Source organism: Lacinutrix undariae, from assembly GCF_052934785.1.
In genome coordinates this window covers 3,149,387-3,207,057 of the sequence record NZ_CM128809.1, presented here as the reverse complement: position 1 = coordinate 3,207,057, position 57,671 = coordinate 3,149,387, and the positions used below count along the sequence as shown (strand labels likewise).

General features: G+C 32.5%; 62 protein-coding genes (2 of these 62 running past the window's edge). 29 read left to right on the top strand and 33 right to left on the bottom strand.

The window, feature by feature from the left end:
- The 13 genes from chrA to ACU4C5_RS14425 all read right to left on the bottom strand — a co-directional run.
- Nucleotides 1-171, bottom strand: partial view of a chromate efflux transporter gene (gene chrA, locus ACU4C5_RS14485; RefSeq protein ID WP_446844926.1) — the start only. The gene continues 945 nt to the left of window position 1, outside the view; the window shows 171 of its 1,116 coding nt (coding positions 1-171); the start codon lies at nucleotides 169-171; its stop codon lies beyond the left edge, outside the window.
- Nucleotides 150-695, bottom strand: coding sequence for a phosphatase PAP2 family protein (locus ACU4C5_RS14480; protein ID WP_446844925.1), 546 nt, complete (start codon nucleotides 693-695; stop codon nucleotides 150-152). Before ACU4C5_RS14480 ends, chrA begins: the two co-directional genes overlap by 22 nt.
- The gene (locus ACU4C5_RS14475) at nucleotides 692-1,156 is read right to left on the bottom strand and encodes a DoxX family protein (protein WP_446844924.1); all 465 of its coding nucleotides are present in this window, start codon (nucleotides 1,154-1,156) and stop codon (nucleotides 692-694) included. Before ACU4C5_RS14475 ends, ACU4C5_RS14480 begins: the two co-directional genes overlap by 4 nt.
- Nucleotides 1,157-1,454: 298 nt before the next feature.
- Entirely contained in the window at nucleotides 1,455-1,643 is a 189-nt protein-coding gene (locus ACU4C5_RS14470; protein WP_446844923.1) for a hypothetical protein, read from the bottom strand.
- A 77-nt stretch (nucleotides 1,644-1,720) separates the two neighbouring features.
- Complete coding sequence (locus ACU4C5_RS14465; protein WP_446844922.1) at nucleotides 1,721-2,539, bottom strand: AraC family transcriptional regulator; 819 nt, start codon at nucleotides 2,537-2,539, stop codon at nucleotides 1,721-1,723.
- A gap of 139 nt (nucleotides 2,540-2,678) precedes the next feature.
- The gene (locus ACU4C5_RS14460; protein WP_446844921.1) at nucleotides 2,679-3,248 is read right to left on the bottom strand and encodes a hypothetical protein; all 570 of its coding nucleotides are present in this window, start codon (nucleotides 3,246-3,248) and stop codon (nucleotides 2,679-2,681) included.
- Nucleotides 3,249-3,440: 192 nt separating this feature from the next.
- Complete coding sequence (locus ACU4C5_RS14455) at nucleotides 3,441-3,767, bottom strand: DMT family transporter (RefSeq protein ID WP_446844920.1); 327 nt, start codon at nucleotides 3,765-3,767, stop codon at nucleotides 3,441-3,443.
- Between the two features lie 70 nt (nucleotides 3,768-3,837).
- Complete coding sequence (locus ACU4C5_RS14450; protein WP_446844919.1) at nucleotides 3,838-4,401, bottom strand: Crp/Fnr family transcriptional regulator; 564 nt, start codon at nucleotides 4,399-4,401, stop codon at nucleotides 3,838-3,840.
- 152 nt (nucleotides 4,402-4,553) lie between these two features.
- Complete coding sequence (locus ACU4C5_RS14445; protein WP_446844918.1) at nucleotides 4,554-5,078, bottom strand: hypothetical protein; 525 nt, start codon at nucleotides 5,076-5,078, stop codon at nucleotides 4,554-4,556.
- A gap of 133 nt (nucleotides 5,079-5,211) precedes the next feature.
- Complete coding sequence (locus tag ACU4C5_RS14440; RefSeq protein WP_446844917.1) at nucleotides 5,212-5,718, bottom strand: hypothetical protein; 507 nt, start codon at nucleotides 5,716-5,718, stop codon at nucleotides 5,212-5,214.
- A 217-nt stretch (nucleotides 5,719-5,935) separates the two neighbouring features.
- Nucleotides 5,936-6,151, bottom strand: a complete 216-nt coding sequence (locus tag ACU4C5_RS14435) for a hypothetical protein (protein ID WP_446844916.1) — start codon at nucleotides 6,149-6,151, stop codon at nucleotides 5,936-5,938.
- Between the two features lie 204 nt (nucleotides 6,152-6,355).
- Nucleotides 6,356-7,693, bottom strand: coding sequence for a ferredoxin reductase family protein (locus tag ACU4C5_RS14430; protein ID WP_446844915.1), 1,338 nt, complete (start codon nucleotides 7,691-7,693; stop codon nucleotides 6,356-6,358).
- 144 nt (nucleotides 7,694-7,837) lie between these two features.
- Nucleotides 7,838-8,584 (bottom strand): nitroreductase family protein, encoded by a 747-nt coding sequence (locus ACU4C5_RS14425; RefSeq protein ID WP_446844914.1) that lies wholly within the window; start codon nucleotides 8,582-8,584, stop codon nucleotides 7,838-7,840.
- A 302-nt stretch (nucleotides 8,585-8,886) separates the two neighbouring features.
- Between ACU4C5_RS14425 and ACU4C5_RS14420 the strand changes: the two genes are divergently transcribed.
- A complete protein-coding gene (locus ACU4C5_RS14420) occupies nucleotides 8,887-9,927 on the top strand; it encodes a sensor histidine kinase (protein ID WP_446844913.1) in 1,041 nt (346 codons plus the stop codon).
- Complete coding sequence (locus ACU4C5_RS14415; RefSeq protein WP_446844912.1) at nucleotides 9,917-10,624, top strand: LytR/AlgR family response regulator transcription factor; 708 nt, start codon at nucleotides 9,917-9,919, stop codon at nucleotides 10,622-10,624. Before ACU4C5_RS14420 ends, ACU4C5_RS14415 begins: the two co-directional genes overlap by 11 nt.
- Before the next feature lie 104 nt (nucleotides 10,625-10,728).
- Here ACU4C5_RS14415 and ACU4C5_RS14410 read toward each other — a convergent pair whose 3' ends face one another.
- The 4 genes from ACU4C5_RS14410 to ACU4C5_RS14395 all read right to left on the bottom strand — a co-directional run bounded on the left by ACU4C5_RS14410 (nucleotide 10,729) and on the right by ACU4C5_RS14395 (nucleotide 13,834).
- On the bottom strand, nucleotides 10,729-11,589 hold the full coding sequence (locus ACU4C5_RS14410) for an SDR family oxidoreductase (protein WP_446844911.1): 861 nt from the start codon (nucleotides 11,587-11,589) through the stop codon (nucleotides 10,729-10,731).
- Nucleotides 11,590-11,642: 53 nt separating this feature from the next.
- Nucleotides 11,643-12,194 (bottom strand): TetR/AcrR family transcriptional regulator, encoded by a 552-nt coding sequence (locus ACU4C5_RS14405; protein ID WP_446844910.1) that lies wholly within the window; start codon nucleotides 12,192-12,194, stop codon nucleotides 11,643-11,645.
- Nucleotides 12,195-12,325: 131 nt separating this feature from the next.
- Nucleotides 12,326-12,691 carry a VF530 family protein gene (locus ACU4C5_RS14400; protein ID WP_446844909.1) on the bottom strand — a complete coding sequence of 122 codons (366 nt, stop codon included), beginning with the start codon at nucleotides 12,689-12,691 and terminating at the stop codon, nucleotides 12,326-12,328.
- A 414-nt stretch (nucleotides 12,692-13,105) separates the two neighbouring features.
- Nucleotides 13,106-13,834: an SDR family oxidoreductase gene (locus tag ACU4C5_RS14395; protein ID WP_446844908.1), complete on the bottom strand. Its 729-nt coding sequence runs from the start codon at nucleotides 13,832-13,834 to the stop codon at nucleotides 13,106-13,108.
- A 145-nt stretch (nucleotides 13,835-13,979) separates the two neighbouring features.
- Here ACU4C5_RS14395 and ACU4C5_RS14390 point away from each other — a divergent pair, with 145 nt between their 5' ends.
- Complete coding sequence (locus ACU4C5_RS14390) at nucleotides 13,980-14,870, top strand: LysR family transcriptional regulator (RefSeq protein ID WP_446844907.1); 891 nt, start codon at nucleotides 13,980-13,982, stop codon at nucleotides 14,868-14,870.
- A 1-nt stretch (nucleotide 14,871) separates the two neighbouring features.
- Here the strand turns inward: ACU4C5_RS14390 and ACU4C5_RS14385 are convergent, their stop codons facing one another.
- The 6 genes from ACU4C5_RS14385 to ACU4C5_RS14360 form a co-directional block, all read right to left on the bottom strand.
- Nucleotides 14,872-15,978, bottom strand: coding sequence for an MBL fold metallo-hydrolase (locus ACU4C5_RS14385; RefSeq protein ID WP_446844906.1), 1,107 nt, complete (start codon nucleotides 15,976-15,978; stop codon nucleotides 14,872-14,874).
- Nucleotides 15,979-16,185: 207 nt separating this feature from the next.
- On the bottom strand, nucleotides 16,186-16,443 hold the full coding sequence (locus ACU4C5_RS14380) for a DUF6952 family protein (protein ID WP_446844905.1): 258 nt from the start codon (nucleotides 16,441-16,443) through the stop codon (nucleotides 16,186-16,188).
- The gene (locus tag ACU4C5_RS14375) at nucleotides 16,424-16,738 is read right to left on the bottom strand and encodes a thioredoxin family protein (RefSeq protein ID WP_446844904.1); all 315 of its coding nucleotides are present in this window, start codon (nucleotides 16,736-16,738) and stop codon (nucleotides 16,424-16,426) included. The genes ACU4C5_RS14380 and ACU4C5_RS14375 overlap by 20 nt, the downstream gene beginning before the upstream one ends.
- Before the next feature lie 68 nt (nucleotides 16,739-16,806).
- A complete protein-coding gene (locus ACU4C5_RS14370; protein ID WP_446844903.1) occupies nucleotides 16,807-17,445 on the bottom strand; it encodes a peroxiredoxin in 639 nt (212 codons plus the stop codon).
- Between the two features lie 137 nt (nucleotides 17,446-17,582).
- The gene (locus ACU4C5_RS14365) at nucleotides 17,583-19,268 is read right to left on the bottom strand and encodes a Na+/H+ antiporter NhaC family protein (RefSeq protein WP_446844902.1); all 1,686 of its coding nucleotides are present in this window, start codon (nucleotides 19,266-19,268) and stop codon (nucleotides 17,583-17,585) included.
- A gap of 114 nt (nucleotides 19,269-19,382) precedes the next feature.
- Nucleotides 19,383-20,582: an aminotransferase class I/II-fold pyridoxal phosphate-dependent enzyme gene (locus ACU4C5_RS14360; protein ID WP_446844901.1), complete on the bottom strand. Its 1,200-nt coding sequence runs from the start codon at nucleotides 20,580-20,582 to the stop codon at nucleotides 19,383-19,385.
- Between the two features lie 171 nt (nucleotides 20,583-20,753).
- Between ACU4C5_RS14360 and ACU4C5_RS14355 the strand changes: the two genes are divergently transcribed.
- The 3 genes from ACU4C5_RS14355 to lpdA all read left to right on the top strand — a co-directional run bounded on the left by ACU4C5_RS14355 (nucleotide 20,754) and on the right by lpdA (nucleotide 23,377).
- Nucleotides 20,754-21,212, top strand: a complete 459-nt coding sequence (locus tag ACU4C5_RS14355) for an Lrp/AsnC family transcriptional regulator (RefSeq protein ID WP_446844900.1) — start codon at nucleotides 20,754-20,756, stop codon at nucleotides 21,210-21,212.
- Between the two features lie 12 nt (nucleotides 21,213-21,224).
- Nucleotides 21,225-21,851, top strand: coding sequence for a CPBP family intramembrane glutamic endopeptidase (locus tag ACU4C5_RS14350; RefSeq protein WP_446844899.1), 627 nt, complete (start codon nucleotides 21,225-21,227; stop codon nucleotides 21,849-21,851).
- A gap of 125 nt (nucleotides 21,852-21,976) precedes the next feature.
- Nucleotides 21,977-23,377, top strand: coding sequence for a dihydrolipoyl dehydrogenase (gene lpdA / locus ACU4C5_RS14345; protein WP_446844898.1), 1,401 nt, complete (start codon nucleotides 21,977-21,979; stop codon nucleotides 23,375-23,377).
- Nucleotides 23,378-23,467: 90 nt separating this feature from the next.
- On the opposite strand, the gene ACU4C5_RS14340 is transcribed toward lpdA, so the two are convergent.
- The gene (locus ACU4C5_RS14340; RefSeq protein WP_446844897.1) at nucleotides 23,468-24,058 is read right to left on the bottom strand and encodes a hypothetical protein; all 591 of its coding nucleotides are present in this window, start codon (nucleotides 24,056-24,058) and stop codon (nucleotides 23,468-23,470) included.
- 250 nt (nucleotides 24,059-24,308) lie between these two features.
- Between ACU4C5_RS14340 and ACU4C5_RS14335 the strand changes: the two genes are divergently transcribed.
- From ACU4C5_RS14335 to ACU4C5_RS14320, 4 genes are all read left to right on the top strand, one after another.
- A complete protein-coding gene (locus ACU4C5_RS14335) occupies nucleotides 24,309-24,881 on the top strand; it encodes an RNA polymerase sigma factor (protein ID WP_446844896.1) in 573 nt (190 codons plus the stop codon).
- A gap of 3 nt (nucleotides 24,882-24,884) precedes the next feature.
- Nucleotides 24,885-25,070, top strand: coding sequence for a hypothetical protein (locus ACU4C5_RS14330; protein ID WP_446844895.1), 186 nt, complete (start codon nucleotides 24,885-24,887; stop codon nucleotides 25,068-25,070).
- Between the two features lie 21 nt (nucleotides 25,071-25,091).
- A complete protein-coding gene (locus ACU4C5_RS14325; protein ID WP_446844894.1) occupies nucleotides 25,092-25,919 on the top strand; it encodes a mechanosensitive ion channel family protein in 828 nt (275 codons plus the stop codon).
- Between the two features lie 128 nt (nucleotides 25,920-26,047).
- Nucleotides 26,048-26,374: a DMT family transporter gene (locus ACU4C5_RS14320; protein ID WP_446844893.1), complete on the top strand. Its 327-nt coding sequence runs from the start codon at nucleotides 26,048-26,050 to the stop codon at nucleotides 26,372-26,374.
- 6 nt (nucleotides 26,375-26,380) lie between these two features.
- Here the strand turns inward: ACU4C5_RS14320 and ACU4C5_RS14315 are convergent, their stop codons facing one another.
- Both ACU4C5_RS14315 and ACU4C5_RS14310 read right to left on the bottom strand, forming a co-directional pair.
- Entirely contained in the window at nucleotides 26,381-27,730 is a 1,350-nt protein-coding gene (locus ACU4C5_RS14315) for a DEAD/DEAH box helicase (protein WP_446846466.1), read from the bottom strand.
- 40 nt (nucleotides 27,731-27,770) lie between these two features.
- Nucleotides 27,771-30,473: a hypothetical protein gene (locus ACU4C5_RS14310; protein WP_446844892.1), complete on the bottom strand. Its 2,703-nt coding sequence runs from the start codon at nucleotides 30,471-30,473 to the stop codon at nucleotides 27,771-27,773.
- Nucleotides 30,474-30,578: 105 nt separating this feature from the next.
- Here ACU4C5_RS14310 and pabB point away from each other — a divergent pair, with 105 nt between their 5' ends.
- The 8 genes from pabB to ACU4C5_RS14270 all read left to right on the top strand — a co-directional run bounded on the left by pabB (nucleotide 30,579) and on the right by ACU4C5_RS14270 (nucleotide 39,963).
- Complete coding sequence (pabB, locus tag ACU4C5_RS14305) at nucleotides 30,579-31,877, top strand: aminodeoxychorismate synthase component I (protein WP_446844891.1); 1,299 nt, start codon at nucleotides 30,579-30,581, stop codon at nucleotides 31,875-31,877.
- Nucleotides 31,878-31,942: 65 nt separating this feature from the next.
- Nucleotides 31,943-33,256 carry a tRNA lysidine(34) synthetase TilS gene (tilS, locus tag ACU4C5_RS14300; protein WP_446844890.1) on the top strand — a complete coding sequence of 438 codons (1,314 nt, stop codon included), beginning with the start codon at nucleotides 31,943-31,945 and terminating at the stop codon, nucleotides 33,254-33,256.
- A gap of 95 nt (nucleotides 33,257-33,351) precedes the next feature.
- Nucleotides 33,352-34,971, top strand: coding sequence for an adenine deaminase (ade, locus tag ACU4C5_RS14295; RefSeq protein ID WP_446844889.1), 1,620 nt, complete (start codon nucleotides 33,352-33,354; stop codon nucleotides 34,969-34,971).
- A gap of 3 nt (nucleotides 34,972-34,974) precedes the next feature.
- Nucleotides 34,975-35,934: a YheT family hydrolase gene (locus ACU4C5_RS14290; protein ID WP_446844888.1), complete on the top strand. Its 960-nt coding sequence runs from the start codon at nucleotides 34,975-34,977 to the stop codon at nucleotides 35,932-35,934.
- Between the two features lie 409 nt (nucleotides 35,935-36,343).
- Nucleotides 36,344-37,882 carry a YifB family Mg chelatase-like AAA ATPase gene (locus ACU4C5_RS14285; RefSeq protein ID WP_446844887.1) on the top strand — a complete coding sequence of 513 codons (1,539 nt, stop codon included), beginning with the start codon at nucleotides 36,344-36,346 and terminating at the stop codon, nucleotides 37,880-37,882.
- Nucleotides 37,883-37,927: 45 nt separating this feature from the next.
- Nucleotides 37,928-38,383: a hypothetical protein gene (locus ACU4C5_RS14280; protein WP_446844886.1), complete on the top strand. Its 456-nt coding sequence runs from the start codon at nucleotides 37,928-37,930 to the stop codon at nucleotides 38,381-38,383.
- 22 nt (nucleotides 38,384-38,405) lie between these two features.
- A complete protein-coding gene (locus tag ACU4C5_RS14275) occupies nucleotides 38,406-39,089 on the top strand; it encodes a hypothetical protein (RefSeq protein WP_446844885.1) in 684 nt (227 codons plus the stop codon).
- Between the two features lie 55 nt (nucleotides 39,090-39,144).
- Entirely contained in the window at nucleotides 39,145-39,963 is an 819-nt protein-coding gene (locus ACU4C5_RS14270) for a sensor histidine kinase (RefSeq protein WP_446844884.1), read from the top strand.
- Here the strand turns inward: ACU4C5_RS14270 and ACU4C5_RS14265 are convergent.
- The 4 genes from ACU4C5_RS14265 to ACU4C5_RS14250 form a co-directional block, all read right to left on the bottom strand.
- On the bottom strand, nucleotides 39,960-40,664 hold the full coding sequence (locus tag ACU4C5_RS14265) for an RluA family pseudouridine synthase (protein WP_446844883.1): 705 nt from the start codon (nucleotides 40,662-40,664) through the stop codon (nucleotides 39,960-39,962). The genes ACU4C5_RS14270 and ACU4C5_RS14265 overlap by 4 nt on opposite strands.
- 21 nt (nucleotides 40,665-40,685) lie before the next feature.
- Nucleotides 40,686-41,504 (bottom strand): 3-methyl-2-oxobutanoate hydroxymethyltransferase, encoded by an 819-nt coding sequence (gene panB / locus ACU4C5_RS14260; RefSeq protein ID WP_446844882.1) that lies wholly within the window; start codon nucleotides 41,502-41,504, stop codon nucleotides 40,686-40,688.
- An 82-nt stretch (nucleotides 41,505-41,586) separates the two neighbouring features.
- Nucleotides 41,587-43,008, bottom strand: coding sequence for an L-serine ammonia-lyase (locus ACU4C5_RS14255; RefSeq protein ID WP_446844881.1), 1,422 nt, complete (start codon nucleotides 43,006-43,008; stop codon nucleotides 41,587-41,589).
- A gap of 107 nt (nucleotides 43,009-43,115) precedes the next feature.
- The gene (locus ACU4C5_RS14250; RefSeq protein ID WP_446844880.1) at nucleotides 43,116-43,319 is read right to left on the bottom strand and encodes a T9SS type A sorting domain-containing protein; all 204 of its coding nucleotides are present in this window, start codon (nucleotides 43,317-43,319) and stop codon (nucleotides 43,116-43,118) included.
- Nucleotides 43,320-43,591: 272 nt separating this feature from the next.
- On the opposite strand from ACU4C5_RS14250, the gene dnaK reads away from it, so the two are divergent.
- The 8 genes from dnaK to ACU4C5_RS14210 all read left to right on the top strand — a co-directional run bounded on the left by dnaK (nucleotide 43,592) and on the right by ACU4C5_RS14210 (nucleotide 52,675).
- Nucleotides 43,592-45,487, top strand: coding sequence for a molecular chaperone DnaK (gene dnaK / locus ACU4C5_RS14245; RefSeq protein WP_446844879.1), 1,896 nt, complete (start codon nucleotides 43,592-43,594; stop codon nucleotides 45,485-45,487).
- Nucleotides 45,488-45,644: 157 nt separating this feature from the next.
- Entirely contained in the window at nucleotides 45,645-46,874 is a 1,230-nt protein-coding gene (locus ACU4C5_RS14240) for a class I SAM-dependent rRNA methyltransferase (protein WP_446844878.1), read from the top strand.
- A gap of 60 nt (nucleotides 46,875-46,934) precedes the next feature.
- Complete coding sequence (locus ACU4C5_RS14235; RefSeq protein WP_446844877.1) at nucleotides 46,935-47,882, top strand: NAD(P)H-dependent flavin oxidoreductase; 948 nt, start codon at nucleotides 46,935-46,937, stop codon at nucleotides 47,880-47,882.
- A 106-nt stretch (nucleotides 47,883-47,988) separates the two neighbouring features.
- Entirely contained in the window at nucleotides 47,989-48,414 is a 426-nt protein-coding gene (locus ACU4C5_RS14230; protein ID WP_446844876.1) for a PaaI family thioesterase, read from the top strand.
- Nucleotides 48,414-49,526 (top strand): chorismate-binding protein, encoded by a 1,113-nt coding sequence (locus ACU4C5_RS14225; protein WP_446844875.1) that lies wholly within the window; start codon nucleotides 48,414-48,416, stop codon nucleotides 49,524-49,526. Before ACU4C5_RS14230 ends, ACU4C5_RS14225 begins: the two co-directional genes overlap by 1 nt.
- Nucleotides 49,527-49,579: 53 nt before the next feature.
- The gene (menD, locus tag ACU4C5_RS14220) at nucleotides 49,580-51,340 is read left to right on the top strand and encodes a 2-succinyl-5-enolpyruvyl-6-hydroxy-3-cyclohexene-1-carboxylate synthase (RefSeq protein WP_446844874.1); all 1,761 of its coding nucleotides are present in this window, start codon (nucleotides 49,580-49,582) and stop codon (nucleotides 51,338-51,340) included.
- A gap of 79 nt (nucleotides 51,341-51,419) precedes the next feature.
- Nucleotides 51,420-51,758 carry a DUF2853 family protein gene (locus ACU4C5_RS14215; RefSeq protein WP_446844873.1) on the top strand — a complete coding sequence of 113 codons (339 nt, stop codon included), beginning with the start codon at nucleotides 51,420-51,422 and terminating at the stop codon, nucleotides 51,756-51,758.
- Between the two features lie 86 nt (nucleotides 51,759-51,844).
- Nucleotides 51,845-52,675, top strand: a complete 831-nt coding sequence (locus ACU4C5_RS14210; protein ID WP_446844872.1) for a CvfB family protein — start codon at nucleotides 51,845-51,847, stop codon at nucleotides 52,673-52,675.
- Here ACU4C5_RS14210 and ACU4C5_RS14205 read toward each other — a convergent pair.
- The 3 genes from ACU4C5_RS14205 to ACU4C5_RS14195 form a co-directional block, all read right to left on the bottom strand.
- Entirely contained in the window at nucleotides 52,672-53,097 is a 426-nt protein-coding gene (locus ACU4C5_RS14205) for a hypothetical protein (RefSeq protein ID WP_446844871.1), read from the bottom strand. The two genes, ACU4C5_RS14210 and ACU4C5_RS14205, sit on opposite strands and share 4 nt — an antisense overlap.
- Nucleotides 53,098-53,197: 100 nt before the next feature.
- Entirely contained in the window at nucleotides 53,198-53,611 is a 414-nt protein-coding gene (locus tag ACU4C5_RS14200; protein WP_446844870.1) for a hypothetical protein, read from the bottom strand.
- A 10-nt stretch (nucleotides 53,612-53,621) separates the two neighbouring features.
- Nucleotides 53,622-54,743: a C1 family peptidase gene (locus ACU4C5_RS14195; protein WP_446844869.1), complete on the bottom strand. Its 1,122-nt coding sequence runs from the start codon at nucleotides 54,741-54,743 to the stop codon at nucleotides 53,622-53,624.
- Between the two features lie 51 nt (nucleotides 54,744-54,794).
- On the opposite strand from ACU4C5_RS14195, the gene ACU4C5_RS14190 reads away from it, so the two are divergent.
- The 3 genes from ACU4C5_RS14190 to ACU4C5_RS14180 form a co-directional block, all read left to right on the top strand.
- Nucleotides 54,795-55,634: a 1,4-dihydroxy-2-naphthoyl-CoA synthase gene (locus tag ACU4C5_RS14190; protein ID WP_446844868.1), complete on the top strand. Its 840-nt coding sequence runs from the start codon at nucleotides 54,795-54,797 to the stop codon at nucleotides 55,632-55,634.
- A gap of 15 nt (nucleotides 55,635-55,649) precedes the next feature.
- Entirely contained in the window at nucleotides 55,650-56,552 is a 903-nt protein-coding gene (menA, locus tag ACU4C5_RS14185) for a 1,4-dihydroxy-2-naphthoate octaprenyltransferase (protein ID WP_446844867.1), read from the top strand.
- Between the two features lie 142 nt (nucleotides 56,553-56,694).
- Nucleotides 56,695-57,671, top strand: partial view of a PH domain-containing protein gene (locus tag ACU4C5_RS14180; RefSeq protein WP_446844866.1) — the 5' portion only. The gene runs 517 nt beyond the window's last position; only the first 977 of its 1,494 coding nucleotides appear in the window; it begins with the start codon at nucleotides 56,695-56,697; its stop codon lies beyond the right edge, outside the window.

Sequence of the window (57,671 nt, the reverse complement as noted above, 5' to 3'; positions counted from 1 at the left end):
TAAATTGGTAGCACCAACCAAATCCAGAAAATGTTGTGGTGTCATCCATTTTCTTTTTTTAACCACTTCGTCCTCCATCATGGCAATATGCGCTGCAGGACCACCAAAAGCAATGCTTCCTAATTTGAAAAACAGTTTTGCAACTTCTTTTAGGTCTTTTTTACTGGCCATTTTTTAGAAATAGGTTTCATTAATATGCTTAATAGAACGCTAATCACAATTCCTCCTAAAACATCTGATAGATAGTGTGCACCTAATACCATTCGGGAGTAGGCGACTAAAATTGCCCATAAAAATAGCGGTATTAGATACCTTTTTTTTAATGCTAAAAATAATGCTAAAAACGCCAAACTAAAGACTATGGTTGTATGTCCTGAAGGGAACGCATAGGGGCTAACCTGCGAAAAAGTAATAATATCTGGATGTGTTACAAACGGACGCGGTCTGTTAATTATGTATTTTAATACTAGGCTAGTAATTGCCGAAAGTGTAAAAACAAACAAGAGGCTGTAATAGATGTTATTAAACGCTTTTGGTTTCCGTTTGATATACAACCACCCTAAGCTTACTAATACCATAATACAAACTAAGAATGTAGTCGCTGATACCCCATAAAAAAAGGTATCTAAAGCACTAAATCTATGGGTTTGTATCCATTTTAGAATTTGATAATCGTATTGAAAAAAGGTTTTCATTTCTTTTTAATTTTAGAGTCAGCAGACCAATAACCGCCACCTTTTATGAATAGAAAAAGACACCCTAACCACATGGCTAAATCTGTTCGTGTTTCATGCACCATACTCCAAAACCCATAGGTTTTAAGATTTCGAAGCGTAAAGGAACCAAAACTTTCGGCAAAAGCTATAGGGATTTTAGTCACCACTATAGACACAGTCATATTTATTAGCATGGCAATTGCTGCTGCACGTGTTAAAAGACCAAGCAGTAATAATATACCGCATATAATTTCGAAAGCACCAACAAAATTCGCGAAAAATTCCGGATTAGGAAACCCCATTTTCGCAAATCTTCCAGTCCCTCGAGCTGCAGGTTCTATAAATTTTTGAATCCCTTCCGAAAGGAAAATAAATCCTACCATAAAGCGAATTATTATGGTGGTTTTAGCTTGATCTGTTTTAATTAATTTATGAAACATTTTAGTTATTTTAATTTCTAATTGGCGATTGTCTGTGCAGCGGTTTTTTAACACTAAAACTGGGTAGTTTTTCCATGGAATGGCAACTAATACAACTATATGTAAGTGTTTGAAAACCGCTGTTAAATCGCATAGTATCTCTTTTTTGTAAAGCTTTACGCATTTGAGGAAGCGCTACCGTTAAAAAATGATTTGCAGACTTGGCACGTTTTGGTCTGCGTTGTAAACCATTTTTTATGGCTTTTTCAATCTTCTCTAATTGATAATCGGCAAAGGCCCAATTTTGATCTTGTCCAGCTCAATATAATTCTTGATAACGGTAGCCGGTTTCTACCATTGCCATATCAAAACCTCTAAATTGGTTTTCAATAGTGGTTAATTGTTCCTTTTCGGTGCCTTTTATCCATTGACCTTCTAGCTTTTGTGTTTTGGTATTATTACATGAAAACAGCAAAAGCAAGCAAATGGTAATTAGTATGCCTTTCATAGTACTTATTTTTTTGTACTCGCAAAAATATACAATACTTAGGCATTTTAATGGTCTATTTGAAAAACGATTGGTATTTAAAAGTTTGTTTTCCTATAAGTTTTTGGTGTGCTATTCACGTGGCGTTTAAAGTATTTTGTAAAATGCGAATTATCGCTAAACCCAAGTGTATTTGCAATTTCGCTTATCGTAAAATTGGTGTACAGTAAAAGCCTTTTGGCTTCTTTTATTATATGTTCAGACAGTATTGCACTTGCCGATTGCGTTGCTTCTTTTTGGCAAATAGCATTTAGATTTTGTGGCGTGGTATTTAGTAGGTTAGCGTAATAACTCACCTTATTAATTGGTTGGTGTTTTTGGTCTATAAGTTGGATATAGCTATTAAAAACGGCGTTGTTGCTCGTTTTGGAAGGTGTAAACGTCTCTGATTCTAATAGTTTTGCGAATAGCGCTTTTAATAAACCATCCATAATAGGTTTGTTTAAAGCACTTTTTTCTTGATACTGATTAAGCAGCAATTTAAAAAGCGTGTTTACAGTCTCGTCTTTTGGAAATAGGCAATTTTGCGCACTTAATTTAGAAAGCAATTGCATGATGTCTTTATCTAAACAATCGTCTATAAACGATTTTTTAATAATAAGCACAAAACCTTCTGGTTCCGATTGTATGTCCCAAAAATGCACTTGTTCTTGTCTGATTGTAAATACAATTGGTGGTTGTATTTGGTAGGTTTTGGTATCTATGGTATGCGTACCACTGCCTTTGGTTAAGTATATAATTTCAAAATAGTTGTTGTGCTTGTGTGGGACTGTGGTTCTAACATGTTTTCTAAATGCCTCCACTTTTATGGTTGTAAATGGTGTGGTTTTATCTTTTATTTTGATGTTAGTGGGCATTGGATGTTTTGTTGGTTTTTGAGGTTGATTTTTTTTATAATTGATTAGGTGATTATAAAACTGAATAGAAAATTTGCAAGGATTTTCGTAAGTCCTGGAGAACTAGCCATTAATTATATAGGGTGTTGGCTACTGTAATTTATTCTTTTATTCTCCAGAAATTTTCTGTTATGTTTTTGTAAAAAAGATTGGATGAAAAACCACTAATTGTGTCATCATAAAACAATTCAATGTCCGATACAAACTGAAATATATTTTTAGCTATTGGTTTCATTTTATTTTCGGAAAATTCATCTTCAATAAAAATTTCATCCAAGTTTTGAGCGTCTATTCCAACAAAGAGTAATTTCTGACCATCACATTCTCCAATCGGTATAGTTTTATTAAAATCAATTCCATCAAAATCGAAGTTTCCATTTTTATTAATAATTATAGGAATAATTTCTGTTATTGATAAAAGTTCATAGACTAAAATATACTTATCATGAGGGCGATATGCTCTATCAAGAAAATCCTTTTTTTTATCAAATCTATTATCGAGATATTTAAATTCTTTGAATTTTCCACGTCCTATAATATAGTTCTCTATAAATACCTTGTAAATTGTTGGTAGATTATACTTAAAATCACTAATTTTTTTAGTTATTTCAGTTCTATACTTCTTATCCGAAATGTTTAGAAGTTCAGTCCCTTTTGCAAAATTATTCATAAAAGTATTCTTTTTATATTCATAAGAGTGAGGCTTTATAGTTGGCAACGTTGTTGTATGTGGTTTTTTGCGTGTTTTAAGCAGTGAATTTAGTAAATATAAACCGACCAATAAAGTCCGCTAGGATTTTGTAAGTAGGCGAGAAGCCAGCAATTAATGATACACATTGTTATCTGCTGGCTTTTCCTCATTTTATTGTGAAACTGTTTTTAATCCGATAATTGAGCCGACTAATGTTGTAATAAAAAGTAACCTTAAAAATGTTGCGGGTTCTTTAAATACCACGATTCCGAGTAAAACGGTTCCAACTGCACCAATTCCTGTCCATACTACATAAGCAGTTCCGATGGGTAATGCTTGAGTTGCTTTAATTAAAAGTCCCATACTAATCCCACAAGTAATGAGGAAACCCAAATACCATAGATACATCTCATTTCCCGTGGCTTCTTTCGCTTTTCCCAAACAAAATGCAAATACGACTTCAAATAAACCTGCAACAACTAAAATAATCCAATTCATAACTATTGTTTTTTTGCAAAGATGGGAAATGGGATTATAGAAAAATTTTACAAATGTTAAAAACGCCAATTTATTTTACTTCTGCTCTTATTCTGCTTAAACTTACTTGAGTTATGCCTAAATAAGAAGCAATGTACCCTAATTGTACACGTTGAATTAATTCAGGATTATTTTTCAGAAGTTCTGTATAGCGTTCTTTAGCTGTTCGAAATTGTCGGGAAATAAGTCGTTCTTCTGTCCTAATAAGTTCCTGTTCAGCAAACCTTCGTCCCCAATTTGCGATAAATATGTCTATATCAAAAAGTTCTTGTAAGCTCTGAACTTTCAATTCGTATAGTTCGCAGTCTTCTAACAGCTGAACATCTTCGTATCCTTTCTGATTTGCAACATAATTTTTCATTGAGATAACGGCATCACCTTCTTTTCCGAACCAAAATGTAATTTCATTGTCGGCAGTATTGGTATAGGCACGGACAATTCCTTTTTTGATAAAATAGATTCTTGTTTCAATTTTATCTGCTCTCAACAAAAAGTGTCCTTTAGGATAATTTATTTCTGAAATAAACTCTTTAATTGTCGATTTTGAAGTATCAGGTAGAGGATAGATGTCGTTAAGAATTTGGTCTATTGTCATTTAGTATATTGTTGTTTAGCTTGCAGGTAACAGTTTTGTATATGGTTTAAGCAATGAATTTAGTAAATAAAGCACGAACGGCGAAATTCTGTAGGAATTTCCCAAGTGAGCTAAAACCAGCAATTAATTTTATAGGGTGTTACCACACGTTTTTATTCTAAAGTTTTCCTTCTAATTTTATTTCCCCACCCATTATCTTCTGAAAATTTCGAAAATTCAAAATTTTTAATATTAGGAATTCGTTTTAAATTCATTGACTTAATCATTTCTAATGTTGGTTCAAGTGTCCAACTGCTATATTCATCAATTCCTCCATAAAGATTTCCTGTTCCTATTTCTATTACGTTTTCAACCATAATTATAAAGTCAGTATCAGAATTTTCATAAAACTTCTTTAATTCGTGATATTCATTCACAGTAATAGTAGGGAATTCAGATTCTATTTTTTCTGGTTGAATATTCAGAATATGTTTAGGGTTTAAATCACTTATTTTTTCGTCCCAAACATCTAACTCATCTGAATTTGTAAACTCCCATAAATTATCTAAAATTTTAACTATTAATTCATCTTTAAGTTCATTCTCTTTTACGTATTGTTCTAAACATTTCATTCCGTAAGCGAACCTTCCACGAATTGATATTTTTTTTAAGATTTCTGTTTGTTTATCAATATCCATTCTGTTTTGTTAATGTTTGCTAACGTTTATGTATAAGAATAGTTGCGGGTTTGTATGCGAGGATTTTCCGAAGGAAAATCAGACGTTACAAACACGCAACGACCTTTGATTAAGCACTAAACCGCAATTATTTTTATACGGTGTTGGCATTAGTAATTTTAATTCTATTTTCAGTTTTTCCATTATCCGAAATCAAAGTCAGTTCGTTATTCTCGTCTTTTTCAATTGTCCAATGAAATGACTTTATTCCAGTTTCCAAAACTTCGATTTTATTTTTTAATCGGTCGTAATAAATCAAGTCATTATTCGCTCTGGTATGAACTCCGCTTTTAATCGGATTAGAATTCCACTTTTGCAGATAAACACCATTTTCTGTTCTAAAAAACCAGTCTCCAAAGAATTCCTTTCCGAAAGCATTTTTTGGTTCAGTTTTTAAGTGAATAAAAGCAGGTCCAAATCTTAATTCGCCAGAATATTTACTCAACAATTTTAATTCCGAAAATGAAGTCAGAATTGCCCAATCATTTTTTTCGTCAGCATAAGAATCATATTCCGCATTTTTGTCAATTCGTTTGCGTTGAAGCAAAAGAACAACGACCAAAATTCCAATCACTATATATCCTATTGTTACTGTCTCCATTATTAATGCCAACTCGTTATATAATAACTGTTATTACTTATATCCCTTAAATATATTGGGATATAGAGAGTTTATCCTTTTTTATATAAAAAAAGTTGTAAGTAACGAAGTTCTCAAATTCCCACAATAAACCAAGGCTCACAACAAACAAAAACCACCAAGCTTTCGCTAAGTGGTTTTATAATTAGACAGGTATAATAATCACGTAAATAACAATCTACAAAAAACTCGCTCTTACTTCGGCAACTAACTTAGTACCATCTGGATCTGCTTTTGTTTTAAGATTCGTAAAATCTTCCGCCCATTTTGAGGTACGTATACGTAAAGGCGGGTGGTTATTTTGTGCCACTTGTAAAGCTACGGTTGCGACTTCTAATCCGGTTTGATACAATGAGATTTCGCTTAATTTTGATCTTTTTTCAATTCCAGCCATGTATTGATCAAAAATAGGTGCGTACTCGTGTTTTTAATAATGGTATCTACTGTAGCTTTTATAGTTTAGATTAGGTTTCGATGTTCTAACATTTGTCAATTTTTTTCACACTGAAAAAATCATAGAAAAATGTATGTTCGCCTTTACCTGATTTCCCTTCGTTAATGATTAAATAAAGTTTTATTCGCTAGCCTTTCAAAAACATTAGCGCATTTCAAATAATTCTTGATGAAATTTTGAATGAAATCCATTTTGATTAAAGTCTTTCTTTATTGATTTTCCCATTTTTGAAGGACCACAAAACCAAACACTTGCAGATTTCCAGTCCAAAACAGCATTTCGGATATGTTCTCCTGAAATTAGAGCTGATTTAGAAGTTTCAAATACATGTAAATTGATGTTGGCTTCTGCTGAGACTTGCTCTAACTTTTTCTTAAAATCAACATCTAATTTAAAAGCGGAGTAGAAAAAATCAATTTTTTGCTTATTGTCCAGTTGTGCTAAACGCTCCATTCTAGCTAAAAAAGGCGTGATACCTACACCACCAGCGATCCAAATTTGACTTTCTTTTTTGTCGTTAAACGTAAAATTACCATAAGCACCTTCAAGCACTATCGCATCGCCTATTTTTAATTTATTAGCCAAATTATTAGTATAACCTCCAAGCGCCTTAATTGTAAAGCTGATATTTTTGGTTTTTGGATCCCAAGCCGAACTGATTGTAAAAGGATGGTGCGGCTCTTTTTTTTCAAATTTTAAAAATGCAAACTGCCCTTCATTATGGCCTTTCCATGTATCGCTTTTTACTATTAATTCAAACATATTCATATCTGGATATGTGTTAATAGACTGAATAGCACCTTGAGACTTTTGTTTCTTGCCCACTTGACCGAAAAGAACAATAAACGAAGAAATGGTTCCTGCTATCATCATAATTGCCATTGTTATACCAATGGGCTCCGTCCAATAATCTATATACATTAGTGCAAACGCATGAAAAACTAAGGCCAAATAAATTACTGCCATGGCAATGTGAGTTTTTGCAAAAAAACGATACGGTATCTTCTTTAGTAATGCCATAACTAGAAACAGCACCGTTACATAAAAAGCGTATTCACCTACTTGAATCGCCAGAGATTCAATTGATTCCAAAAACTCTTCAAATGCGCTAGGTTCAACTAAGGACACAGTAGCACCAGAGGTAGCATCTAAAATTATTAGTCTATCTAAATACAACCACCATTCTGGTAATTTTGACACTAACCAGTGTAATATAGAAAAGGAGAATGCAAGAATACCAAGCCACTTGTGCAGACGGTAAATTTTATCAAGTCCGCCCAAGTGTTTCTCCAGCCACAGGGGACGCGTTGCCAATAGCATAGAAAAAGTCATAGCAGAAAAGGCAATAATTCCGGTATATTGATCCAAACTCTTAGTAAACAAGTTAGAATCAAACGGAATATACAGCAGTGTATTTGTCAAAAACCAAATTATGGTGATAAGCGTAATTGATATGGCGAGTGATCGTTTTATTTTATTCATACAAGCTTTCCAATTTGATTAGAACTTCCTGGTATTAAGATTATTTTCATTTTGGGAATTTACTTTAGGTAATAAAAATTTTATTAAAAAAAATGTAGAGGAAACTTATGAATAACCTCTACATACTAATAAAAAAACTTTTAATTAAAGTTCAATAATTACATCTTCTTTTGCCATTCGTGCTTTAGGCAATTTACGGTTGTAATCTTTTCCATCGTTGTGATAACCTATTGCTAAAGCAAAAGTACATTCGTAATCAGCTCCTAACTCTTTGGCAAATTCTTTTTGAATTTCATCGGCATTTACGCCTTCCATTGGAGTAGAATCGATATTTAAGCGTGCTAATGTGTGCAATACGTTACCCAAAGCAATGTAAGATTGCGCTTTTGTCCAATGACTATTGTTTCCGTTTTCATCAGCCACCATTTCAGCAAATCCGAATGCTTTTGTTAGCATGTTATCATACCCTTTTTGATTCATACGTCCAGCCGCCATACTAGCGTCTAATCGCTTTTTGAAATCCTCTTTGCTATAATGCACTTTATTTGCAAAAAGAATAATTTCTGAAGCGTTTGTAGCATGTGGTTGATTAAATTTATACTTTTTAAAGGTACTTGCGAAACGTTGTTTTGCTTCGTCACTTTTAATAACGATAAATTTCCAAGGTTGTGAGTTGATAGAGGAAGGCGATAAGCGCAATACTTCTTCTATTGTTGCCACATCTTCGGCTGAAATGCGTTTTGTTTTATCGTATGCTTTTGATGTATAGCGATTGCTTAAATCTTGGATAATTTGATTCCCAACAGCATCTTTTGTTGTTTCTCCTTTTTGTGTACAGGCTCCTAAAATTCCTGCGACAACTGCCAAGATTAAAATTGTTTTTTTCATCATTTATTTTTTTTAAATATTAGTTTTAAGATTACATTCCAAAAGAATGGTTAAAAATCCTTGTGTATACTAACTACTAGTCCTTAGCTTTGCTGCGCTGCAAGGCTAATTATAAAAGGTAAATGGGTTTTAAAGTGTTTAATTACACACAAAATACTTTGGTTTTATGGGGCAAAAGTAGCATGCAAGATTTGTTAATGTTGGAATTTTATGACCAATTAAAGTCATCAAATGACGAATTGAACTCATCATTTTTTTTGCCTTTTTCTGAGTTAAAATTGGTTATTTTGTATATAAATTGGGTTATGAATAAATATGTAAGTAAAATAATAGAAAATAAGTGGTCGCAAGAGCTATTTATTTTACTTAGTTCGTTTGTGCTTTTTACCCTAAACGATTGGATATTAATTCATAATTGGCGAAGCTTATTTACAGGGTTTTGCTATTTTTTATTGCTTTACATTCACGCACAAATAAATCGCGCATTTTTATTACCTTTTCTATTAAAAAAGCAAAAACCGCTATTATATATTTTAACAAGTATTGGGTTGTTGGCTATTTTTACAGTAATAACGTATCATGCGGTTACCATTTGGATTTACAAAAACTGCTTTCTGTATAAATCTATTGCTCAAAAAAGCTATACGTACCAAGCAGGAACTTTAATGGTAAGTTTAATCTGTATTGTTTCTATTGGTTTAATATTCAAATTTTACCGAAATAGTAAGCGAGAAGATAATGAAAAGCTGCTGAGTAAAAATGCACAGTTATCGTCTTTAAAAGAACAATTAAATCCGCATTTTTTATTCAATACTTTTAATACCTTGTATGGTATTAGTTTAAAATATCCAGATCGCGTGCCAGATTTAATTATGCACACGTCGCAATTAATGCGTTACCAATTAGAATGTAGCGATGTATCTACTGTAGTTTTAGAAGAAGAAATTGAATTTTTAAAAAGCTATGTTGAACTTGAAAAAGAACGTGTTGGTTACCGATGTGATATTAGTTTTAATAGTGCTATAGACCACCCAAATGCATATAAAATTGCACCAATGATGCTGATTGTTTTTGTTGAAAATGCGTTTAAACACGGAACCGCTTCCGCAGAAAAATGCTTTGTAAACATTACAATTGATGCAAAAGATGGTCAGTTATCTTTTGTGGTGAAAAATAGCATACCGAAAAAGAAAAGAAAAATAGATTCGACTAAAATTGGACTTAAAAACACCTTAAAACGTTTGGCTTTAATTTATCATAAACATCATACCATTAAAATAACCGAAGAAGATGAATTTTTAGTTCATTTAAGCATCAACTTAACAGCGAAGCAGAATGACAAATAAAATAAGATGCATTATAGTTGATGATGAACCTGCAGCGCATTATGTGCTTTCAAATTACATTAGTAAAAATCCCTTTTTGTCGTTAGAACACCAGCTATATAATGGGTTAGAAGCTATGGAATATCTTACAAATAACCCTGTAGATTTAATGTTTTTAGATATTGATATGCCAGAAGTTACAGGTATGGAATTGCTAAAAACATTACCCAATAAACCAAAAACCATTTTAACCACAGCGTATAGCGAATATGCACTGCAGAGTTATGATTATGGTGTTATAGATTACTTGTTGAAGCCTATTTTTTACCCAAGGTTTTTAAAAGCCATAGCACATTTTAAGGATAAAAGTGCTATTGAGACTAGTTCAGAACCAAAAGAAGAAGCAAAAGACATCTGTCTTAAAATTGGTAGCGATATGGTTTCTATTGTATTAGACGATATTCTTTTTACACAAAGCTACGGGAACTACGTAAAAGTGTACACAATGAAACGCACGTATGTAGCAACCATTACTACAACCGAACTTGAAAATCAATTGCCATCTACATTATTCATTCGTTCTCATAAATCGTATATCGTAGCCATTAACAAGGTGAAAGCAATAGATAAAGATTGTTTGCTAGTTCAGCAAAGACAAATTCCTATTGGGATTACTTATAAGCGAGAAATAATGGAAACGTTGAACAATCTTGGATGAATATAATTTATATATATGAATTATATCGTGCTATTTTATTATCAAACAAAACCCACAATACAGTTGTAAAGTGGGTTTAAAGTTTTAAAGAAGAAGTTCTAAAATTAAAGGAAACTCGCTCTTACTTCGGCAACTAATTTAGTACCATCTGGATCTGCTTTTGTTTTAAGATTCGTAAAATCTTCCGCCCATTTTGAGGTACGTATACGTAAAGGCGGGTGGTTATTTTGTGCCACTTGTAAAGCTACGGTTGCGACTTCTAATCCGGTTTGATACAATGAGACTTCGCTTAATTTTGATCTTTTTTCAATTCCAGCCATGTATTGATCAAAAATAGGCGCGTACTCACCAGTTGCCAATTGTCCTTCGGTTACCGTTTTACCAATGGCTGAGGTCATAAATTCAGTAGAGATTCCTCCAGGTTCTACGCAAGAAATTTTAATATTAAACGGATCGCTAACATAGGTTGCTAAGGCTTCCATAAAGCCTTCTACAGCAAATTTAGCACCACAATACAGCTCGTTAAAAGGTTGACCAACCAAACCACCAACAGATGTAATACTAATTATTTGTCCCGATTTTTGTTTGCGCATGTATGGTAAAACAGCCTGTGTGCAATACACCACACCAAGGTAGTTAACGTCTGTGACCCATTTTATTTCGGCTTGGGTTGCTTGTTCAGTTGTTTTTGCAAAACCTGCACCAGCGTTATTCAAAAGGAGATCTATTTTTCCATCGTTTGTAATAATGGTATCTACTGCTGCTTTTATAGTTTCTGTTTTTGTAACGTCTAATGGCAGTAAATGGATGTCTAAATTATCGTTTTCAATTTGCGCTTTTAATTTTGTGGCTTTGTCTAGGTTTCGCATGGTAGCGTAGACCTTAAAATTATTTTTAGCAAATAGAATAGCGCTTTCAAAACCTACTCCTGTGGATGTTCCTGTAATTAAAATATTTTTTTTCATAATTGCGTTTTATTGGAGTGAATGTTCATTCCAAATTAATGATAAATTTTTTTTTATGCTTTTATTGCATCCCAAAGCATGTGCATTTGGTTGCTAAGTGATGTTTTGGTGTGGGTATTCTGATTAAAATACCAACGTAAATAGGCTAAAATAGAGCCACCAATAAACATTAATATTTCATCCATATTTATGGCTTTAATATGGCTATCTTCTTGTCCTTTTGTTAGTAAATTGCAAACTGGAATAATAGATTTTCCGCCTTCGTTTCTACTGTCTTCTGTAATAATAGGGGAGGCTTGCAGTTGTTCCATAAATTTAAAATAGGTAGGATTGGCTATAAAAAAATCAATCATAGCTGTGCAGTAGGTTTCAAATTGCGTTTGAATAGATTTTTTAGCGTCAAACTCTAAAAACAGGTCTTTTTCTTCGTGTTTTATACGAACGTATATAGCGTTAATTAGCTCTTCTTTATTTGGGAAATAGTTGTAAATCGTACCCATTCCTGTGCCTGCTGCTTTAGCAATAGCAGACATTGGTGTATTGTGTACGCCTTTTTGAGTTAATAGCGTAATGGCAGCAGATAGTATGGCTTCTTTTTTATTCACGAGGCAAAGATATGTGTTTTGGAATGATTATTCCAAAAGTTTAACTTTATTTTAATTATTGGGTTTTGGGTTGGGTTTTAATATGCTGTTGCGTCTAATTGCTTAGCAGATGTAACAACCTTAGTAAAGGTTTATTTTTTTAGTATTTTATCTTGCGCTCTTTTTCTTTCTACCATTTCCAAATAGATATCCTCAACATGTTCTCGTGCCCAAGTGGTGCGTCTTAAAAAACCGAGACTTGATTTCATGGTAGGATTGTATATAAAACAGCGAAGATTGGTGCGATCGCCCAAATATTCCCAACCATAATGTGTGACTAAACGCTCTAATATTTGTGCTAGTTTTACACCGTGAAATGGGTTGTCTAACTGCTCTTGAGTCGCTTGTTTTCTTATACGTTTGGTTGGTTTGTCTTCATTGGTATTGTTATCCAACAATTTATCTGGTTGCACCTGTTTATTAGTCTGCTCGCTTTTGTTACTATTTTGTTTGTCCATTATTGGTGTATGGCTTGTGGTGTTTATTTTATTCTTTTATAAGGTCGCAAAAGTTGATACGTTATCTATCGTTGCAAGTTTACGAGATTTTGGGAGTTTTTCTGTATCTGTGATTACAAATGTGATGTTTTTGTTATCTGTAGCTCATTTTTTAATATTGGATGTTCTTTTAAGACTCATGCGTTTGGTTTGCTCGTCTGTTTTATATGGCTACAAAAATAATTAAAATGTTGAGTTTTGGCCGCGTCGAGAAAGTTGTTTTATGTTTGTATTCCGGGAATTACAAGTTGCTTTTAAGTAGGAGGGTGGCTGGTTTTTTAATACGATAGATAAGAGTTAAAAAAAAAAACAGCAGTATAAAGCCAAAGGTGTATTGGATTTATACTGCTATTTTAATTTGTATGTAAATGTAAATTAAGCGTCTTGCATGGTGTCTGAAATAATTATTTCACGTAATAAAACGGCTTGTGGTAATTGGTATGCAAATTTTATGGTGTTTGCTACATCAGCCGCTGTGATATTTATAGCACCCAAATTTTGATTCCAATCGTTATAATCATCGATTATAGATTTGTCGGTTGTATGTCCTAATAATTCCGTTTTCACTGCTCCAGGCTCTATAGAAATAACCCTAACGTTATAAGGTGATAACTCTAATCGTGCGGTTTGTGTTAAACCTCTAACGCCAAATTTACTAGCCGCATATGCTGCGTGATTTTCAAATGCTTGTATCCCAGCCATAGAAGAAAGATTTATAATAGTACCGCTTTTGCGCGTTTTCATTTTTTGTATTACTGCAGACATTCCGTTCATAACACCAAGAATATTGACGTCTAGCATTTTTTTCCATTCCGCAGGATCTTGTGTTGTTATATCTCCTAAAAGCATTACTCCTGCATTGTTTACAAGCAAATCGGTTTCACCATAAATTGCTTCCGCTTCAGCGATAACTTTTTCAAAATTTTCTTTGTTGGTAACGTCCAATTTTCGGCATAACGTATTCGGTAAGTGTAAAGCCTCCATTTTTTCAACTCTTCTTGCTAATAATAAAAGCGGATACCCATCTTTAGAAAATGCTTTCGCCATTTCTAATCCAAATCCTGAACTTGCTCCTGTGATTACGATAAGTTTTTTAGTTTCCATACTATGTTTTTGTTATAATAAATATTAATGATAATTTTGATTTTTGAATTTTAACGGAAGTGTTTTAGATTCAATACAAAGATAAGCTAGCAAAAAACGACATCAAAATACTATGTTTTTATATTTATCATAATTTAAATTTATAATGGAAGAACGTCTTTTAAAATTTTTTGTAGCGGTTTACGAAGAGCAGAATTTAACTCGAGCAGCAGAAAAATGCTTTGTATCACAGCCTAATATTTCTAACGGAATAAAGCAGCTGGAAGAAAAGATGTGTAAGAATCTTTTTAGAAGACATAAAAGAGGTGTGGAATTAACTAACGAAGCACATTATTTATATCCTATTGCTAAGCGCTTGTTAGGGGAATTAAAAGAATTACCAGACTTATTTTTGAAGCAAGATTTAACCAACGAAGTTACTATTGGTGTTGCAGATAGTTTACCACAAGAGTATAAATTGCAATTTTTTAAAACAGCGACTCGTTTAAACACTTCTGTGTTGTGGAATGTAAATACAATAGGACGAGGAAATGAAGTGAATTTATTAGTGCGGGAATGGAAAGATGAAGAAGATTTATTTCTGCCCATTTGGAAAGAAAATTACGTATTATGTATCCCCAATGGTCATTCTCTTTTAGAAAAAGATGACATTGATTTAGTGGAAGATTTAAAAGGTGAAAATTTTATACATTGTCCGCCTTGTGAAGCGCATAAACAATGTATTTCTATTCTTAATTTTTCTAATCAAACGGTGAATACAGTTGGAAATTGTTCGACTAAAACTGAAACCTTAACACTTTTAATGGCGGGATTGGGGTTGACCTTTTTACCAGAATATTTTATTGATGGTTGGTATGGTTTTGAAACCAGACCATATAATGGTCCGGTTTATTATAGAGAAGTAGGTTTGGCCTATTCGCGTAACAGTTTACAAAATCCTGCAATTGCTAAAATGGTAAATCATTTTTCTAAGAATGAATTAAAAGGCAATAAGTTTAGTGACTTGGGGAGTTATAAAAAAGTGCAGACTAAATAGGTTATAGGTCTTTCCACCAATTGGTATAGTTGTTAACAGAATCTTTTACGATTATATTTTGACCAATAGTAGGTGTGATTACTTTTAAATTTAAGGTTTCGGCTTTAGCTTTTACACGATTAATAGGATCTGTCCACTCGTGTAACGCCAATTTAAAACCTGCCCAATGTATTGGCATTATTTTTTTTGCCTGTACATCTATTCCTGCTTGTGCTGTTTCTTCAGGCATCATATGAATATCAGACCACATGTCATTGTATTGTCCGCATTCCATTAAAGCCAAATCAAAAGGGCCATATTTTTCTCCAATTTCTTTAAAATGTGAAGCGTAGCCACTATCTCCACTAAAGTAGATATTTTCAGTTTTAGATTGAATCACCCAAGAGCTCCATAATGTGCTTTGTCCATTATTTAGTTTTCTACCAGAAAAATGTTGCGCAGGCGTACATACTAGGTTTAAACTCTCTAGTTTTACCTCTTGCCACCAATCTAATTCGGTTATTTTATTTGAAGGTATTTTCCATGCTTTTAAATGCGTTCCAACGCCTAACGGTACATAAAAATGGTTGGTTTTATCTTTTAGTTTTAAAATGGTTTTATAATCTAAATGATCGTAATGATCATGCGAAAAAATGACAGCATCAATTTTAGGAAGTTTTTCTATTTCTAACGGGAATGTTTCATTAAAGCGATTTCCTCCAAGGATGTCTATGGGGGCAGCAACTTTACCAAACATAGGATCTAGTAAAATAGTTTTATCTTCAATTTGTAATAAAAATGATGAATGGCCAAACCAAATCATTCGTGCTTCCCCTTTATAATTAGCAATAGTATCAGCATTTACTTTTGTTGTTTTTAAGTCGGCTTTAGGTCTTCCGTTAGGCACTTTTGTTGTAAAAAACGTATAGGCTAGTTTGGCTGTTTCAGAAGCGCTTAAATCTTTAGGAACAGGATTTGTGTTGTTAAACTTTCCATTATTAAACTGTTTGGACTTTGCGTAAGCTTCCTTTTGTTCTTTTGAAATATCTCCACCAAAACTCGGGTAGAAGTTTGTAAAAACAAGGTATGTGATTACCAATAATGCTATTATTATAAGTGTTGTTATCATTATTCGTTTTAAATTTTTTTTAATCATTTTGTATGATCTGCTATTGTTTTTTGTTTACTCGCTTTTAGGTGGGGAGATTTAAACGCAAAAAGAGAACCTATATAATAGGTGTTATGTTTAAATTATATATAGTTGTCTGTTTTTATTCTTTAAACAAAAAACACCTTGCTTTCGCAAAGTGTCTTTTTTTATAAAACTCTTCTTTTTCTATTTATCTATAGATCCTAAAACACGTTTCATAAACGTATTTAAAGCTTCTTTTTGTGGCGTTCCTTCTTTAATCATTTTATTCACTTCCATTGCGCCATACATATTAGAGATTAGCTCTCCAATAACGTCTAATTCTTCATCTTTAAGCGAAGATACTTCGGTTAAAGCTTCTAAGGTTTCAATAGTTTCTACTACGAAATCTTCGTCATTTTCTTCAATAAATTGCGTTAAATGCTTAATTACCGGTAACTTCATCTACTAATGTTTTTAGAACGTCAAATTTATTTGTTTGTACTTGATCTACAAAATCTCCTTTTTTAAAGGTTGCAAAAGTTGGTAAGTTATCTACCGTTGCAAGTTTACGAGATTCTGGGAATTTTTCTGCATCTGCGATTACAAATGTGATGTTTTCATTTTCTGTAGCCAATTTTTTAAATTTTGGCTTCATAATTCTACAGTTACCACACCAAGTTGCTGAGTATTGCACTACTACAGTATCGTTGTTGTTTATAAGGTCTTGTAGGTTGTCTTCTGTTAATTCTTGTACCATGATGTGTGTTGTTTTTTAAGACTCAAATCCTGAATGAAAACATTCAGAATTTGAGATCTAAATATAATTTAGTGAGATGCTAAGTAAGCTGCTGTTCCTTTAGCGTCAGGAGACATTGCGTCTTTTCCTTCTTCCCAGTTAGCAGGACAAACTTCACCATTTTTTTGTACGTGAGTTAATGCGTCTACTAAACGTAAGTATTCACCAACATTTCTACCTAATGGCATGTTGTTAATGCTCTCGTGTTGTACAACACCATCTTCATCAATAATGTAAGTTGCTCTGTAAGTTACATTGTCTCCTTCAACTTGTACAGTTCCAGTTTCTTCATCATATACTTCGTTTTTGATATCTAAGATTCCTAAAACGCTAGATAAGTTTCTGTTACTATCTGCAAGAATTGGGTAAGTTACACCTTCAATTCCACCGTTATCTTTTGCTGTGTTTAACCAAGCAAAATGCACTTCTGGTGTGTCACAAGATGCTCCAATTACAATTGTGTTACGTTTTTCAAACTCAGCAACTGCTGCTTGAAATGCGTGTAATTCTGTTGGGCATACGAAAGTAAAATCTTTAGGGTACCAAAATAATACTACTTTTTTCTTGTTGTTAACTGCTTCTTCAAGAACGTTTACTTTAAAAGTATCGCCCATTTCGTTCATTGCGTCAACGTTTAAATCTGGGAATTTTTTTCCTACAAATGCCATGTGTTTTATATTTTAATTATTATTAGTTTTCTGTACTACAAATATACAACACAAGACGCATTTTGGGTGTTATGGTAATCTTAATTTTTTATGAAGCAATAGGTTTTAGCTATGGTGAAATAAAAAAAGAATAGTTTTTAGCTATTTATTGGTTTTTTTGCTGAAATCATTCTGATTTTTAGACTTAAAGCAGCGAATAATAAAGTCATGAACGGACTTAACCAGTTGAAGATGGCGTAAAAGAAATATTCGGCAACACCAACCCCTAAAACACCACTTTGGTAAGCTCCACAAGTGTTCCAAGGAATTAATACAGAAGTTACGGTTCCTGAGTCTTCTAGTGTTCGGCTTAAATTTTCGGGAGCTAAGCCTTTATCTTCATAGGCTTTTTTAAACATTTTCCCTGGAATTACAATTGCTAAATATTGATCGGAAGCAATAGCATTTAACCCTAAACAACTAATTACGGTACTTGTAAATAACCCGAATACCGAAGTTGCGATAGATAGTAATGCTTTTGTAATACGAGATAGTGCACCAATACCATCCATAATTCCTCCAAAAATCATGGCACATATAATAAGGAAGATGGTCCATAACATACCTTCCATACCGCCGGCGTTAAATAATTTTTTCAGTTTATCAATTGTTAAAAGTCGACTTAAACTATCTGTTTTTGTAGCTAAAGTTGTTGCATCGTAATTTTGGTTTTCAAATACCTGAGCGAGTTGCGTGTTTGTAAAGCTTTTTTCGATATCACTATCGGCATCAAAAAGAGGTGCTAAATCTTTATTAGAGTTGATGGCTTTTAGGTCGTTTTCCGTTAAGGTTTCTAAATATTTAGCATCATCAATAGGAATGTTTGTATCTGTAAGTACAGCATTTATAATGGTTTCAGTTTTAGAATCTGTAATTTGTTCAATCACTGCTCCTTGAAAAATAAAGGCAAAAACAGCTGCAAGTACCACACCAGATCCTAGGGCGATTAATGGTTTTGTTTTTAGTAATATTAACGCAATCACCACCACTGGTACCGTAAATAACCAAGGAGTGATTGTAAAGGTGGTATCAATAGTTTCTAGGATTTGTGATAAATCGGCATTTCCAGAGGTTTCTATTGAAGTACTAATAATTGCGAAAACCACAAGCGTTACCAAAATTGTTGGTACCGTAGTAATTGTCATATATTTTATATGGGTGAATAAATCTGTCCCCGCCATTACAGGAGCAAGGTTAGTGGTGTCACTTAATGGCGACATTTTATCTCCAAAATAAGCACCAGATATTACAGCACCGGCAATCATTCCTGGTGGAATTCCTAGTGCGGTACCAATACCTACTAAAGCGATTCCTACAGTAGCAGAAGTAGTCCATGAACTACCTGTTGCAATGGATATAATTGCACAAATAATTACTGAAGCTGGTAAAAATATAGACGGGCTTAATACTTGTAGTCCATAATATACCATGGCAGGAATAACACCGCTAATAAGCCATGTTCCGGCTAGCGCCCCAACTAAAAACAGAATTAATATAGGCACAAAAACGCTTTTTAGGTTTTCGCCTATTTCTGCCATCATAATTTTTAAAGGCACGCGATTAAAAAAACCAACAACTGCAGCAACTGCACCTCCTAAAATTAGGATAATTTGGTTGGTGTATGCGCCAAACCATTCTTGATCTTCCACAAAAAAGATATTGTAAGCCAACATGCTCATTAATATAATGACTGGAATTAGGGCTTCGAAAAAGCTTAATTCTTTATTATCTATAATATGTTGCGTATCTGCTTTAAATTCTGAAAGGTTTTCGTGGTCTTGCATCTATAAAATTTTGGTATTGTAATGTTACGATTTTCGATTAAGCTATGCAAATACATCTAAAAAGCCCAAACTAAAGGTTTGGGCTATAAGGTTAAGAAATTGTGTTCTTGTAGTTTATAAGATATTTAAAGCCGTCATACAGCTATTCATCATTTGGTAGGTACGTTCAATATCTGCATCCAATCCAATTGAAAAACGAATTAAACCATCGCTTAATCCCATTTCTGCTTGTTCCTCTAAAGGTATTTCTGATGAGGTTGAGCTTCCTGGCGCAGAGAATAATGTTTTATAAAAGCCTAAACTCACAGCTAAATAGCCTAAGTTTTTTTCTTGCATTAATTCCATTAAAGCGTTGGCGTTTTCAGACGACCCCACATCTATAGTTAGCATCCCACCAAAACCATACTTTTCATTCATCATGTTTTTAAACATTTGATGCGATGGATGAGATTTTAAGCCAGGATAAACTGTTTTTAAACCATCTGCTTCAAATTTTTCGGCTAAATAACTCGCATTATAGCTGTGTTGTTGCATGCGAATATGTAGGGTTCTTAGGTTTTTTAATACAGAAGCCGCACGTAAACTATCCATTGTAGATCCTAAAAGCATACTTGCGCCGCTGTTAACATTACGTAAGTCGTTAATAAATTCTTGTGTACCACAAACCACACCACCAACCGTATCACTAGATCCGTTGATGAATTTTGTTAAACTATGAATCACCACATCGGCACCAAATTTTACAGGAGAAATTGATAAAGGAGAAAAGGTGTTATCTACAACCAATTTTAGGTTGTGTTTTTTTGCAAGTTGAGACAAACCTTCAATATCTGCCACTTCAAGTAAAGGATTACTTACAGATTCGCAGTACAATACTTTAGTATTTTTAGTAATTGCCGCTTCTACCACCTCTAATTTTGTAATATCTACAAAAGAGGTCTCCACATTAAAACGCGGCATAAAGTTTTTTAAGTAGGCGTAAGTTCCTCCGTAAATTGTTCTGCTAGATACAATATGATCTCCAGCACCACAAATTTGCATTAAAACAGGTGTGATTGCACCCATTCCGGAAGCTGATACATTAGCTGTTTCCGTCCCTTCCATAGCAGCTAGTGCTTCACCTAAATAAAGGTTAGAAGGTGAGGAGTGGCGTGAATATAAATAACAACCATCTGCATTCCCCTCAAAAGTATCAAGCATTGTTTTTGCTGAAATGAACGTATAGGTTGAAGAATCTGAAATTGAAGGGTTAACACCACCAAATTCACCGAAATACTGTAAATCTTGTATATTGTTTGCAGGTTTAAAAGCCATTTTATAACGTGTTTTAATAGTTTATGATGCTGTAAAATTGCTTAAACATTGATAAATAATCAATAGATGATTTTATATTTAGAAAATAAATCTAATAAATTGACATTGCTTAGTTTTATTTGTTTTAATTTATACGATAAATGATATTTAAACGAAAAATTTTCCAAAACCATGCTATTCGATGCTATTGATAAAAAATTACTAGAGTTGCTTCAGCAAGACAGTAAGAAAACTAATAAAGAGTTGTCTTTAAATCTCAATCTATCGGTGACTGCTGTTTATGAGCGTATTAAGAAATTAGAACGCGAAGGTGTGATTGATAAATATGTGGCGCTTGTAAATAAAGAGCATGTAGCGAAGGCTTTTGTTGTGTTTTGTCATATTAAACTCCTACAACATTCTCATACCTATGTGAAGGAATTTGAGCGTGATGTAGCAAATTTAGAAGAAGTTACAGAATGCTTTCATATTAGTGGTGATTATGATTATTTGCTAAAAGTAATGGTGAAAGATATGCAGGCATTTAGGGAATTTATGGTGCATAAATTAACCTCTTTAAATCATATAGGAAGTACGCACAGTATGTTTGCTATGAGTGAAGTTAAACATACCACAGCAATAAGTATTTAATATATTTGTATTATGAAATCAGCCCGTTACAAAAGCATTGAGTTTTTTATTGTATTCATTTTAATTCCAGTCAGTTTTGTGATGAGCTATCCGGTATGGCTTAAATTAAGCTTAAGCGGTTTAGGCTTTTTATACATTTTATTTTTAATTCTGAAGGTAGAAAAGGTATCCTTTAAAATACAGAAAGGTATTGATTGGGTGTCTTTTTGGAAAGTTACAGCCTTAAAATTTGGAGTAATAGCTGTAATCACTTCGTTATTTGTGTTTTTTACAGATCAAACAATGCTATTTGAAATTGTAAGCGTAAAACCGATATTGTGGGTTTTTATCTTGTTTTTTTACAGTGTATTTTCGGTGTATCCTCAAGAGTTATTATACAGAACACTTTATTTTAAACGTTATAAGGATTTGTTTAAGACTGAGTGGCTGTTTGTTTTTGTAAATGCTATTGTGTTTTCGTTAGCGCATTTAATGTTTAAAAACAGCCTAGTCATTTTGATCACTTTTGTAGGCGGTATCCTATTTGCACTCACTTATCTAAAAACAAAATCTACACTTTTAGTGAGTATTGAACATGCTATTTACGGGTGTTGGTTGTTTACAGTTGGGATGGGAGCTATGTTGGGATTTCCAACATAAAAAACAAATTGAAAATTCATTAAAAGTGATTCGCAATTCATCAGACAAATTCGTACTTTTGTTTTAGATATAAATCTTTAGCATTTCAGCGAAAGCGAAATAAATAAAAAACCAAACTACTTTTTATGAGTACATACGATGTAGCCGTTATCGGCTCAGGACCTGGAGGATATGTAGCAGCCATACGTTGCGCACAACTAGGAATGAAAACTGCAATTATCGAAAAATATTCAACACTTGGAGGAACTTGCCTTAATGTAGGGTGTATTCCAAGTAAAGCACTTTTAGACTCGTCTCACCATTATGAAGATGCTATTAAGCATTTTGAGGAGCACGGAATTGATATTCCAGGAGAGATAAAAGTTAATTTAAAACAAATGATTGCTCGTAAACAATCTGTTGTAGACCAAACTACTGGTGGTATTGACTTCTTAATGAAGAAAAATAACATTGATGTATACCAAGGTTTAGGAAGTTTTAAAGACGCCACTCATATTACAATTACAGGAGAAGAGACTACAGAGATTGAAGCAAAACATACTATTATTGCTACAGGATCAAAACCAGCAACATTACCTTTTATCACTTTAGATAAAGACCGTGTTATCACTTCTACTGAAGCTTTAAAACTTAAAGAAATCCCTAAACATTTAGTTGTTATTGGAGGAGGAGTTATAGGATTAGAGTTAGGACAAGTTTACAAACGTCTTGGTGCTGATGTAACTGTAGTGGAATATGCAGACCGTATATTACCTACTATGGATGCAGGTATTTCAAAAGAACTTAATAAAGTTTTAAAGAAACAAAAATTCAAAATGAATACGTCTCACAAAGTAACATCTGTGGAACGCGTTGGTGATGAAGTTATCGTGAAAGCGACTAACAAAAAAGGTGAAGAAGTAGAAATTAAAGGAGATTACTGTTTAGTAGCTGTTGGGCGTCACGCTTATACAGAAGGTTTAAATGCTGAAGCTGCTGGAGTTAAATTAACAGACAGAGGTTTAGTTGATGTAAACGAAAACTTACAAACAAGTGCTTCAAACATCTACGCTATTGGTGATGTTATTAAAGGGGCTATGTTAGCTCATAAAGCTGAAGAAGAAGGAACATTTGTTGCTGAAACTTTAGCAGGACAAAAACCACATATTGATTATAACTTAATCCCAGGAGTTGTTTACACATGGCCAGAAGTTGCTGCAGTTGGTAAAACAGAAGCACAATTAAAAGAAGCTGGTGTAGCATATAAAACAGGACAATTTCCAATGCGTGCTTTAGGTAGAAGCAGAGCGAGTATGGATCTTGATGGTTTTGTGAAAATTCTTGCAGATGAAACTACAGATGAAATTTTAGGAGTACACATGGTAGGAGCTCGTGCCGCAGATATGATTGCAGAAGCAGTTGTAGCTATGGAGTATAGAGCATCTGCAGAAGATGTATCTCGTATGTCTCATGCGCACCCAACATTTACTGAAGCAATTAAAGAAGCGGCTTTAGCTGCAACTGGAGATCGTGCTTTACATATATAATGTAAGTTATCAGTTTATCATATATAAAAAGCGACCAATTTGGTCGCTTTTTTTGTTCCTATAATAAGGAGTTGTTATTTGTGATAAAAATTATAATTCTCGTAATAAATCTCTTATTCGTAATCTTTTCTGGTAATCATTGGCGTTAATATCTCTTACAAAAGCATACGGACTAACTCTGTTATTTTTTACTTTTTCAGCAAGCTCTATTACGCTAAACGGACCATATTCTTTAGCATATGAAATGTAAAAAAAATGATGATCTTTAATCAGGTTTGAAGCCTTTTCAGTGTATTTGTTTTTTAAATAGTCTTGTAAATCTTCAAGGCAATTAATAGGTTGTTCATCTTCATTTTGATTTACAAAAAAGGCAAAATCAAAAGTTGCTGGTTGATTAATTATTAAAATATCATCATCTTTATAAAACACTTCTACACGTGTATTGCCATCTTCAGTTTGTATGATTAAATTATTACCATCTACAAAATACCATGTACTTTGTATTGTAATTTCATTTTTAGTAATAATTAAGGTGTTGTTGGGTTTAAAAACATATACAGATTTAGTTTTGGCAATACCATTAATTAATACCCATACTCTGTTTATAAAAAGCACCTCAAGATGCTGTTCGTAATTAAAAGGTTTTAAGTTTGGGATGATATCGTGTAAAGACTGCTGCAATATATTTGGGAAATACTATTTATACTTAAGACTAAAAATACGAGATTTTATTGACACATGTAAATGAAATGTTATTTTTTTAAAATAAAAAAGAATGTTTTGGTCGTTTTTTATTGTTGTAAATGAGTACATTATGGTTTTTTAGACCACAGGAGTCTTTTTTTATGATTTTATTCTTGTAAAAAGGTGACTTTGGAAAAACTTCTGTGTCTAACTTAGAGAACATAGTTAAAATTCAATTACCTAACATTTGAAAACTAATACTAATATTGATAAGTTGTCTGATGAAGATCTCATACGGTCTATTGTTATGACCAATAATACCTTGTATTTTGAAGTCCTTTATGATAGGTATTCTGCCGTGGTGTATAATAAATGTTATGGCTTTGCAAAAGATGATGATGAGGCTAAAGATTTGACGCAGGATGTGTTTTTAAAACTTTTTGTAAAATTATCAAGTTTTAAAGGCAAATCTAAATTCTCAACATGGCTGTATGCATTTACATATAATCATTGCGTGAATTTTGTAACTAGAGATACTGCTAAAAAGATTGAGCATCAAGCTGTAGATTATTATGATGTTGAAAATATTTCGGCAACAGAATATGAAACTGAATATGCTTTTCATGATATGAAAGTTGATAAGTTAAAAGTTGCTTTAGAGCTTATTTCTCCTGAACAAAAAATGATTTTATTATTAAAATATCAAGACAACCTTACGATTAAAGAAATTGAAAGTGTTTTAGGTATAGGAGAAAGTGCTGTTAAAATGAGAGTTAAGCGAGCTAAAGAGAAATTGATAACCGTTTATAATAACAACTAATTTATGATGGATAATCCGTTTAAAGATATAGACAAGCCACTTAAGCAAGTTCCTGATGAACTTAAATCTAAAGTGATGAATGATATAGCAATCGCTAAATTATTCATGGAATTGGCTGCGTTATTTTCATACAATATTGGAGATATATTTTCATCTGTAGTGAAAAAAAGAAATAATAAACCTGAATAATAAACTAATTAATTAAGTAAAATGGATAAAGTAGAAGAATGGAAAGATATTGTATTACAATCTCTTAGTTCAATGTGGTTAGAAATGACTAAAATTATACCAAGTATTATTGGTGTATTTGTAATTCTTGTAGTAGGATGGTTGTTCACTAAATTACTTGTAAAGATTGTTAAGAAAGCTTTAAAGGTTGCAAAAGTTAATAAATTAGATGACATTTTAAATGATATTGAAATTGTTGAGGGCAAAAAATTAAGCTTTGATACAATTAAAATAGTATCTAATTTTGTGAAATGGGTCATGTATATTATGTTGATAATTATGGCTTCTGATGTTTTGGATTTAAAAATTATTTCGGAAGAAATAGGTCACTTATTTTCATATTTACCACAGTTATTTGCATCCTTAGTCATTTTTGTTTTAGGATTAGTTTTTGCCAATTTTATTAAGAAAGGAATCCGTTCGTTTTTTGAATCTATGGATTTATCTGGCGCAAAAATTATAAGTCAAGTGGTGTTTTTTTTAATTTTAGTGTTTGTAGGGATTACAGCATTAAATCAAGCTGGAATTAATACTGAAATCATCACACAAAACTTAACACTGATTTTAGGTGCATTATTAGTTGCTTTTTCATTAGCATTTGGGTTAGGCGCAAAAGGCATGGTAAGTGATTTACTACGTATGTTTTATGTAAGAAAAACCTATGAGTTGGGTAAGAAAATAGAGTTTAAAGGTGAAGTGTACGAAATTGAAGTTATTGAGAATATTTCAGTCACTTTAATACGAGATAATGAGAAGTTAATCGTACCCATTAAAGATATTGTAGAGACACAAATTAAAATAAAAAATTAGTACTTGTACTAGAGTTGTTATACGTTTTTTAAATGCCCTTTCGTTTGGAAGGGTTTTTTTATACCTATAAATGAAGTGTTGTGCTGTTTTAAAATCTTAAATTTACACAACACTATTAGGCTAGACATATGAATTGGGTTTTAATTATTATTGCAGGATTGTTTGAAGTTGCTTTTGCAACATGTTTAGGTAAAGCTAAGGAAGCGAGTGGAAGTGCTACAGCTTATTGGTATGTAGGTTTTTTATTGTGTTTAGCAATAAGTATGTTGTTACTTGTAAAAGCTACTAAAACATTACACATAGGAACTGCGTATGCTGTATGGACAGGTATTGGAGCTGTAGGAACTGTGCTTGTAGGTATTATAGTGTTTAAAGAGCCTGCAACATTTTGGAGACTCTTTTTTATAACAACACTTATAAGTTCTATACTAGGACTAAAATTTGTATCAAATTAATAAAAATTACTTTTTATTATGTTTGTTGTAGTTTTTATCTCCTCTTGTTTTAGGTTTTTTGTATTTGGCTGCAATTTTAAATTTGTAGCTACCTCCTAAATTTTCTTTCGTATTTTTTTCTTTCTTCTCATGAAAAGCAGGTCCAGGAGCATCTTCATCTTTACGTTTTGTAGGATTGTTGTGCTCGCGTATTTGCGGACGTTCTTCTTCAATAAGTTCTGTAGAAATTGTTACTGTTTCAGGAATCTCCTGTAAGGTAATCTTTAAATTCATGTATTCCTCAATCGTCTCTACAGACTCTTGCTCTTTAGCAGTTGCAAATACTAATGAATGCCCTTCACGTTCTGCTCTACCGGTTCTACCAATTCTATGCATATAGTTTTCTGCGTAGGTTGGGGTATCAAAATTAATAACATGACTTACGTTATCAATATCCAATCCACGTGCCATTACATCGGTAGCAATTAAAATACGGTTTTCACCTGCCTGAAATTGTTCAATACTACGTAATCTGTAATTTTGAGTTTTATTTGAGTGAATCACACAACATTGATCGTGAAAAAATTCTTCTAATTGATCAAACAAACGATCGGCCATTTTTTTGTAAGCCACAAAAATTAAGACTTTATTATAGTCTTCTTTATCATGTAATAAGTGTTCTAATAAATTTACTTTCGTATAAAAATTAGGCACATTATAACGCTCTTGTTTTATGTTTTCTAATGGTGTACCAGAAACAGCAACAGTTACTTGTTCAGGTTTCTTAAAGAATTCAACAATCATATCATTTACATCTTCGGTCATAGTTGCCGAAAACATAATATTTTGTCTACGTTCAGGTAAAATATCAAAAATGTTTAATAATTGATGTCTAAAACCTAAATCTAACATCACATCAACTTCATCAATAACTAATTTCTGAATTGATTTTAACTGTAACACACGGCTTACTGCAAGATCAAATAAACGACCTGGAGTGGCTACAATAATATCTACACCATCAGCAATTGCGCGTTTTTGAGTGTTAATATTTGTACCTCCATACACTCCTAAAACTCTTACGTTAATGTATTTTGCAAGTTTTTCAATCTCTTCAACAACTTGCACTACTAATTCTCTAGTAGGGACTAATACTAGTACACGCGGGTTTTCTTGAGTAGAAAACTTTAAGTTTTTAAGAATAGGAAGCATATATGCAAATGTTTTTCCTGTTCCTGTTTGTGCGATACCAACTACATCTTTACCTGATGCTACGGTACTATAAGCTTTCGCTTGTATTGGTGTAGGATTTGTAAAACCTAAATCCTCAATAGCGTTATATAGTGGTGTATTTAAATTTAAATCCTGAAATGTGATGTTTTCTTCCATTTTGCAAAAATATGGTTAATCTGTGAATTTAATAGCCATATTCTATTAAACTTGGTATTAGTTTTTTTGCTTGTGACTTCCAATCTTTTTCAAGCACATCCCAATCTGAATATGAGCTGTAGTTTTCAAACGGTTTTTCTTGCGAAAATTCGTGTGTTGGTCCTACAAGACCAAAGTATTTTGTTGGTGTTTCATCTTCGTCTTCGCTGTTGTAATAGAAAGTTACAGCGTAGTAGGTTGCTTTGTTTTTAGTCACTTTTCCTAAAGTTTCAAGATGATCTGGATAACCTTCGTCTTCACCAATATAATTGTAGAGTGCTAATCTTGAGAATTCTTCAGGAGTAATATATTTTTTAGGCACTTTTTTAAACTGATTAGTTTTATGATACGCCTCTATAAGTTCATATCTAGAAAATAAATCTTCAAAAGCTTTATCCGTACGTTTCTTATCTATTGGAAGGTTATTAAATACTCTAGCAGTTAAAGCTTGTGTAGCCATCCACTTGTCGTCATCATTATCAATTAAAGCGGCTGTAAAAGTATCAACAGCTGGATGTGATAATTTTAAACGATTAAATAGTCTTAAGTACGAATACATTAAGGTGTTTTCAGAATAATCATAACTATCATCATCTACTCTTGTAGCTAAATACCTTTGTAAATCTTCATCAATATATTGTAATAATGCATTTGTATTTTCTGTGATAAGTTGTACAGATTCTGTTTTGTCATCAAAAATATTTGAGGCAAGACTTAACACTTCGTTTCTATAATCTTTATGTTTAATTAATTTTAGTAGATCGTCATAATTAGCAACGGTATATTCTAGAGAGTCTCTGTATGGCGATGTTACTGCCCAAGAATTATCAATATTTAATGGTGGAGATGCCAGTAATAAGTCACGGTATGTGCTTAGTGCTTTTTCGTCTTTTAATACAGGGATAGTCACTAAAATACTCGCTCTTAAGCTATCGTTAGTGGCAGATTTGTTATACAATGTTTTTAAAACGTTTAGAGTGTTTTCATCTTCAATAATTAAAAATTCTGAAACAATCATATCTAAAATAGCACTTGTTTTTTCTTCAGACACATACGTATCGTTAAGCGCTTTGTATAATTTAGGAAGATCGTTTTCATCAAACTCATAATAATCAAAGGCGCCAAAAGCACGGTTGTAAGTTATAGTATCGGTAGATTTTAAATCTCTAAAAAGCACATCAGTTTTAGAAGAGAAGTAATCAAAATCTGCTTCGTCTTTTATAATTTCAAACGAATTAAAAATGGTATTACTCATTTCGTTTTCTCTAGATTCTTTACTCAAATACCCTGTCATTAAAAATAAACGCTTGTTTTGTACCCAAACTTGGTGACGCGTAACAACTTTAGTCTTTTGATTTTCTATGTAGAATTCTAAAGCTTCTTGATCATTTACTTTAATGTCTTTCTGGCTAATAATAGAATCATTCCAATCGGCAAGAGAATTCATATTCGTTTCATAAAACTCTTTTTTAGTTTTAATTTTAAAATAATCTTGCAGATCGCTATACCCAAACTGAAACACGTTTCCGCTATTAGATTCTAGGGCAAAATAATCGTTTGAGTTTTTTAGGTAAATCCCATCATAACCTTCTAGATCAATAGTTTCTTTTGTTTTATCAAAAAATAAGACTTGAAAATTAGTCCCCTTTGGTCGTAATGGCGTTAGTTGGTTGTCTTCATAATCTATAAATTTAAAGCTATTGAAAAACTCATCATTAGGATCTACTTTGTCTTTTAAATTTAATTTTTGCTTTAAAAGTAAATACGTACGATTTCCTCTAAAATACACACGGCAAATAGAATGAAATCTAGAATCTAATAATAATTCAAATTCGCGACCTTCATAACCGTCTAAAAATATAGTTTTTGGTTCTGATACAAGTTCAGATTTTGCTGTTAAACTTTCTAACATCGACTCAAATCCTGCCGCAGGATCTTCCATATAATAACCTACCGGTTGATCGTTATATCTAAATAAATAATTATCGTCGTTTTTTAAATCCTGTACCGAATATAAATGGAGTAGGTAAGGTGCGCCGTTTTCATCTAACGGGTTTGGGTATTCTTGAGATAAATCTTTTGGCTCACTTGGTACGTTTAATGAAAAAGCACCTTCAGCATTGCTGTAAGACATCCATTTACCTTCAATTTTAGGTTTTAGGTCTTTAATTTGTATTGAATTGTAAAAACGTGTAGAGTTTTTATCTTCGGTTTTATTGTTAAAATCTTCAACAGATTGATAATACAAATAGTCGTTTTGATACGTGTATATTGCGTTAAGTTGCTTTTGGTCATTCAATTTTACTAACACTTTATAACGTAAACCATCTTTATATTTAAGTGTATTTTGGTCAATAACTTCGCCTCCTAAATTCGCGGTCATTGTCGTTATAAAATTCTCAACAATCGCTTTAGGTTTTTTACCTTCAGCAATCTCACTTAAATTTAGTGCAAAAAACGAGTATATACGTTTAGAGTCGCTATCATTATAAGTGTAAACTTTAAATGTACCGTAATCATCGGTGTAATTTGGAGCATCTGGTAGTTGTAAACTATAACTGGCTTCATCACTAGTATAAGTGTACCAATCATTAGCGTTTTTCTTTTTTTGAGCTGAAAGCTGAACGCTAAAGAGTAATAAGAAAACACTATAAGTTAAAAAATTAAAAGAGCGTTTAAGGTTAAAAGTCATTGTTAGGGTAGGTTTTAGTGGTTTTTAGTTAACTATTATAATGTAATATTATTCTAATTGAGAGTTTCTTAATAAATTTGAACACCTATTTAAGCCATCACTAATTTGAGAATAACAGCACATCATCATATTGCTAACGTTGAGCAATATAAACAAAAATTATTATTATGGAGTCAGCAGTTTAGCGAAGTTGTATGGTTAGATTCTAATAATTACACCCAAAGTTACTCTTCTTATGATGCGGTTTTGGCGGTAGATGCTATTACGTGTATTCAAACCGACCATACAGATGCTTTTAAGCAGCTTAAAGAGTACCAATCATTAACTAACGATTGGATTTTTGGTTACCTTACTTACGATTTAAAAAATGATGTAGAACCCCTAAAATCTCAAAATTTTGATGGGTTACAGTTTCCTGAATTATGCTTTTTTCAGCCTAAAAAGATATTTTTAATAAAAGATGATACTCTAGAAATTAGATACCTTAATATGGTTGATGATGAGATCGCATCAGATTTGTTAGCTATTGAAAATGGCAACTCTAAAGCCTCTCAGAAAACAGAAAACAGCGAAGCCGTAAAAATTAAAATGAGAGTTGATAAAGCGGCTTATTTTGAAAAAATAGACCAAGTTTTACAACATATTCATCGTGGTGATATTTATGAAGCTAATTTTTGTCAAGAATTTTATGCCGAAAACACCAAGATTAATCCTTTAGAAATTTACAATAAACTTGATGCAATATCAAAACCACCTTTTGCAAGTTTCTTAAAACTAGACGATAAATATCTGTTATCAGCTTCTCCAGAACGGTATTTAAAAAAAGAAGGCACCACTATTATTTCTCAGCCTATAAAAGGAACTGCCAAACGCTCTAGTAATACAGTAGAAGACGCAGGCTTAAAAGCCGATTTAGCAGTCAATGAAAAAGAACGTAGCGAAAATATTATGATTGTAGATTTGGTACGTAACGATTTGTCTTTAACCGCAACCAAAGGCAGCGTTGAAGTAAAAGAACTGTGTAAAGTTTATAGCTTTCCGCAAGTACATCAAATGATTTCAACAGTGGTTTCTACGGTTAAAAAAAACACACATCCAGTAGATGTTATTGCCACCACTTTTCCTATGGGAAGTATGACGGGAGCGCCTAAAATTTCGGCAATGAAAATTATTGAAAACCTAGAAGTTACTAAACGCGGACTCTATTCTGGTGCGGTAGGTTATATTTCTCCAGAAGGGGATTTCGATTTTAATGTAATTATTAGAAGTATCCTTTATAACGCCACTAAAAAGTATGTTTCTTATTCTGTAGGTGGTGCTATTACCGCTAAAAGTGATCCTCAGCAAGAGTATGAAGAATGTTTGTTGAAAGCAAAAGCAATGCGTGAAGTTTTAGAAAGTTAATCATTCACTTCATTTTTCAGGCAGAATATCAGGTATAAAAAAGCAAAAAAACGTACATTTACAACGTGTTAAAAAAATTTCAAAAACATCTCGATCAAAAACTTCCTTTTTTAAAAGAAAGTAAACTACTTATCGCTATTTCAGGAGGTGTAGATAGTATTGTATTGGCGCATTTATGCCATAAATTAGACTTAAATTTTGCTTTGGCACATTGCAATTTTAATTTAAGAGGCGACGAAAGTGATGCCGATCAGGATTTTGTATTGGAATGGGCAGAATCTTTAGGGTTAGAAGTGTTTATTGAGCATTTTAACACCACACAGTATGCCGAGGATTTTAAAGTATCAACACAAATGGCAGCGCGAGAATTACGCTATAATTGGTTTGAAGATCTTATGAATCAATTGCAATTTGATATTGTGCTTACCGGTCATCATGCCGATGATAATCTAGAAACATTTTTAATAAATTTTATTAGAGGTACAGGTTTAGACGGTTTAACCGGAATTCCTGAAGTAAACGCACATATTGTAAGACCATTATTACCGTTTTCGAGAGTTGATATTGAAACTTACGCAAAACAACATAATTTATCTTGGCGAGAAGATAGCAGTAATGCATCTACCAAATATTTACGCAATAAATTACGTCATGATTTAGTGCCTATTTTAAAAGACATTAATCCGCAAATATTACAGAGTTTTAATCATACGATTACATGTTTAAAAGATTCTAAAGCCATTGTAGATGATCGTATTGATGCGGTTTCAGATAGCATAATTGATGATGTTTCAGATTTTGAAATTCGATTAAATATTTCAGAAATAAAAAAACTAAACCATCCTAAAGCTTACCTGTTTGAGCTATTAAAAGATTACGGTTTTACTGAATGGAATGACGTTATGCATCTTTTGGATGCCCAATCTGGGAAACAAGTGTTTTCCGAAACGCACCGTTTAATTAAAGATCGCGAGTATATATTGTTAAGTGATCTTAACCCCAATTTAGATCCTGGTGTTATTACGGTTTCAGATTGTGACGATAAAATAAAAACACCTGTAGGGACTTTATTCTTTGAGAAAGTGACTCAAATAGGAGATTGCGGTCCAAACATTATATATGTAGATTGTAAAAAGCTAAAATTCCCTCTTACGTTACGTCATTGGGAAGAAGGTGATTATTTTCATCCCTTAGGAATGAAGGGGAAAAAGAAGGTTAGTAAATACTTTAAAGACGAAAAAATGTCACTTCTAGATAAAGAACAAACGTTACTCTTATGTTCTGGTGATTATATTATTTGGGTGGTAGGTAAACGTGCAGATGCACGATTTAAAATCTCAGATAAAACTAAAAATTTCACTAAAATAGAATTAAAATAGCTTGATATTTTCGTTTTTTAAATGAATTAAGCCTGTTTGTATTCTTCATTGAATAAAACAGAATTTTAAATATTATATAAAATCAAAACAAACACATGGTTATACAAGGTCAAATTGTAGATATACAAAACCAACGCATTTTTAAAGGAGAAATCACTATTGCAGATGGTAAAATAGCAGCAATTGAAGCTAAAGATCACGATGTAGAGCATTATATTCTTCCTGGTTTTGTTGATGCACATATCCATATTGAAAGTTCTATGTTGGTACCAAGCGAATTTGCGCGTTTAGCAGTAGGTCACGGTACGGTTGCAACCGTTTCTGATCCTCATGAAATTGCTAACGTTTTGGGAGTAGCAGGTGTAGAGTTTATGATTAATAACGGAAAAGAAACGCCTTTTAAATTTAATTTTGGCGCACCTTCTTGTGTACCCGCAACCAGTTTTGAATCGGCAGGAGCAATTATTGATTCCGAAGATATAAAAACCTTAATGGCGAATCCAGATATTAAATATTTGGCTGAAATGATGAATTACCCTGGTGTTTTATTTGATGACGAAGAGGTGATGAAAAAAATAGCTTGGGCAAAGCATTACGGGAAACCTGTTGATGGACACGCACCAGGATTAAGAGGTGATGCTATTACCAAATATATAAATGCAGGAATTTCAACCGATCATGAGTGTTTTACTTATGATGAAGCTTTAGAGAAGCTTCAAAAAGGCATGAAAGTGATTGTAAGAGAAGGAAGTGCTGCTAAAAACTTTGAGGCTTTAATTGATTTATTGCCTGAATATTATGAAAATATGATGTTTTGTAGTGATGATAAGCATCCAGATGATTTAATGCTGAATCATATTAATAAATTATGTGCAAGAGCCGTTGCTAAAGGTTTTGATGTCTTTAAAATCTTACAAATGGCTTGTGTGAATCCTGTAAAACATTACGGGTTAGATGTTGGTTTACTACAAGTTGGTGATGCTGCAGACTGTATTGTGGTTGAAGATTTAAAGGCTTTTAAAAACTTAACAACCATTATAAATGGTGAAGTTGTTTATGAAAACGGAACTTCTAAAATTGAGTCTATTCCTTTTGAAATACTGAATAATTTTGATACTAATAAAAAAGAGGTGTCTGATTTTAAAGTAAATGCTTCGGCGACTAAAATACGCGTTATAGAAGCTTTAGAAGGACAATTAGTGACTAATGAGTTGATTGAAGATTCATTAATTATTGATGGGAATATCGTGTCAAACGTTGCAAAAGATGTTTTAAAAATGACGGTGGTAAATCGGTATAAAAACGATGTGCCAGCACTAGCGTTTATAAAGAATTTTGGACTTAAAGAAGGTGCAATTGCCTCTTCGGTAGGGCATGATTCTCATAATATTATTGCGGTAGGTGTAAGTGACGAAGCTATTTGTAAAGCGGTCAATTTAATTATTGAAAACAAAGGTGGTATTTGTGCGGTATCTAATTCCGAAGAAAAAATTGTGTCATTACCTGTTGCTGGAATAATGAGCGATAAAGATGGCGCTACAATTGGAGCGCAATATGCAACATTAGATGCATTTGCAAAACAACTAGGAAGCACATTACACGCACCATATATGACCTTGAGTTTTATGGCTTTATTGGTAATTCCGTCACTAAAATTAAGTGACAAAGGATTATTTAACGGAGATACATTTCAGTTTACATCTTTAGAAATTTAAATTATGCCTATTATAGATTCAAATTACAAACCAGCATTTATATTTAGAAATGGTTTTATATCAACGGTATATTCTGGGTTAGTAAGACAAATAAAAGGTTTAGAGCAAAAACGAGAACGCATCACTACTGTTGATGACGATTTTTTGGATTTAGACTGGAGTTTTTCGGATACTAAGACCAATAAACTTATTATTCTATTCCATGGTTTGGAAGGTGATGCACAACGTCCTTATGTTGCAGGAACGGCACAATTATTTAATGAAAATGATTACGATGCGGTTTGTGTGAATTTAAGAAGTTGTAGTGGTGAAGATAACTTGCAGTTTTATTCGTATCATTCTGGGGCGACTGAGGATTTAGAAACTGTTATACAGCATATTTTAGATACAAAATCATACACTAAAATTGTGCTTAACGGATTTAGTTTAGGAGGGAATTTAGTGTTGAAATACTTAGGGGAACGTCAAGATATACCACATCAAATAAAGGCGGCCATGGCTGTTTCCGTGCCTTGTGATTTACATGGTTCTTGTGAAGAATTACATCGTTTTAAAAATATATTATATCACGATAGATTTAAAAGACATCTTAAAGATAAATTAAGACATAAACAGGCAAAATTTGCACACCTTATTGGTGATAAAGAGATTAATTCAATTAAAACATTAAAAGATTTTGACGATGTGTACACTTCAAAAGCACATGGTTTTAAGGATGCTAATGATTATTATGAGAAGAGTAGTAGTTTGCAGTTTTTGGATGCTATAAAAATTCCGACTTTAATTTTAAATGCTGAAAATGACTCGTTTTTATCAGCCACTTGTTATCCAGAAGCGGCAGCTAAAAACAATGCTAATTTATATTTAGAAGTCCCAAAACACGGTGGGCATGTAGGATTTCATCTCAAGGATAAATATTATTACAATGAAATTCGTGCTTTAGATTTTTTTAAAGCATTTTAAAACGAGGAGTTAACTCTATAATACATCTATTTGAACGGAATTGAATATTATTTAGTTGTCAATTGCGTTCTGGTAGATTATAATAAAAGTAATTATTTATCTACTGAATACTAAAAAATAAATGTGTTTTTGGGAGGTTTTTAAAGTAGAACGGAAGTTCTTAAAAAAAGCGAACCCTTTGGTGACCATACCAAAGGGTTCTTTTTTGTGTAATCTTTAATAATTACAAGTAACTATTAAAGTGACTGCAAATATATACTAATAATTACAAGTCTAGCTATGTTTTGTTGTTTTTATTTAAAAATAAAGCAAAATATTTTTAAACCTCTTATATGTAGTCTTTTGCATTTTATGGATTAATGAATAAAGTGTTCTATTTTTTTCATACATTTAATAAAATCAATCATATATGCTGAAAAAAGTTTATGCCAGTGCTGTTTTTGGGGTTGAAGCATCCACGATTACAGTCGAAGTAAATATCGATAAAGGAATTGGTTATCATTTAGTAGGATTACCCGATAATGCTATTAAAGAGAGTAATTTTCGTATTGCTGCGGCACTTCAAAATAACGGTTATAAAATTCCTGGAAAGAAAATAATTATTAATATGTCGCCTGCCGATTTACGAAAAGAAGGATCTGCCTACGATTTAACACTTGCCATTGGCATTCTCGCGGCATCCAATCAAATAAAAGCAGAAGATTTAGATGATTATATTATTATGGGCGAATTGTCGCTTGATGGTACTTTACAACCTATAAGAGGAGCGCTTCCTATTGCTGTAAAAGCGAGAGAAGAAGGGTTTAAAGGTATGATTTTGCCTATTCAGAACTCAAAAGAAGCCGCTATTGTAGATAAACTAAAGGTTTTTGGTGTTGAAAACATTAAACAAGTGATTGATTTTTTTGATAAAAAAGCACCTTTAGAACAGACCATTATCAATACTCGCGAAGAATTTTATAAGAATTTAGAATATCCAAAGTTTGATTTTGAAGATGTAAAAGGGCAAGAGAGTATTAAGCGTTGTATGGAAATTGCAGCAGCAGGCGGGCATAATATTATTTTAATAGGACCTCCGGGAGCAGGAAAAACCATGTTAGCAAAACGTTTACCTAGTATTTTACCGCCAATGACTTTAAATGAAGCTTTAGAAACCACAAAAATACACTCGGTTGTTGGTCGAGTAAAAGATAATATGGGGTTGATGGCCCAACGTCCGTTTAGGTCGCCACATCATACAATATCGAATGTTGCACTTGTTGGAGGAGGGAGTTACCCACAACCTGGGGAAATTTCGTTATCACATAATGGGGTTTTATTTTTAGATGAATTGCCCGAATTTAAACGTGAAGTTTTAGAGGTAATGCGTCAACCGTTAGAAGATAGGGAAGTGACTATTTCTAGAGCTAAATTTACGGTAACTTATCCATCGTCATTTATGTTGGTGGCTAGTATGAACCCAAGTCCGGGAGGTTATTTTAATGATCCCGATGCGCCAGTCACCTCATCACCAGCTGAAATGCAACGTTATTTAGGGAAAATTTCAGGACCTTTATTAGATCGTATTGATATTCATATTGAAGTGACACCGGTACCTTTTGAAAAACTTTCAGAAGAAAGAAAAGCAGAACCTTCTGAAGCTATTAGAAAACGGGTTACCGCAGCTAGAGATATACAAACCAAACGATTTGAAGCTTCGGAAAACGTACATTATAATGCGCAAATGACTGTCAAACAAATTAGAAAGTATTGTGTTTTAGATGCCGCTTCAAAAGAACTATTAAAAACCGCAATGGAGCGGTTAAATCTTTCAGCAAGAGCTTATGATCGTATTTTAAAAGTATCAAGAACTATTGCCGATTTAGAAGGACATACTCTTGTAAACGGCTCGCATATTAGTGAAGCTATTCAGTATAGAAGTTTAGATAGAGAGGGTTGGTTAGGTTAATAAAATGAGTATCTTTAACCCGCTATTAATTAATTATTTTAAATTATGAAAAACATTTTATTAGTATTAGTTGGAATCATTTTAGGAGCTTTAGTGAGTCATTTTGTTGGTAAACCTCAAACATCTGTAACCGCACCAGCTCCACCAAAAGGAATTATTTCATCAAATGACGCACTTAAATTAAGTACAAATTGGACTGATTTAAGAAAAGTAGCAAATGATGCTGTTGCTTTTAATGGAGGAGATAATCGTTCGTCTTGGTATGCTTTAGATGATGTGCAAAATTATATAGATATAGTAAGAGATAATCATCCACGAGCAAATGGTTTGCGTTTTTATTTAGGTGTTGATACTGCTATTGGAGCAGGTGGATACACAACTATTTTTATGGTGCCAACAGAATTGGATGAAAAAACTAAAAAGAGTACAGATATTTCTGGAGCCGATGGTTTGGATGAAGGTGAAGTAGGTAATCCTCCAACAGCATCTTACCCTCAATAATTATTTTTTGAAAAACTTTATAATGCAATATTACAGTAGTATTACACTACTGGTAGAGATTTTAGCAGCTGTAACTGGTTTATTACTTTATAAAAGGTATAAACATACAGCTGTTAAGTATTTTATAATGTTTTTATGCTATGTTATTTTTATAACCTTAGTCGGCAGATATACTTATTATGTAAAAGATGGGATATTTAGTTTTTTGGAAGGCACTAAAATTGAACGTAATTATTGGTGGTTTACTATCACATGGAAAATAGGTGCTGTTTATTTCTTTTCTTGGTATTTTCAACAATCATTAAAACGAAGGACTCATGTTAACGTCTTGAAATATTCAACCTATTTATTTTTAGTAATTTCAGGTGGTATTATTGTTTCAGATTTTAACTTCTTTTTTTCAGGATCTTTTCCTTTAATCTCAATTTTAGGAAGTGCTATTATCTTGCAATGTGCGTTCTTCTTTTTTTTCGAGATCCTTCAAAGTGAAGCCATATTAAGCTTTCATAAGACTATAAATTTTTATATTAGTAGTGCTATTTTATTTTTTTGGCTATTAAAAACACCACTTGTTTTCTATGAAATATATTATACTCAATCAGATTTAAGCTACGTATATCTTAGATCTTACATTAATTTGGGGGTCATAATATTTATGTATCTCACATTTACTTTTGGGTTAATAATATCTAAACCTAAAAAATAACAATATACTTTTTTTTGATAGATGCCACAATTTTACACCTCTTGAAACTTAAAAAATGAAACTTAATTTAATAACATTATTAAGCTTAAATATAAAAGCATCTAGCCAAAGTGAGCGTTATCTGTTAGTTTACATGCTTGCTTTATTGCTTATTTTTTGTACACTTATTATTTTGTTTTTTATTGTTTTTCAAAAGCGAAAAAACAAACTATTATTAGATAAGATTAAACAACAGCAAATATTTGATGAAGAAATTTCGCGTACTCAAACCGAAATTCAAGAAGAAACATTAAAACATATTGGTTGGGAATTACATGATAATGTAGGGCAATTACTAGCCTATGCGAGTATGCAAATTAATATGCTTTCTGTAAAAGCTCCAGAAGAATTAAAAGCCACAGTAAAAGGAACTTCAGATGTTATTAAAGAGAGTTTACAAGAAGTGAGAGCACTTTCAAAATCCTTAAATAATGATGTACTTTTAAATATGGGATTAGAACAGTCTTTACAGAATGAATTAACGCGTTTAAAACGTATGAAATTTGTAACAGCAGACTTAAGTGTTGAAGGGGAGCGTAGGGAGTTAACCGATAAAAAGCATGAGATTATAATATTTAGAATTTTACAAGAATTTTTCTCTAACTCGGTAAAGTATTCTGAAGCCGAAAACTTAAAAATCATTTTAAAATATCAGCCTCAGCAATTAATCATTGAAGCTGTAGATGATGGTATTGGTTTTGATGTTGAAACGGCTGAAAAAGGTTCGGGATTAATAAACATGAAAAGTCGTGCCGAATTAATTAAAGCTGAATTTAACCTACAGTCACAACCTCAAAAAGGTGTAGTGTTACAATTAACTTATCCTTTTAATTAAAGTGAATTGCAAGCATTCCAGATAGGGTCGTTAGGTAAAGGTGCCGTAACTTTTATAAGTTCATTCTTTACAGGATGCATAAACTCAAGATGGCGTGCATGTAAACTGATACTTGCATCTTTATTACTGCGATTAAAACCGTATTTAAGATCCCCTTTTATAGGGCAGCCAATAGTTGATAATTGCGATCTAATTTGGTGATGTCTTCCGGTTTTTAAATCAACTTCTAGTAGAAAATAATTATCTAATTTTTTTAATATTTTATAATGAAGAATCGCCTTTTTACTACCGTCTATTTCTTTTCTATAAGCTGTGGATTTGTTGTTTTTCGGGTTTTTTTTAAGCCAATTAACTAAGGTGTCTTCTGTTTTTGGCGGTTGTTCTTTTACTAAAGCCCAATAGGTTTTATGTGCTGTTTTTTCGGCAAATAATTTATTTAATCGCGGTAAAGCTTTGCTTGTTTTTGCAAACATTACTAAACCTGTTGTAGGGCGATCTAGACGATGTACAACACCAAGATATACATTTCCTGGTTTGTTGTACGTGTCTTTTATGTATTCCTTTACAACATCGCTTAGAGGTTTGTCTCCGGTTTTGTCACCTTGCACAATATCTCCAGCACGTTTATTGACAATAATAATATGATTGTCTTCAAAAAGAACTTGTAAGTTGTCTTTATGTGATACTATTTTTTCAGCCACAAATAAAAGGAATCTATTTAATTAATATTGTTCGTTATCGTTAGGGAACTCTAGTGTTTTTACATCATCTACATATTGAGAAATAGCTGTAGTCATTTCTTCATATAAATTCATATAACGACGTAAAAAACGCGGATTAAATTCATGTGTCATTCCTACCATATCGTGTAATACTAAAACTTGTCCGTCAACACCATTTCCAGCACCAATTCCAATCACAGGAATGCTTACGCTTTCGGCAACTTCTTTGGCTAATTTAGCGGGTATTTTTTCTAAAACAAGTGCAAAACATCCAGCTCTTTCAAGCATCAGTGCATCTTCTTTAAGTTTTAAAGCTTCTTCCTCTTCTTTGGCTCTTACGGTGTAAGTTCCAAATTTATAAATAGATTGTGGGGTTAAACCAAGGTGTCCCATTACTGGAATTCCTGCGTTTAAAATACGTTTTACCGATTCTTTAATTTCTTTTCCTCCTTCAAGTTTTACGGCATGTCCACCGCTTTCTTTCATAATTCTAATTGCAGAACGTAAGGCTTCCTTAGGGTCACTTTGGTAGCTTCCAAAAGGTAAATCAACAACTACTAAAGCCCTGTCAATGGCTCTTACCACAGATGACGCGTGATAAATCATTTGATCTAAAGTGATAGGTAATGTAGTTTCGTGACCAGCCATAACATTACTTGCTGAATCTCCAACAAGAATAACATCAATTCCGGCACCATCAACAATTTTTGCCATGGTATAATCGTAAGCGGTAAGCATAGAGATTTTTTCTCCATTTTGCTTCATTTCTACTAACGATTTTACAGTGATTCTTTTGTATTCTTTTTTTGCTACTGACATTTGAATATTGTTTAATTATGGTAAAAATAATGAGTTTAAATATATTATTACCAATTTGACATTTTATTTAATAGAAAATTGTTTAACAGTCGGCCATATTTACACTAACGGCTAAACCTCCTTCGCTTGTTTCTTTATATTTTGAGTTCATATCTTTAGCGGTTTCCCACATGGTTTGTACCACTTTATCTAAAGGAACTTTTACATTTTTATGATCGGTATCTAAGGCTAATTCTGCAGCATTAATTGCTTTTATGGCTCCCATAGCGTTACGTTCAATACAAGGCACTTGTACTAAACCGCCAATAGGATCACAGGTTAAACCTAGATGATGTTCCATAGCAATTTCGGCAGCTATTAAAACTTGTTCTGGAGAACCTCCTAGCAATCCGCATAATGCACCAGCAGCCATGGCAGATGACACGCCAATTTCTGCTTGACAGCCACCCATTGCAGCACTAATTGTTGCACCTTTTTTAAAGATACTTCCTATTTCACCGGCAACAAGTAAAAAACGCTTGATGTCTTCAAAATTACCATCGTGATTTTCAATCACTAAATAATACATTAAAACCGATGGTATAACTCCAGCACTTCCGTTGGTTGGAGCTGTTACTACACGACCTAATGCGGCATTAACTTCGTTTACTGCTAAAGCAAAACAGCTTACCCATTTTAAGATCTGTCTGAATTTAACTTCTGTATTTCTAATAGAGTATAACCATTCTACGGGATTGTTATATGGTACTTCTCCTTTTAATTTTTGGTGCATATCGTAAGCACGACGTCTTACATTTAATCCACCAGGTAAATTTCCTTCGGTATGGCAACCAATATACATGCATTCTAGCATGGTATCCCAAACGCGTTTTATTTCGTAATCAATTTCTTCTTCTGTTCTAATTGATTTTTCATTTTCTAAAACAACTTGTGAGATTGGTAAGTTTAAGGCGTTACAAAATGCTAATAGCTCGGTACCTTTATCTATAGGATAAGGGAATGAACATTTTATTTCAAAATTCCTTTTTGAGTTTCTTCGTTCTTCTTTTACAACAAATCCGCCACCAATAGAGTAGAAGGTTGATGTTGCTTTACGACCATTTATTACAGTTGTAAAAGTCATTCCATTAGAGTGGAATGGTAAAAACTTTCTGTTGAATATAATATCGGTATCTGGAGTAAATGTGATGGTTTTCTCGTTATTAAAAACTAAAGTATTAGTATCTTTTATAGTTTTTATAATGCTCCCAATTGCTTCAGTGTCCATAGTCTCGGGATCATAACCACATAAGCCTAACATTACAGCATAATCTGTGGCATGCCCTTTTCCTGTTAAAGATAAAGAGCCATAAAGGTTAACTTGAATACTTGTAACGGCATCAAATTTATTTTTAGTTTTAAGTTCTTTAATCCAACGTTCGGCAGCACGCCAAGGCCCAAGTGTGTGAGAACTTGAAGGTCCTACACCAATTTTAAGCATGTCAAAAATTGAGATACATTCCATTTGCGAAATCGATTTAGATTCGGGCAAATATAGGATAAGTTTTTTTGTTCTGTTTCATGTTTTATTCTAAAATAGAAGCGTCATATAAAGCCAATCTATAGAATGGTTTACTTTATAAAAATTTGTTGTGTATCTCCTTTGTTTGTTTTTAAAACATAAACACCACTTGCTATGCGAGGTAAGTTCAAAGTGGTTGTGTTATTTTGAGTGATTATTTTTCGACCTTGTAAATCATATAAAGTAGCACATACTTGCTGATTAAAATAAATAATCTCATTAACATTAACTGGTGTTGGGTATGTTTTGAGCATATACTTTGATTGTTTTAGTAAATTTACGTCATACTTTGTTTTTTTTTGAGCACTATAGCATTACTAAACGTTCAATAAATAGCCAACAACTGTCAGTATTGTAGTTTGTATATTAACTTAATACACTTTTAATGTTATCAGAACATATAATTGTGACATCGTGTCATATTTTTTGTCATGGCACAATCATTGACTTATACAAAGAGAATAAAAAAAATGAATACAACAGTTTCTGCGAAAGCGGAAATTAATAAACACAAATAAAAAAAGTTATGAGTAAAATTATTGGAATCGATTTAGGAACAACAAATTCTTGTGTATCTGTAATGGAGGGTAACGAGCCTGTTGTTATCCCAAACGCAGAAGGTAAACGTACTACACCATCAGTAATTGCTTTTGTTGAAGGCGGTGAAATTAAAGTTGGTGACCCAGCAAAACGTCAAGCGGTAACAAACCCAACAAAAACGGTTTATTCTATTAAACGTTTTATGGGGAACAAGTTTTCTGACTCTAAAAATGAAGCAGAACGTGTACCTTACAGTGTAGTAAAAGGGGATAACGACACACCAAGAGTAGATATTGATGGTCGTTTATACACGCCTCAAGAATTATCAGCTATGATTCTTCAAAAAATGAAGAAAACTGCTGAAGACTATTTAGGACAAGATGTGACTGAAGCTGTAATTACAGTTCCTGCATACTTTAACGATGGTCAACGTCAAGCAACTAAAGAAGCAGGTGAAATTGCTGGTTTAAAAGTAAGACGTATTATTAACGAACCAACCGCAGCTGCATTAGCTTACGGAATGGACAAAAAAGGAACTGACCAAAAAATCGTAGTATTTGATTTTGGTGGAGGAACACATGATGTATCTATCCTTGAATTAGGAGACGGTGTATTTGAAGTACTTTCTACAGATGGAGATACGCACTTAGGTGGAGATGATGTTGATCAAAAAATTATCAACTGGTTAGCTGAAGAGTTTATCGCTGATGAAAATATGGACTTACGTAAAGACCCAATGGCTTTACAACGTTTAAAAGAAGCTGCTGAAAAAGCGAAGATTGAATTATCTTCTTCTGCTCAAACAGAAATCAACTTACCATACGTTACTGCAACTGCAAGTGGACCAAAACACTTAGTACGTACATTAACAAAAGCAAAATTTGAACAATTAATTGACGATTTAGTAAAACGTACTATCGCTCCTTGTGAGTCTGCTTTAAAAGCTGCTGGTTTATCAAAATCTGATATCGACGAAGTTATCTTAGTTGGTGGATCTACACGTATCCCTGCTGTACAAGAAGCTGTTGAGAAATTCTTCGGAAAAGCGCCAAGTAAAGGTGTTAATCCTGATGAAGTTGTTTCTTTAGGAGCTGGTATCCAAGGTGGTGTTTTATCTGGAGATGTAAAAGATGTATTATTATTAGACGTTACACCATTATCTTTAGGTATTGAAACTATGGGTAATGTAATGACTAAATTAATTGAAGCGAATACAACGATTCCTACAAAGAAATCTCAAGTATTCTCTACAGCTGCAGACAACCAACCATCAGTAGAAATTCACGTATTACAAGGTGAAAGAACTATGGCTGCAGATAACAACACAATTGGACGTTTTCACTTAGATGGTATTCCACCAGCACAAAGAGGAACTCCACAAATTGAAGTAACTTTTGATATTGATGCCAATGGTATCATTAAAGTTTCTGCAGGTGATAAAGCTACTGGTAAAACTCAAGATATTCGTATTGAAGCATCTTCAGGATTAACAGAAGACGAAATCAAAAAAATGAAAGCTGACGCTGAAGCAAATGCTGAGTCTGATAAAGCTGCAGCTGAAAATGCTCAGAAATTAAACGAAGCTGATTCTATGATTTTCCAAACGGAAAAACAATTAGAAGAATTTGGAGATAAATTATCTGATGATAAAAAACAACCAATCGTTGATGCTTTAACTGAATTAAAAGCAGCTTACGAATCTAAAGATGTAGCTGTAATTACTCCAGCTTTAGATAAAATTAACGAAGCTTGGAAAGTAGCTAGTGAAGAAATGTACAAAGCCCAAGCAGATGCTCAAGGTGGTGCAGCTCAACCAGAAGCTAATACATCTTCAGACGAAGGAAGCGACGTTGAAGACGTAGATTTCGAAGAAGTAAAATAATTATATTAATAGTGTTACCTTAAACATTGTTGAAAGGTTTCATTATTTAAAACTTAAAAACGCAATCATTAATTTGATTGCGTTTTTTTATGCAAAACAGCGTAAAATCAATTAAAAACCGACTAATTTTACAGTCTTATAAATACGTAATTATTATATGACATTTTCAAATTCCATTACTTCTCAATACACGCCCAAAAGATTAGCCGTAAAACTTACTGCAAAAGGTGAGAACTATGTGCATCAATCACATCCTTGGGTGTTTTCAGATAGTATTATTAAGATAAAAGCAGATGCTCAATCTGGAGATTTAGCGATTATCTACGGAAAGAAAAAAAACGGAATGATTGGTATTGGTTTGTATGATGCACAATCGCCAATTCGTATAAAAATGATTTATAGCGATAGCGCTCCTGTACAAATTGACGACGCATTTTTTCTTCAGAAAATTCATAAAGCTTACGAAAAACGTATTCCGTTACTAAAAACAAATACTACAAGTTACCGACTCATTTTTGGTGAGAATGATGAATTTCCGTCATTAATTGCCGATGTATATGATAAGGTTTTAGTGGTAAAATTATATTCTGAAATTTGGCTACCTTACTTAGAGTCTATTTTAAAAGGATTAGTCTCTACTTCAGGTTGCGAAACCGTAGTTATTAGATTGAGTAGAGGTTTGCAAGCTTCAGATTCTCATCAATTAAAAGATGGAGAAGTTGTTTATGGCGTTCTTGAAGATGAAGTTGTGAAATTTATAGAACACGATGTGCATTTTTCGGCAAACGTTATTAAAGGGCATAAAACAGGTTACTTTTTAGATCATAGAGAGAATAGGAGACAAGTAGGATTAATGAGTGAAGGGAAAACCGTTTTAGATGTGTTTTCTTACGCAGGAGGTTTTTCTGTACATGCACTTGCTAACGGCGCTAAAGAAGTATCAAGTTTAGATATTAGCGAACAAGCTTTATCTGTAGCGTTTCAAAATGGAAAACTAAATAATTACTCCGGAAAACATTATACGTTAGCTGGAGATGCTTTTAAAATTTTAGAACAATTAATAGCTGATAAAAAACGTTTTGATGTGGTAGTTATTGATCCGCCAAGTTTTGCAAAACAACAAACAGAAATTGCTTTAGCAAAGAAAAAATATGCGCAATTAGCACGTTTAGGCGAAAAACTAACCGCTCGTGAAGGTTTATTGGTGTTAGCATCTTGTTCATCGAGAGTGACATCAAATGCATTTTATGATATTAACGAACAAACTTTAATTGCTACCAAAAGATCATTTAAAATAGAACAAAAAACACAACATGATACCGATCATCCTATTGGTTTTGAGGAAGGCGCGTATTTAAAATGTGGTTATTATAGATTTCAAGATTAGTAAACTGTTATGCGTGCATAATATTTATTATATTTGTTACATTCAAACACCTTATAAGTTATGCAAACTAAATTATCACAATTACTCAATATAAAATACCCAATTATACAAGCACCAATGTTTTTGGTGTCTAACGTTGCTATGGTTAAGGAAGCCATGCATGGCGGAATTGCAGGTTGTATTCCTGCATTAAATTACAGAACGTTGCCCGAACTTCGCGCAGCAATTAAAGAATTGAAAGCTGCAAAAGTAGATGGTGGAGCATTTGGGTTTAACTTAATTGTAAACAAATCTAATATTAAGTTTCAAGAGCAACTTCGTGTAATTTGTGAAGAAGGTTGTGATTTTATTTTAACCTCTTTGGGTAATCCCGAAGAAACGATTAAAGAAGCACATAAGGTTGGCATAAAAGTGTTTTGTGATATTACCGATTTAAAATTTGCTCAAAAAGTAGAAGGTTTAGGTGCCGATGCTGTTATTGCAGTAAATAATAAAGCTGGTGGTCACCGTGGAAATATAGAACCAGAAGCACTTATAAAACTGTTGAATAAAAACTTATCTATTCCGGTAATTTCTGCAGGAGGTGTTGGTTGTAAAGCCGATATTGATATGATGCTTGGTTATGGCGCAGAAGGCGTATCTGTTGGGAGTCCGTTTATAGCCTCTGTAGAAGCAGGAGTTACAGACGAGTACAAGCAAGCCTGTGTAGATTATGGAGCAAAAGATATTATAATGACCGAAAGAATATCAGGAACACCATGTACCGTTATAAATACTCCTTATGTTCAAAAAATTGGTACAAAACAAACTTGGATTGAATCGTTTTTAAACAAAAGTAAAACACTTAAAAAGTGGGTGAAAATGATTCGGTTTTCAATAGGGATGAAAGCTACTGAAAATGCTGCTAAAAAAGCGACATATAAAACCGTTTGGGTTGCAGGACCAAGTATTGAGCATACCAAATCTATCCGTACTATAAAAGAAATTATTCAAGATTTAGTGGCCTAATCTTTAGAAAACTTTTTAAGATAATCTGGCATTTTTCATCATGAAAAAAGATTTTTTTACTTTGTGATTTTGTACTTTTGTTAGCGACTTTAAAAGCAAATCATTTATGACATTATCTAAAGAAGACGTTCTTAATAGAGCAAATTTAGCGTGTAAAAACACTTTAATGGAAACCTTAAATATCGAAATGATAGATTATGGTGAAGATTTTCTTGTGGCACGTATGCCTGTAAATTCTAGAGTATATCAACCAGATGGCGTACTTCATGGCGGAGCTACAGCCGCTTTGGCAGAAAGTGTAGGGAGTTTTGCAACACATGTTTTTATTGATACAAAAGATTTTTTTGTAAGAGGTATTGAAATTACTGCAAACCACCTAAAAAGTGTTACAGAGGGTTATATTTATGCAAAAGCAACTTTTTTACATAAAGGTAGAACCACGCAATTATTAGATATTAGAGTTACAGATGATAACGATAATTTAGTGTCTATTTGCAGATTATCTACAATTTCGCTTCCAAAAAAGAAATAATGACTACAATAGATTTCTTTACCGCATTGACTTCTCAATTAGAAGCTCAATTACCTTTTGTTGCCTACCGAAAACCGAAAATGACAACGGTAAAAGCGCTGCTTCAAAATACAGACGAATTACACACTATTAAAGATTATACAGAAAGTGGTTTTGTAATGGCACCATTTGATGATAGGGAATTGTCTATTCTTATACCTTCTGATATTTCAAAAACTATAGAGATTGAATTTTCTTCATCCTCAAACCATATTTCTTCAACAGTTATTTCTTCGGAATTTAAAATTTCAGAAAAAAAGGCACATGTAAATTTAGTGCAAAAAGGAATTGATACTATTGGTGAAGATACCTTTAAAAAAGTAGTATTATCGCGTGAAGAAGTTGTTGAAACTTCAGAAGATCCTTTAGTCTTATTTCAGAAAATATTAGAAACCTACCCAACGGCATTTGTGTATTGCTGGTATCATCCCAAAGTAGGGATGTGGTTAGGCGCAACACCTGAAACTTTATTAAAAACAGAAAATAAGCGTTTTAAAACCATGGCTTTAGCCGGAACGCAAGAATATAAAGGAACTTTAGATGCTAAATGGACCTCTAAAGAATATGAAGAGCAGCAATTTGTAACCGATTATATTATTGCTAATTTTAAGTCTGAAGCAAGTCGTATTTCTGTATCCGATACAAAAACGGTAAAAGCGGGAAATTTATTACACCTTCAAACAGAAATTTCAGGAATTTTAACTACTAAAAATTTAAAATCGGTTTTAGATAAATTACATCCCACACCAGCAGTTTGTGGTGTGCCAAGAGCAGCTTCAAAAGCATTTATATTAAAAGAAGAATTGTATAATAGAGCTTTTTATTCGGGATTTTTAGGCGAATTAAATATCAAAGAAAAAACCTCTCGTAATACCAACAGACGTAATGTAGAAAATAATGCGTATGCGGCGATAAAAACGGTATCTAACCTGTTTGTAAACTTACGTTGTATGCAATGGCAAGATGATGAGGTGACGTTATATTTAGGTGGTGGAATTACTAAAGACTCCAATGCAGTTGCTGAATGGGAAGAAACCGTTGCAAAAGCAAAAGTGATGAAAAAGGTGTTGTAATAGTTTTTTATCGTTTACCGATTTGTTACTTTTACGCATAGATTTTTTCTTACATGCAATACCCAAAAATTCCACTCGCACAAACAGTTATACAACTTTGTAAAGCTAAAAATATAAAACATATTGTCATTTCTCCAGGAAGTAGAAGTGCGCCATTAACCATTGGTTTTACTCACGATCCGTTTTTTACGTGTTACAGTATTGTTGATGAGCGATGTGCTGCTTTTTTTGCTTTAGGAATTGCGCAACAAACTAAACATCCAGTCGCTTTAGTATGCTCGTCTGGGAGTGCGTTACTAAATTATTATCCAGCAATTGCTGAAGCTTATTTTAGCGATGTGCCTTTGGTGGTGCTTTCGGCAGATAGACCTGAATATTTAATTAATATCGGTGACGGACAAACCATAAACCAAGAGAATGTATATGAAAATCACATTCTATATTCGGCAAATTTAAAGTTAGATCTTGGTACTAAACCTAAATATTTACAAGGTGACGAACCTGCAATAATGAAAAGTATTGAGCATAAACTTGAACGCTTTTTAGGAATTAAACAAGAAATTCAGGAAGCTAACGAAGCAGAGATTAATACTGCATTAAATAAAGCCATAAAAAAACAAGGACCAGTTCATGTTAATATTCCTTTTGATGAACCGTTATATGAAGTTGTTGATGAATTATCGGTAACTCCCAAGACTATAACTGCAGATTTTAAACCAAATCGTATAGATGCGGTAGATTTAAAAATGTGTTTAGAAGATTGGAGTCATGCGTCTAAAAAAATGATTTTAGTAGGTGTTAATCCACCAAATAGTATTGAACAACAATGGTTAGATGAGTTGGCAAACGATAATAGTGTGATCGTGTTAACCGAAACAACCTCTAATTTACATCATCATCAGTTTTTTGGAAGTATTGATAAATTAATAGCACCTTTTACAGACGAAGAATTTTTAAAATTACAACCCGATATCTTACTTACGTTTGGAGGTTTGGTAGTTTCTAAAAAGATAAAGGCCTTTTTAAGACAATATCAACCTAAGCAACATTGGCATATTGATGAAAAGAAAGCGAATGATACTTTTTTCTGCTTAGAAAAACATTTAGAAGTGCGTCCGAATCAGTTTTTTTCTGAATTTATTCCAAAAATCACACATTTTAAAAAGAGTGACTATAAGCCCTTTTTTAAAACTATAAAAGACCATCGTAAAACACAACATAAAGCTTATTTAAAAACGTTAGATTTCACTGATTTTAAAGCTTATAATCGGGTATTTAAAACGCTTCCAGCAAAGAGTATTTTACAACTTAGTAATAGCTCAACAATACGCTACTCTCAACTATTTCCTATTGATAAACATATAAATGTGTTTTGTAACAGAGGAACTAGTGGGATTGATGGTAGCACAAGTACAGCAGTAGGTTGTGCAGTTATAAATAATACGCCAACAACACTAATAACAGGCGATTTAAGCTTTCTGTACGATAGTAATGCATTATGGAATAATTATATTCCGAAGCACTTTAGAGTGATTGTTTTTAATAATTCTGGAGGAGGAATTTTTAGAATTTTACCAGGAAATAAAAACAGTTCTAATTTTGAAACTTACTTTGAAACTACACATCAATTTACCGCAAAACAATTGAGTGAAATGTATCACTTTCAATATGTAACAGCACATAACGAAACTGAGTTAGAAACTGCCTTAGAGGATTTTTATTTAGAGAGTGATTCACCTAAAATATTAGAAGTATTTACACCGCGCGAAGCTAATGATTCGGCTTTATTAGATTATTTTAAATACATTAAGTAATTGTTAATGTGACTTATTATACTTTTTTAGTGTCATATAATTAACTATATTTATTTTTATAACTTAAATAACAACTATAATGAGTAAAAGAGACGAATTAATTGCTAAATATGCAGCAGACTTAAAAGATAAAGTTGGAGTAACTCCAGATATGGATTTATTAACGAAAGTCACTATTGGGTGCGGACCATCAATATATAATGCAGATGCATCTACAGTTTCTGGTTCTGATGACGCAGAATTAGCAACCGTAAAAAATAACTTCTTAATTAAAAAATTAGGATTAGCTGATAGTCCTGAATTAGATAAAGGAATTGCTACAGTAATAGAAAAATACGGTAAATCTAACCGTAACAAGTACAGAGCAGTTGTATATTATTTACTTACAAAGCATTTTAATAAAGAATCGGTGTACTAATCATAGGTTTTTTAAAAATTTAAAGGCGTTACAAACTTGTGACGCTTTTTTTATATACATAATCTTTGAATTACTATCTTTGCAGCATGATAAAAATTGGAGAATACAATAGACTAGAAATAATAAGAGAAACTGATCACGGTTTATTTATTTCGGATGATGAAGGCAATGAAATTTTATTACCTAACCGATATGTTCCTAGTGAATTTAAAATTTGGGAAGAAATAGAAGTTTTTGTGTATTTGGATAATGACGAACGTTTAGTTGCCGTTACAGATAGACCATATATAAAACGTGGAGAATTTGCATTATTACGTTGTAATGCTGTTACAGATCACGGAGCATTTTTAGATTGGGGATTAGTAAAAGAATTATTTTGCCCATTTAGAGAACAAGCTTTCAATATGAAAGTAGGAGGTTGGTACTTGGTATATTGTTATCTTGATGAGGTAACAAATAGATTAGTCGCTTCAAGTAAAACGAATAGATTTTTAGATAACAAAGAACTTACAGTACAACAGTTTGATGAGGTAGATTTAATTGTATCGCATCCATCTGATATTGGTATGAATGTTATTGTAAATAAAGAACATGCTGGTTTAATTTTTAAAGACGATATTTTTAAAGATTTAAGTATTGGTGATCATTTAAAAGGATACGTTAAAAAAATACGTGAGGATAACAAAATTGATATTGTTTTAGGACAAATAGGCTATAGAAATATAGAGCCAAACGCTGAAACCATACTGCATGAATTACAAGACAACGGTGGTTTTTTAGCACTTAATGATAAATCTAACCCAGATGACATTAAGCGTGAAGTACAAATGAGTAAGAAAAGTTTTAAGAAAGCTATTGGTACACTTTACAGACAAAAACTTATTGAAATTAAAGACGATGGGGTTTATTTAATTTAATCCCTTTTTTTAACAGCATTATCAATTTCACTTTCAATCCAAGCTTCGGCTTCTGAAAGTGAATTGAAAAGTGCTTTGTTTAAGCTGCAAAAATGAGATTCTAACTTTACAATATGTTTTGAACTATCTCTATATGATACTATTGCCTTTGCAACGGCAGCGCTATTTGCTTCAGAGAATTTTTTTGAATCAGTTAAATCTATTGCGTATGAATTTTTTCGATTAGAAATAATTCCATACGGTCTACCATCTCCAAAATAATGAAGTATTAATTCATTTAAATCGTCACTATTATTATAATTAAGACTTACACCTTCATTAATTTCTAGAATATAATAATTTTCAAAAAATTGAACATAGCCATTTGTAATGGCATGCTTATTTGCTTCTATATTTATTTTTGTAGCTTTTAGCTTATACATTGTAGCGGAATAAGTGCATTATTTAGTAAAAGTATAAAATATGATGAAATAACTAAGTATTTGTAATTCTTTTTATTTTAAAAGCATGATACTCTATGTTTTATTCAGTGTCAATAGTGTTTAAAATCCAAGCTTGGGCATCTTCAATACTAACAAATAGGCATCTACTAATATTTTTAAAAAAATGATTTTCTAAATCAAAATTCTTAGCAGAAGGAGATGAGGCATTTACCACAGCTGTATGTGTGAGATTAGGTAACTCTTGTTCTAACTTCATAGCATCAGCAGGACTTGTTGCATAATTATTAATTTGATTAACAATTAAGCCAAAATTTTGATCTTCAGTATAAAAGTCTTTACTTTTAAGAATAATATCTTTCAAATCTTCAATTTTGACAACGATATCTTCGGCATATTCAATGACTACAAAGTGTTTAAAGAAATAGAAATCACCAATTTTTTGATGGTAACTTCGTTCTATCTCTTTTGCAAGTGGTGAATCTAATAAGGTCATAAAAAAGGATTTATTTTAACTTTAAAGCCTTTTTTAAATTTTTAGAAAGGGCATCTTTATGTAGTAGTACAGAAATTGTTTTTAACTTAAAATACGCCTCACTAATATATACATAACCACCATTTGCTACACGTTCAGAAGTGCTACCCCAAGAATTTTTCACTTTATAAAACGTAGTTCCGTTAGCATCTTTTAATAATCCAGTAATATGCATTAAGTGATCATCTGTAGTATTGAAGTTTTCAAATTCTTGTTGTCTATAATCAGCTGTAATGTTTTTTTCTTTTTGCACAGTATCTAATTGATCTTCTGTAACAGTTGCATCTTCTGGAATTATAGCAATACCATGTTTTGCAGAAAATGTTTCTTCACTTACATCACAATCTAAAGCGATTGTAAACCCATTTTTTAAAGCTGTATTTACTGTTTCAGTCAATTGATTAAGTTCAAGATTGTAAAAACTTCCGTTTGAAAAATTATCAGGAATATTTAATACAAAATTAGCGTATTGAGGTTGGTGAGTAAACGACGTTAATGTTACATAGTTATCTGCATTAATCTTTGTCATTTTTAAAAATGATTCAGGTGTATATTGAATACCTTCATAATTAAAAGACGTTACATCTTCTCCTAAATATACATCTAAAATTCCTTCAATAGCAGGTTTCCAACGCGGTGATAATTTTTTAGCAGGATTTGATACATAAACATTTAAAGCAGCTTTTAAAACCGCTACCATTTCTGCATGATTATAAGTAGTTTCATCTGTATTTAAACCTGTAAAAGCATATTGTGGTACTAAACCATGATCTCTTACGCTATTTATAACATCGTGAGCTAAACCTCCTTCACTAAATTGAGTTTTTCCTTGACGCATTACATAGTTCCAAGCTTTATTGGGATAGGTTTGTCTTACCGTATACATTTCAGATAAATTAATCTTTTTTCCTGTAAGACGAATAATCTCACTCTCTAAAAATGAAGATGTCGAAAAACTCCAGCATGTCCCTGTTCTTCCTTGACTAATCACATCGGTAGTCTCTAAATCAACTACTGTTTTAAACTTATAAGATTGTGCATTTATTGATAATGAAATAAAAACGAGTAGGGTAATTAGTAGATTATTTTTCATTGTTAGGGCTAATGTTTAATAAAAGATTTATTTTTGGTAAAAATAAAAAAAATGAGTGAAGCAAATTGGGAAACTGCTAAAGAATATGACGATATAACGTATAAAAAATGCAATGGCGTAGCCAGAATAGCATTTAATCGTCCGGATGTAAGAAACGCCTTTCGTCCTAAAACTACTAGCGAATTATATGATGCATTTTATGATGCCAATGAAGATGTAAATATTGGAGTGGTATTATTATCTGCCGAAGGTCCTTCTAGTAAAGATGGTATTTATTCATTTTGTAGTGGAGGAGATCAAAAAGCAAGAGGCCGTCAAGGTTATGTTGGAGAAGACGGTTATCACCGTTTAAATATATTAGAAGTACAACGTCTTATTCGTTTTATGCCAAAAGCAGTAATTGCTGTTGTACCAGGTTGGGCAGTTGGTGGCGGACATAGTTTACATGTAGTATGCGATTTAACTTTAGCGAGTAAAGAACATGCCATTTTTAAACAAACCGATGCTGATGTTACTAGTTTTGATGGTGGATATGGTTCTGCATATTTAGCTAAAATGGTAGGTCAAAAAAGAGCTAGAGAAATATTTTTCTTAGGTAGAAATTACTCTGCTCAAGAAGCTTTTGATATGGGAATGGTAAATGCCGTAATACCTCACGAAGAGCTTGAAGATACAGCTTATGAATGGGCTCAAGAAATATTAGCAAAGTCACCAACATCTATAAAAATGTTAAAATTCGCTATGAATTTAACAGATGATGGTATGGTTGGTCAGCAAGTATTTGCGGGTGAAGCAACACGTTTGGCTTACATGACAGATGAAGCAAAAGAGGGAAGAGATGCGTTTTTAGAAAAACGTAAACCTAATTTTCCTAAACAATGGATTCCATAATATAAAAACAATATAATGAGTAAAGCTAAAGCTTGGTTGTCTGCTGCACGATTAAGAACATTACCGCTATCTGTTTCTGGAATTATTGTAGGAACTTGTTTGGCCTATTATAACGGCGATTATAACGGTACTATTTTTAGTTTAGCAATGCTTACAACCATAAGTTTACAAGTATTATCTAATTTTGCAAACGATTATGGCGATGGTGTAAAAGGGACTGATAATGAGAACAGAATTGGTCCGGAGCGCGCTATTCAAAGTGGAGAAATTACACCTAAACAAATGTTGGTAGGTATAAAAATAAACGTATTATGTGTTATGATATGTTCTTTTTTATTGATTTACACGGCATTTGGCGAAGGTAATTTACTGTATTCTATCTTATTTTATGTATTAGGAGGAATAAGTATTTATGCAGCCATGAACTATACAATGGGAAAATCGGCTTATGGATATAAAGGGTTAGGAGACATTTTTGTGTTTCTGTTTTTTGGCTTACTAAGTGTTATGGGAACTTATTTTCTGTACTCAAAACAATTAGATCATGTTGTTATTTTACCAGCTATAAGTCTTGGATTATTAAGTGTTGGTGTTTTAAATCTCAATAATATGAGAGATATAAATTCTGATATTTTATCAAATAAAATCACTTTAGCGGTCAAATTAGGTGAGAAAAGAGCAAAAACCTATCATATTATACTAATTTCTACAGCTATTGTATTATCATTAGTATTTTCAATATTATATTATACCTCGGTATATAACCTGTTATTTTTTATCGCTTACATTCCGTTAGCAATACATTTAAAAACAGTTATAAAAGCAAAAACCCCGCAGGAATTTGATCCGCAATTAAAAGTGTTAGCATTAACAACTTTCTTGTTAGCATTACTTTTAGGCGTTGGATATATTTTATAATGAAACCGTAAATAGCAATGAAAATTATTTAAACAATCTATATTCAGAACTATAAAAGTTAATAACTCAGATGAATTTAAAAATTTATCTGAGTTTTTTTGTAATTTACTTCCCGTAAAAATCAATCAGAAACCCTTATTAAATGAGAAAATCAATTTTTTTAATGTTGCTATTTACGGTATTTACCTCTTTAGCACAAAACCCCACAAAACTATCTGTTACCGAAAGTGATGAATTTAAAGATAAAGTGAAATCGAGTATTATTTATGCAATTCACACCTCAAGTTCTGGGATGACAGGAATTGTAAGATCTGCTAAAAAAGATATTTTATTTGATGTTTTTGATGATAGTATGAAAAAAATATTTACTACTGTTGTAGAAAGTAGTAAAAAAGAACGTTTTGTAGGCGAGGTGTTTTTTGGTGACGAAATTAAATACTTTACAGTAGAAGCACCAAAAAAAACCGAACGTATAGTATATTGTCATACGTTTAACATTAAGAATAAAACACACAGTAAGAAACTACTTTTTGAAACCACTGTAGAAAAAAAACAACTCTTGTTTTCGGGTCAAAACCAAAGAGAAACAAGTTTTGCAATTTCACCAAACGGTAATTATTTTGCCATAACTACAGATAATATTAAGAAAAATAGTAACTCATATACTATTAGAACTTATAATTCTGAAACTCTAAAATTAGAATATCAACAGAATTATCAAGAGCATGCAGAACGTTTTTATCAGCATAATGATTTATCAATTGATGATGATGCTACTGTTTACGCCCTAGGGAAACTGTTTATAAAAGGACGTTCGCAAAAAAAGAAAGGTGAAGCTAACTATGAGTTTGTACTCAATAAAATTACTAAAGCAGGAAAAAATCATATTTCTATAGCTTTAGAGAAAGATCAACATATTAATACGCTAAATATTTCAATATTAAATAACGAGTTACATTTATTAGGTTTTTATTCAGAAAAAAGAGTAGGACGTATAAAAGGGGGATGTAATTTTATTATTGATACTAAAGGATTTGCTGTTAAAAGTAACAAAACGTATACGTTGCCATTAGAAGTTTTTGAAGATTTATATGGCGAAAAACGTGCTGAGAAAAAGGA

Bases quoted from the DNA above. Each gene is read 5' to 3' on its own strand.
- ACU4C5_RS14480 (WP_446844925.1), bottom strand. From the start codon at position 695: ATGAAAACCTTTTTTCAATACGATTATCAAATTCTAAAATGGATACAA.
- ACU4C5_RS14380 (WP_446844905.1), bottom strand. From the start codon at position 16,443: ATGAAGTTACCGGTAATTAAGCATTTAACGCAATTTATTGAAGAAAAT.
- ACU4C5_RS14285 (WP_446844887.1), top strand. From the start codon at position 36,344: ATGCTGAAAAAAGTTTATGCCAGTGCTGTTTTTGGGGTTGAAGCATCC.
- ade (WP_446844889.1), top strand. From the start codon at position 33,352: ATGGTTATACAAGGTCAAATTGTAGATATACAAAACCAACGCATTTTT.
- ACU4C5_RS14210 (WP_446844872.1), top strand. From the start codon at position 51,845: ATGATAAAAATTGGAGAATACAATAGACTAGAAATAATAAGAGAAACT.
- ACU4C5_RS14435 (WP_446844916.1), bottom strand. From the start codon at position 6,151: ATGGCTGGAATTGAAAAAAGATCAAAATTAAGCGAAATCTCATTGTAT.
- ACU4C5_RS14225 (WP_446844875.1), top strand. From the start codon at position 48,414: ATGACTACAATAGATTTCTTTACCGCATTGACTTCTCAATTAGAAGCT.
- ACU4C5_RS14415 (WP_446844912.1), top strand. From the start codon at position 9,917: ATGACAAATAAAATAAGATGCATTATAGTTGATGATGAACCTGCAGCG.
- ACU4C5_RS14470 (WP_446844923.1), bottom strand. From the start codon at position 1,643: ATGAAAGGCATACTAATTACCATTTGCTTGCTTTTGCTGTTTTCATGT.
- ACU4C5_RS14195 (WP_446844869.1), bottom strand. From the start codon at position 54,743: ATGAAAAATAATCTACTAATTACCCTACTCGTTTTTATTTCATTATCA.
- ACU4C5_RS14320 (WP_446844893.1), top strand. From the start codon at position 26,048: ATGAATTGGGTTTTAATTATTATTGCAGGATTGTTTGAAGTTGCTTTT.
- ACU4C5_RS14290 (WP_446844888.1), top strand. From the start codon at position 34,975: ATGCCTATTATAGATTCAAATTACAAACCAGCATTTATATTTAGAAAT.
- dnaK (WP_446844879.1), top strand. From the start codon at position 43,592: ATGAGTAAAATTATTGGAATCGATTTAGGAACAACAAATTCTTGTGTA.
- ACU4C5_RS14410 (WP_446844911.1), bottom strand. From the start codon at position 11,589: ATGAAAAAAAATATTTTAATTACAGGAACATCCACAGGAGTAGGTTTT.
- ACU4C5_RS14465 (WP_446844922.1), bottom strand. From the start codon at position 2,539: ATGCCCACTAACATCAAAATAAAAGATAAAACCACACCATTTACAACC.
- ACU4C5_RS14200 (WP_446844870.1), bottom strand. From the start codon at position 53,611: ATGACCTTATTAGATTCACCACTTGCAAAAGAGATAGAACGAAGTTAC.
- ACU4C5_RS14230 (WP_446844876.1), top strand. From the start codon at position 47,989: ATGACATTATCTAAAGAAGACGTTCTTAATAGAGCAAATTTAGCGTGT.
- ACU4C5_RS14385 (WP_446844906.1), bottom strand. From the start codon at position 15,978: ATGATAACAACACTTATAATAATAGCATTATTGGTAATCACATACCTT.
- ACU4C5_RS14270 (WP_446844884.1), top strand. From the start codon at position 39,145: ATGAAACTTAATTTAATAACATTATTAAGCTTAAATATAAAAGCATCT.
- ACU4C5_RS14330 (WP_446844895.1), top strand. From the start codon at position 24,885: ATGATGGATAATCCGTTTAAAGATATAGACAAGCCACTTAAGCAAGTT.
- ACU4C5_RS14390 (WP_446844907.1), top strand. From the start codon at position 13,980: ATGGAAGAACGTCTTTTAAAATTTTTTGTAGCGGTTTACGAAGAGCAG.
- ACU4C5_RS14255 (WP_446844881.1), bottom strand. From the start codon at position 43,008: ATGGAATGTATCTCAATTTTTGACATGCTTAAAATTGGTGTAGGACCT.
- ACU4C5_RS14205 (WP_446844871.1), bottom strand. From the start codon at position 53,097: ATGTATAAGCTAAAAGCTACAAAAATAAATATAGAAGCAAATAAGCAT.
- ACU4C5_RS14475 (WP_446844924.1), bottom strand. From the start codon at position 1,156: ATGTTTCATAAATTAATTAAAACAGATCAAGCTAAAACCACCATAATA.
- ACU4C5_RS14440 (WP_446844917.1), bottom strand. From the start codon at position 5,718: ATGGAGACAGTAACAATAGGATATATAGTGATTGGAATTTTGGTCGTT.
- ACU4C5_RS14365 (WP_446844902.1), bottom strand. From the start codon at position 19,268: ATGCAAGACCACGAAAACCTTTCAGAATTTAAAGCAGATACGCAACAT.
- ACU4C5_RS14375 (WP_446844904.1), bottom strand. From the start codon at position 16,738: ATGGTACAAGAATTAACAGAAGACAACCTACAAGACCTTATAAACAAC.
- ACU4C5_RS14215 (WP_446844873.1), top strand. From the start codon at position 51,420: ATGAGTAAAAGAGACGAATTAATTGCTAAATATGCAGCAGACTTAAAA.
- ACU4C5_RS14325 (WP_446844894.1), top strand. From the start codon at position 25,092: ATGGATAAAGTAGAAGAATGGAAAGATATTGTATTACAATCTCTTAGT.
- lpdA (WP_446844898.1), top strand. From the start codon at position 21,977: ATGAGTACATACGATGTAGCCGTTATCGGCTCAGGACCTGGAGGATAT.
- ACU4C5_RS14280 (WP_446844886.1), top strand. From the start codon at position 37,928: ATGAAAAACATTTTATTAGTATTAGTTGGAATCATTTTAGGAGCTTTA.
- ACU4C5_RS14360 (WP_446844901.1), bottom strand. From the start codon at position 20,582: ATGGCTTTTAAACCTGCAAACAATATACAAGATTTACAGTATTTCGGT.
- ACU4C5_RS14235 (WP_446844877.1), top strand. From the start codon at position 46,935: ATGCAAACTAAATTATCACAATTACTCAATATAAAATACCCAATTATA.
- ACU4C5_RS14370 (WP_446844903.1), bottom strand. From the start codon at position 17,445: ATGGCATTTGTAGGAAAAAAATTCCCAGATTTAAACGTTGACGCAATG.
- ACU4C5_RS14445 (WP_446844918.1), bottom strand. From the start codon at position 5,078: ATGGATATTGATAAACAAACAGAAATCTTAAAAAAAATATCAATTCGT.
- ACU4C5_RS14460 (WP_446844921.1), bottom strand. From the start codon at position 3,248: ATGAATAATTTTGCAAAAGGGACTGAACTTCTAAACATTTCGGATAAG.
- ACU4C5_RS14275 (WP_446844885.1), top strand. From the start codon at position 38,406: ATGCAATATTACAGTAGTATTACACTACTGGTAGAGATTTTAGCAGCT.
- menD (WP_446844874.1), top strand. From the start codon at position 49,580: ATGCAATACCCAAAAATTCCACTCGCACAAACAGTTATACAACTTTGT.
- ACU4C5_RS14350 (WP_446844899.1), top strand. From the start codon at position 21,225: ATGAAATCAGCCCGTTACAAAAGCATTGAGTTTTTTATTGTATTCATT.
- ACU4C5_RS14310 (WP_446844892.1), bottom strand. From the start codon at position 30,473: ATGACTTTTAACCTTAAACGCTCTTTTAATTTTTTAACTTATAGTGTT.
- ACU4C5_RS14355 (WP_446844900.1), top strand. From the start codon at position 20,754: ATGCTATTCGATGCTATTGATAAAAAATTACTAGAGTTGCTTCAGCAA.
- ACU4C5_RS14400 (WP_446844909.1), bottom strand. From the start codon at position 12,691: ATGGACAAACAAAATAGTAACAAAAGCGAGCAGACTAATAAACAGGTG.
- ACU4C5_RS14250 (WP_446844880.1), bottom strand. From the start codon at position 43,319: ATGCTCAAAACATACCCAACACCAGTTAATGTTAATGAGATTATTTAT.
- ACU4C5_RS14430 (WP_446844915.1), bottom strand. From the start codon at position 7,693: ATGAATAAAATAAAACGATCACTCGCCATATCAATTACGCTTATCACC.
- ACU4C5_RS14395 (WP_446844908.1), bottom strand. From the start codon at position 13,834: ATGGAAACTAAAAAACTTATCGTAATCACAGGAGCAAGTTCAGGATTT.
- panB (WP_446844882.1), bottom strand. From the start codon at position 41,504: ATGTCAGTAGCAAAAAAAGAATACAAAAGAATCACTGTAAAATCGTTA.
- ACU4C5_RS14190 (WP_446844868.1), top strand. From the start codon at position 54,795: ATGAGTGAAGCAAATTGGGAAACTGCTAAAGAATATGACGATATAACG.
- ACU4C5_RS14450 (WP_446844919.1), bottom strand. From the start codon at position 4,401: ATGACAATAGACCAAATTCTTAACGACATCTATCCTCTACCTGATACT.
- ACU4C5_RS14420 (WP_446844913.1), top strand. From the start codon at position 8,887: ATGAATAAATATGTAAGTAAAATAATAGAAAATAAGTGGTCGCAAGAG.
- menA (WP_446844867.1), top strand. From the start codon at position 55,650: ATGAGTAAAGCTAAAGCTTGGTTGTCTGCTGCACGATTAAGAACATTA.
- ACU4C5_RS14455 (WP_446844920.1), bottom strand. From the start codon at position 3,767: ATGAATTGGATTATTTTAGTTGTTGCAGGTTTATTTGAAGTCGTATTT.
- ACU4C5_RS14425 (WP_446844914.1), bottom strand. From the start codon at position 8,584: ATGATGAAAAAAACAATTTTAATCTTGGCAGTTGTCGCAGGAATTTTA.
- ACU4C5_RS14240 (WP_446844878.1), top strand. From the start codon at position 45,645: ATGACATTTTCAAATTCCATTACTTCTCAATACACGCCCAAAAGATTA.